Raw genomic sequence first — 57671 nt, forward strand, 5'->3', positions numbered from 1 at the left:
ATTCGAACCCTCGCGCCGCTCTCGCGACCTACACCCTTAGCAGGGGCGCCTCTTCAGCCAACTTGAGTACGTTTCCATGGCTCCACAGGTAGGACTCGAACCTACGACCGATCGGTTAACAGCCGATAGCTCTACCACTGAGCTACTGTGGATTAATGTATAGTATCTCCAATGAGCACAAATACTATTATAACAATAAACGTGATTTTTGCAATAGATATTCTTTAAAATTTATACGGAATATTTACACTAAATTAATATAAACATCCCGCATAATTTAAATTTAAACACACTGCTATTTATTATCTAATAGAGAATATTGGGAAAGTGCTTCGTAAATATTTAGTGAGGATTTTTCATAATCAATAGGCATATCGGGGTTATTTGAACGCATTTTAGATTGTTTATCTACCATGTAGTAATAAAAAATGGCATTTATATATTGATGCCACATACTATGAAATGACACATTTATGATAAGTGTTTCATGATTAGCAAAAATGACTTTACTTTTTCTGTGCTTTAAAGGCTTAATATCTACAATAAAATGCATATTAATCCATATGTTTTCTTCTTGTCTGTCAGAATGTGTTGGAAAAAAATAAGTTGGGAATAAGGGAGTGAGTAATATCGGAGGTTTGCTATTAATACGAGCGATTCTACTTGTTTCTGCTTTTTTGCTAAGATAATTATTTCCGTAAAACTTGCAAGATCTTTCTATAATTTTCTGCGTTTTAAATGGGCTTCTTTCTTTTGTGGTGTCAAATTTAATGATTTCTGTTCCTTGAGCATGTCCATAATCGTCGATAATGGGTCGTATGACCATATCTCCTTTACGTATAACATATATGGTTTTTTTGTCCATAGAGTAACCTTCCTTTCTTTCGATTAAAGTATTATATATTCTTTAAAACATATAACTGACTAATATTTTATATCATTTTTATTTAATGTCAAGTTATACCTTAAGAATATATTTACACCTTTTTCTCGAACAAATGTCAGAATATTCATTGATTTCGAAATTGAACAGATGTATACTAATTTTAAATAAATTAAATATGTAGAAAGGTCGTGTTTCTTATGCATTATAATACTAATGTGCAACACACAACTCTTGATCAATTTGTCACTACAGTTAACGACTTAGGCGTTGAACTTATTATTGATGAGGCGCTAAGAAAGGCTAGAAAGGATAAGTTAACCACCTTGATTGATAAGGCACTCATTGATAAAAACGAAACAGACTTTATGAATTACACAAACGAATACAAAAAATTGGAGGCGTTTCTAAATGACTAAATCCGGATCCTGGTATAAATCCTAAAAGGGCTATTCACTACTTAAACAAGTAAGCGAATAGCCCTTAATTAATGCTTAGGACATTAACTTAATTATTTCATCTTTATCAATATCTCCAAAATAATAATAAAAATCATAATCAGCTAAAGCCTCTTTGATGTGAGGATAATCATGTAAGCACCCAATTAATGCTTGTTCTAATTCTGTAATATTACCTTCTCCAAAGAAATCACCAAATATTTTAGCATGTTCGATTTTTCCTTTTTTAACATCTAGTTTTATTTGTATAAAACCACGCTCAAATTTATGTTCTCTTTCAAAATTATATTTAGGGTTTCTACCGTAATTCCATTCCCATGTTCTGTATTTTTCATTGCTTAATTGTTCTATTTTTTTCCAATCGTCATCAGTTAAATGATATTCTTCTACTTCATGTTCACCGAAAATCGTTTTTAAAATAATTTGTTTAAACTCTTCAATAGTAATTTTTTCTGTTAAAAACTCTTCAATATTGGCAACACGTTTACGTACGGATTTGATACCTTTAGATTTTATTTTTGCTGGGTTAACACGTAAAGCATTCTGCACTTCATCTAATTCACTATTCAACATTAATGTGCCATGACTAAACATTCGATCTTTGACTTTTACCATTGCATTCCCAGAAATTTTTGCGCTACCTACTTGAATGTCATTACGTCCTGTCATTTCAGCATTTACTCCTAATGACTGTAATGCTTGAACAATGGGCTCGGTAAATTTTTTGAAATTATGAAAGCTATTTCCATCATCATCAGTTATAAAACTAAAGTTTAGATTTCCTGTATCATGATAAACAGCACCACCACCTGAAATACGACGTACCACGTCAATATGATGTTCATCAATGTATTCCTTGTTTACTTCTTCAATCGTATTTTGGTTCTTCCCAACTATGATTGATGGTCGATTCACGTAAAATAAGAAATAGCTTTCCTCTGAGGGTAATTGTTTTAAAACATATTCCTCCATGGCAAGATTAAGTGTTGGATCAGTAATATTATTATTACTTATAAACTTCATTCTATCTCTCCTTAGTTCTCTTCTTTATGCCCTTATTTACTTTATGCCTTAATTCCAATAAAATTTCCAATCATTAACTCATTTATGACATTTTTTTCATATTTTAGCTTTAAATATGCATTTATAAGAGAAATTTGTTTATTTGTAGTGTAATTTTTAGTAAAATAAAATTTAGCTATGATTTGAGGGAGGACTCAGAATGACTGTTGCTGAAGTAGGTAATATTGTAGAATTTTATGACGGTTTAAGAGGCCGTGTTGAAAAAATAAATGATAACTCTGTTATTGTTGATTTGACTATCATGGAAAATTTCAATGACTTAGATTTACCTGAAAAAACTGTAATTAATCATAAACGGTATAAAATCGTTGAACAAGAAGGTTAATTTTCAATGAAGAAGATATCTAATGCTTTAAAATGGTTTATTGCAAGCTTTATCGTATTTCACCTTATTTTACTTGTGATGTGGGGCGAACACCAAGAATATTGGTACCTATATACTGGTATTATGCTAATTGCTGGAATAAGCTATGTATTTTATCAGCGAGACATTAAGTCAAAAAGATTATTGACTTCAATTGGTGTTGGATTAATTACAGCCCTTTTACTCATTATTATTCAGTTAATATTCTCGTTTATTTCAAATGATTTAAGTTACACTGAATTAATTAAAGAATTAACGAAAACAGGTGTTCATTATAAATGGCAAATGCTAATTACTTTATTATTTGTCATACCATGCCATGAATTATATATGCGAACTGTGCTGCAAAAGGAATTAAATGCATTTCATTTACCATATTGGTTACAAGTACTAATTACAGCATTATGTTCCAGTTCCTTGTTTATTTACTTAGATAATTGGTGGATTGTTGTTTTCATCTTTGTATGTCAACTTATTTTATCCCTCAGCTATCATTATACACGTCGCATTGCAACAACATCTGTTGCTCAGATTGTTGCAATTATTCTATTATTAATATTTCATGGTTAAAAAGCATTTCTTAGCCTATGCAGCTAAGAAATGCTTTTATTTTTTAGTTTAAAACAAGTAATTGAATGCTACACTACGTTTATAATTAATGAAGCATCATTGTTAGGAGTTTACAATAAAATTATTTTTAATTTGAGGGCGATAGTCATGGGTGTTTAATAGTTTTGTCATAATAAATGACATTGGATATTCAAAACTATCTCTGTTTACTATAACGTCACCAATGATAAACTGATAATTTCTAAAACAATAATCGGTCATAGTAACACGATAACTACCATTTAAATCAATTCCTTTAATAGTAACCCTTTGAAATGGCGGCTTTTTCATATTCACTTCATAATTAAATCCTTGCCATTGCGTGCATAATGTTTCATCTATCACAGTTTGTTTCAAATGGTCATCTTCAATTTCCAAATGTGCATAACTATATTCTAAGATATCTTTGATCTGTTGACCTAACAGCGTTATATCAATGGGTTTGTCTGGATGAGGATATGCTTCATAAATATCTTTATTTTGTATCTGCTGTTTTAACCCTTGCTCTCCATTTCTAGGCACATTAACACAGGTGATATTATTGTTAAATGCATACCGCAAACTGTCATGCAGCAGTTGTGTAAAGTGATGTGAACCCGCTACCATATCTTCTAAGCTATTTACTTGTAAGGAGCACGAGGTTTCAGAAATGATTTCATTAGACCAATGTGTAACTGCTTTTCTATCATAATATGTTAGCTTTAATAATGCTTCATCTTCATTATGTTGATTTAAATTTATAGCTTCGGCATTGACATGTTCTATTTCATAGCTATTCGTGCGTTTTTTAAACTGTATATTAATATGAACCAATTCTTCAGCGTTTTGTCCAGCTTGTACATACACCGTTTCATTGTCTTTACCTATTACCGTTTGATGTTGATGCGCCGTAATAATTAAATCTATCACACCCATCTCACGTATTAATTTCTCAGCTTCATTTGCATTTTCACTATGACGACTATTTGTAGTTTGGCTTATTTTATCTAAACCACCATGATAAATTACAATTAAAAAATCAATTTTCTCAGTTTCATGAATATAACGAATCCAGCGTTTAGCAGATAGTAAGGTTTTCTCGATTTTTACATCTGGTTCCATTTCAGCGTATTCATTTTTCATTAATCCATCTGCGGTTAATCCTATAATACCAATTCTCACATCTTGATATTGTTTGATTACATAAGGCGTTGAAAAGTATGGCTCACGTGTCATGTTATATTCTATATTTGCGGATAACCATGGAAACCTTGCAAGTGATACTGAGCGTGTTAAAAAGGACAGACCAAACTTAAATTCATCTGAACTAATACCACTTGCATCATATTGCATCGCATTCATTAGTTTTATCATAGGATGTCGCTTATATGGAGCAACTATGGCATAGTAATAAGCTGGTAACGAGCCGGCTAAACTTCCTCCACTATCAAGTAACAAGACATGTTTATTACGTTTTCTAATATCTTTTACGTATTGCCCTGCTCTATATATATTTGAGCCATAATTTCCATTTAAGAATTGACTATGCATATCCGTAGTAGTAATGACGTCAACACTAATTCTCTCATTTTTCTCCATATTGCCATCCTCCTGTCAACTTTAGTTTAACATCGATCATATTAAACAATCCATGTTAAACAAGTTTCTGTATGTTTTTAAATTCTTCATCAACAGCTAGACATATTAAGAAATATTAAAAAAGGCGCGAGACAGAATTCAATATGAATTCGTAGTCTCGCCCCGACAAGATTGTGTAATTAATTATTAAACTATCGTTTTGCTTCTATTCCAACGTACAAGTGATAATTAACCAATTTGAATACGCTCTTTTGGATAATGATATTTATCTGGTTCTCTTCGACCGGCAATCATTATAATAAATGAAATCAAACCTACACGTCCTATAAACATAAGAACCATTAATACTATTTTAGTCACATTGCTAATATCATCAGTTACCCCTAGTGTTAACCCGCAAGTACCAAACGCAGACATCACTTCAAAAAACACTTGTAAGAAAGTTAATTTACCATTCTCAGCTGTAGCAATAACAATCATACTTACAAAGGTTAAAATACTTGCCATTATAAATACAGCAAATGATCGTTGTATATCCATAATATGCAATTCTCTATTGAAAACTTTAATAGATGTTTTTTCTTCATTATTACTAAAATTAAGTGCAAATAATATTAAGATAGCAAATGTAGTTGTTCGAATTCCACCACCTACAGAACTAGGAGATGATCCAATAAACATGAGTAAACTCATAATAATATTTGTAGCATCACTGAAGTTAGTCACATCTATCGTTTGTAATCCTGCACTTCTTGTAGTTGCTGACTGAAAGAATGAATAAAATAATTCCTGATGCCAACTAAGTCCTTTAAATGCATGATTATGTTCTAGTGCTAAAATTGCTATAATCCCAAAAAAGAATAAGAAGAAATAAGTTGATGTCGTTATTTTTGTAAATAATGAAAATCTGAAGTTAGTTATTCTATTTTTTATATATGCTTTTGTCTCTAATAGTACTGGGAATCCAATGGAACCTAAAATAATTAATACCATCACGATAGTTTGGACAAAGTAATCATTTGCATAAGGAATAAGAGATTCCCCTGTTATATCTAAGCCCCCATTTGTAGTAGCTGATATTGACACAAATAAACCTTGCATTAAAGCGTTTTTTAAATCTGGATTATCTCTATAAAAATAAAATGCTAGTAATAATGCACCGACTAATTCAATAACAAATATGGTTTTTACAATATCAAGTATTAATTTAACTGTTCCACTCATCGTTTCCCTATTATTATCGAGCATAATGAGTTGACGTTCACGTATCCCAATACGTTTACCTAATACAACCCATAATAGGGTTCCAATAGCCATCACACCAATGCCACCAATATTTAGAATGATTAGAATGATGACTTGGCCAAATGTAGAATATGTGTCTACAATATTAACTGGCGATAATCCAGTCACACTAATACCAGATACAGCTACAAATAAAGTATCTATTGGATTGACATTGACATTAGGTTTATGGACAAATGGTAAATTTAATAATAAGAATGCAATGACGATGGCTACTAAATAATACAGTACAATCCCCTGTTGAGGAGTGGTTTTCTTTAGTAACTGATTGAAGATAGACATCTACTTCACCTCAACACTATTTCAATTTAATTTTTACTTCTTTCAGCTCACCATCACGATAAATTTTTGCTGTAATCGTTTTTAAATCTTCTCTATGACTAAATATAATCTGTCTATATCTCAAATTATCTTCAATTAGCTTACCATCTAATTCTACTATGACATCATCTGTTTTTAAACCCGATTTTTCACCTAAAGAATCTGTATCGATTTGTTTAATCACAACACCATTTTTTACTTTGTCCGGTAATTTTATTGCTTTTCTTTCAGTATCATTTAAGTCGCCGACATTTTGTAAATCAATGCCTGTATTAGGATAAACAACTTTCCCTTTATCTTCTAGTTGTTTTGCAATTTTTTGAGCATCATTAATTGGAATGGCAAATGCCATACCTTCTACGTTATCCATGTTGATTTTTAAAGAGGCAATACCTATTAAGTCACCATTTTCATCCACAACAGCACCACCAGAATTCCCTGGGTTAACTGGTGCATCAACTTGAAATGCTTTCGATAAAACATCATATTTACCATCTTTATCTAAATCAGCTGGTACAAAACGATTCATACCAGAAATAATTCCCTTAGAAACTGAGCCTTTAAAATCAACGCCTAATGGGTTACCGACCACTAAAATGGATTGTCCGAGTATTAAATTACTAGAATCGCCAATGTCAATTGGTGTTAATGCATCGTCTTTAGGTGCTTCAGCTTTGATAACAGCAATATCAGACCATTTATCTTTTCCTACAACTTTTCCTTGAATTGTTTGGTTATTGCCATATGTAAGTTTTTGTTTTTTTTCATTTCCTACTACATGTGCATTGGTCATAATATAAATGGCGCCGTCCACTTTTTTGTAGACGACACCTGAACCAATTTCACTTTCTGAGTCTTTAGTATCTTTGGGTAAGGTGCTGTTTTTAGGTGATTCACTTTCCACCGTAACTACTGATTTAACTGCGCTATTGGCACTTTTCATAGTAGCTGTATATTTCTTATCATGATTTCCAGAGTTGAGTAAACCACTTTGATTTGTTCCAGTGTTATTTACATTTCTAAATATTGCACTTAATAATAAAATTAATATAATTACTGCAACAACAATAACAACTTTAACCCAATGTTTTTTAAAGAATTTAGTGATGCTTTCTAAAATCTGTGCATTATTAATATTATCTTGTTTATTCTCTTTAGTTGCCTTATTGGGTTCTGTTGGTGTTTTTTTAGGCTTTTCTTGATGTGTTTGCTTATGGTTCTTTTTAGCGCTTATTATATTTGCTGCTTGTTGCTTTTGTTCATCCTTTGAATTTACTGTCTCTGTATCGTTTTTACGTTGTGTATTTTCTTTCTTTATTTGCTGGTGTGTGTATAAAGGTGGTTCTTCTTGATTGACTTTTTTTGTTGTTGACTGATTGAATTTACTATTATGTTTTTTATTCGTTTTCTTAGGTCTTGATTCCTGTTTCTCTAATGTATCTCGTTGCTGCTCTTTATTATCTTTACTATCATTTTGTAATTCTGTCTCTTTTGGTTTTTCTTTTGTTTCTGATGTTTTCTGTTGGATAGGTTCATCATTTTGATAATTATCTGCACGGTCAATCGCATTCTGTTGCTTTATTTTTTCGTCAGTTTTTTTAGCGTGATGTTCTACTGTATTTTTCTCATCATCAATACTATTTGTTTCTTTTCCAACTGGTTGTTTTATATGATTATTATCTTGAATACTAGTGTCTGGGGTATTTTCTTTTATATCTTGACTGTGTTGTTGATGGATTTCTTCTTGCGTTAATTTCTCAATACGTGCTTTTCTTAAATTATCTTTAACACGCTCTTCATTAACTTTAGATTGCTGCGCTTCTTTTTTTGCTTGTTTTAATTTTTCTTGTTGCTCTTGTTGAATTCGTGCTTCTCTTTCTTCATTATGGAAAAATTCGCGTCTTTTTCTTCGATACTGACTTCTAGGTATCACTTGTTTTTTACCCTTATCCAAAGATGACAACTCCTTACTTTTATTACTCTATTATTATGACACAATCAATATATAATTGCTTGATGATAACGAACATTTATAGCATTTTACTATATACTTCTATATTTTAAATCTTAATATGTCTAACTAAAATCTGCAATTTGTTATAGTTATAAAAAAACTCTGCCCATGAATGCTCCATGGACAAAGTTATCTATCTTTATTGTTGTTCACGTTTTTTATTATTGTGTACAGATGTTAACCAACCTACCAAAACTAAACCTATCATTACTACCCAGAATATAGTTTGCCATAAAGTTGAATGTGGAAAATCTTCTGGTAACACCGCAATGTCTTTATGTGCTAAAACAATCACAACTAACTTGATACCTACCCAACCTACAATAGCAAATGCTGCACCTTCTAAGCCAGGATATTTGTTAAGTAGCTCTACAAACCATGTTGCTGCAAAACGCATTAGAATAACACCAATCATGCCGCCAATAAACATCACCGAAAATTGACCTAAATCCATACCACCAAAATGAATTCCAACTTTTGGTAATGTTACAGCTATTGCCATTGCGGCTAACATAGAATCAATTGCAAATGCGATATCTGCAAACTCAACTTTTAATACAGTGCCCCAGAATTGTAATGGGCTTAATTTCTTTTCAACCCCGTGTTCATCATAATGATGATCATCACCTTCAGGTTGAGGTTCATCTTTACTATGGAAGAAATTCCATAAATTTTTAATAGACATAAAAATTAAGTAAACAGCCCCTGCTGCTTGTATAAACCAAAAGTTCGCAATAATACTAATTAAGAATAATGCAATAAATCTAAATATAAAAGCACCTAATAATCCATAAAACAAGGCTTTCTTTCTTTGTTCTGGTGGTAAATGTCTTACCATTACCGCCATTACGACTGCATTATCTGCGGCAAGTAAGCCTTCCAAAAATACAAGAACGAGTATAACCCATAAATAAGGCAAAATTAAGCTCGGATCCAAAGCGGACAACTCCTTTGTTCATGATATACAAATAAAGAGACCCATGCTAAATTATTAGCAAAGGTCTCACTAAGCGATGACGCTCACTTTACCGGAAGTCATCCTTCGTAGTGACGATAAAGTGTTAATGCAGACATTTTATTAATAAATGCAGCGAAGTGCCTGTCCACATCTCAAGTTACTCCCCTCTGACATCAGTCATAGGTATTCATTTGTTACCAATATTATACATATATTGATAACTTAGTACAATATATTGCCTACAAATTGTGTGGCTAATTTATAAGTAACTTGAAGATTCATATAATTACAACAAGCTATAAAGTTTTATTTCTGGGAATTTCTCCTCAAACCAACGTGTTGCAAACTCATTTTCAAAAAGGAATACAAGTTGGTCATATCTATCTTTAACTAGAATAGAACGTGATGTATTCATCTTATCTTTAATATCATCTTCGTTTTCAATCCATCTAGCAATTTTTCTACCTACAGGTTCCATGATAACATCGACGTTATATTCGTTCTTCATGCGGTGTTCAAATACTTCAAATTGCAACTGGCCTACTGCACCTAGAATAATTTGATTGGTGTGTAATGTTTTATAGTATTGAATTGCACCTTCTTGTACTAATTGTTCTATACCTTTATGAAAATGCTTTTGTTTCATAACGTTTTTGGCAGATACTTTCATAAATATTTCCGGGGTAAATTGGGGTAAATCTTGAAAACTATATTTTTGTTTACCGCCAACCAGTGTATCACCAATTTGATAGTTCCCCGTATCATATAAACCTATAATATCACCAGCAACTGCATGATTGACCGTCTCTTTATCGTCTGCCATAAATGAAGTAGAACGTGTGATTTTTTGCTTTTTAAGTGTACGCTGTAACGTTACATCCATACCTCGCTCAAATGCACCACTTACTACACGCATAAAGGCAATTCTATCTCTATGTTTTGGATCCATATTGGCTTGAATTTTAAATATAAATCCTGAAAAATCAGCATCAAATGGACTTACTTCTATATCTTCTTTTGTTTGTCTTGCATGAGGCATTGGCGCAAAATCAACATAAGCATTTAAGAAATTTTGCACTCCAAAATTTGCTAATGCTGACCCAAAGAATACAGGTGTTAAATCGCCACTTAATAAGGCCTCATCATCAAATTGCTCTCCAGCTTCATCAACGAGCATCATTTCTTCAATTGCTTGGCTAAATGCACTATCATTCTGGATTGCATGCGCTTCTTGCAGTTCAAAATCATCGTTTAGATGTAATATATTTTCTTCATCTCTAAATGGCTCAATTGTTTTTGTTTTGCGATCAATAATGCCAAAGAAGTTTTGTCCCATACCGATAGGCCAATTCATTGGATATGTATCAATATTCAATGTTTCTTCAATTTCATCTAATAATTCAAATGGTTCTTTACCAACTCTATCTAACTTATTGATAAATGTAAAAATCGGAATACCTCTCATTTTACAAACTTTAAATAACTTCAATGTCTGTGGTTCGATTCCTTTAGCACAGTCGATAACCATGACAGCACTATCAACAGCCATTAAAGTACGATACGTATCTTCTGAAAAGTCTTCATGCCCTGGTGTATCAAGAATATTGATTTTATAATTATCGTAATCAAATTGCATAACTGAACTTGTAACTGAAATACCACGTTCTTGCTCAACTTTCATCCAGTCACTTGTAGCAAATTTACCACTCTTTTTACCTTTAACAGTACCTGCTTCACGAATCGCACCGCTAAAGTATAATAGTTTTTCTGTTAACGTTGTTTTACCAGCATCTGGGTGAGAAATGATGGCAAACGTCTTTCTTGACTCTACTTCATCTTTTAAACTCATTTATAAATCTCCTTTTAAATTATCCGCAATCCAACCAGTTAATTTAGAAGCAATTGTACTTGCATCTTGTTCATTATTAAAAGTAAATAATTGCATCATTAATTCATCGTTAATTTTATTTATATGTGTAGCTAAAGATATTTCGAAAGACCAGAAAACATCTGGAATAGCTATCAACAAATGATTTGTTTCTTTATTCTTATATAGATAAACATTAACCGTTTCATGATGAATAATCAGTTGTTTAACGATCAACGGGGCCACCGCCAAATTTCTTATAGGCAGCTTCTAAGCCTATCAAATCATCCCTATGCGGAACTTTAACATGTCCTGGCATAATTTGATAAGGTTCTCTTCCTTTAGATGCTAATACAACTGTATCCCCCGGTTCGGCAACTTCAATTGCATGTCTAATGCCTTCTGCGCGATCTTCAAATTCAACATAGTTATCGTGCGTGGCCCCTTTAGCTAATTCTGAAGTTAGCATTTTAGGATCATCATTAGCTGGGTTATCTGGTGTAAAGATAACATAATCTGCTCGACAAGCTACTGTTCCCATTTCTGGCGTTTTAGTTAAATCACGTTCACCCGCCATACCTACTAAGAAAATCAGTTTTCGTTTTACGAATGGTTTAACAGCATCTATTAATTTGTTCATTCCATCTGCTGTATGTGCGTAATCAATAATCAAATCTATAGGTAAATTCGGATCAAGTACTTCAAGTCGTCCTTCGACCGGTTCAAGCGTTTTCACTGCTTCGACAATAGTTTCAAAAGGTATTCCTTTACTCCACACAGCAATCATTGCTGCCATTAAGTTTGAAATATTGAATTTACCAACATATGGTGATTGTACATTATAGTTACCAAATGGTGTGTCAAGTTCAAATGTTACTCCTTGTAATGATTCATTAATATGAATTGCTTTAAATTGCGCATCGTTATCAATACCGTATGTAAAAATTTCGTATGGGGTTACTGACGCTAAATATTCAGAAAAAGCATCATCGTTGTTTAAAACTACGTACTTTTCTTTAGATAAATCTTCTCCTAATTGACTAAAGAGTAATGATTTAGCATGTCCATATGCTTCCATAGTGCCATGAAAATCTAAGTGATCTTGTGTTAAATTTGAAAATATAGCAACATCAAATTCAACACCTCTAAGTCGACCTAAAGCTAAACCATGACTTGACACTTCCATTGTCATCGCTTCTGCACCAGCATCCACGGCTTCTTTAATCTTTTTAGTTAATGACACTGTCTCAGGCGTAGTATTCGCACCTTTTGTCTTTTGCTCATTAATTTGGAAACCATTTGTTCCTAAATAAGCACTATTTTTATGTAACTTACGATAAATCAAATGAATCATGGTAGCAATTGAAGTTTTACCATTTGTTCCAGTAACACCATACGTCGTTAATTGATGGCTCGGAAAATCAAATAAGGTATGCGCTAACAAACTTGCCACTCTGAGTGTCTCACTAACAATAATTTGAGTTACATCGCCTTCGACTTCTTGCTTACTTTTCACAACAATAATTTGACATCCTTGGTTAATGACATCTTGACAAAATTTGTGACTGTCTACCGTATAACCTTTTGATGCTACAAAAATACTTCCTGATTTAGCTGTACGTGAATCCGTTGTAATATCCGTTACGTGTCTATCTAAAGTTCCAATTACTTGTTTTACTCTAATTTTTTCAAATAATGTGCTCGCATTCAAAACGTATCGCTCCTTTTTTACAATACTTTTTTTACAATACTTTCATTATACACGTTTTAAAGATGATGATAAATTTATTCTTATCTTTTTCAATCAAAACATTTACATCCGATTTAATTAGTCAAAAAATTAATTAGGGCTTAACTTTATTAATTTAGGGTAAAAATTTTAAAAATTTACTATAAATTGTATTATGACAATACATTTCATTAAAATCGTGCTACCATGGTAATATACAAAGATATAGTCAATTAATATAGTAAGGACTTAATTATTTAACATTTTTATATTAATAAAGTACTATTAAGTGATTAGTAACATTAAGACAACGACGACTATCAAAGATGAATGAATGTGTTATAATGCTTAGATATAATTGAAACTGAAACTAACGGAGGGTGGCTATTTATGGTTACTCAAACTAAAAAGATATTGATTATTACTGGGTCCTTTGGTAACGGACACTTACAAGTAACAGAAAGTATCGTTAACCAATTCAATGAAATGAATTTGGATCATCTCAGTGTTATTGAACATGACTTATTTATGGAAGCTCATCCAATTTTGACTTCTATCTGTAAAAAGTGGTATATCAATAGCTTTAAATATTTTCGCAATATGTACAAAAACTTTTACTATAGTCGCCCTGAAGAGATAGATAAATGTTTTTACAAATATTATGGCTTAAATAAATTAATAAACTTGCTGTTGAAAGAAAAGCCTGACTTGATCCTCTTGACTTTTCCAACACCAGTCATGTCTGTTTTAACGGAACAATTTAATATGAACATACCTATCGCAACTGTAATGACAGATTATCGTATGCAAAAAAACTGGATCACACCGCATTCACAGCGTTATTATGTAGCTACTGAAGATACCAAAGCTGATTTTATGAGTGTAGGCATCCCAGCATCTCATATTAAGGTTACAGGCATTCCAATATCAGATAAATTCGAATCTCCGATTGATAAAGATGCTTGGTTAAGAAAGCATAAATTAGACCCAGAAAAACCAACGATTTTAATGTCTGCAGGGGCATTCGGAGTGTCTAAAGGTTTCGACCAATTAATTAAAGCTATATTAGATAAGAGTCCGCACGCACAAATTGTGATGATTTGCGGTAAAAACAAAGGTTTAAAACAATCATTAGCCTTTGAATTCAAAGAACAAGAAAATGTATTAATTCTAGGATTTACTAGACATATGAATGAATGGATGGCATCAAGTCAACTTATGATTACAAAACCAGGCGGCATCACAATATCCGAAGCGCTAACAAGAACGCTTCCTATGGTCTTTTTAAACCCTGCACCTGGACAAGAGTTAGAAAATGCGCGTTATTTTGAAAACAAAGGTTTTGGTAGAATTGCAGATACACCTGAAGATGCAATTAACTGTGTATCTGAATTAACGCATGATGTACAAGCTTTACAAGCAATGTCACAACGCATGAAAAAAACAAAAGTAGACTATTCTACATATAAATTATGTACTGATTTATTATCTTTAATCAATCACTCATCACAATATCAAGAAGTTTACGGAAGGGTTCCATTGTATGCAAGATTCTTTGTCAAATAGTCATACAAATAGTAAGAAAAGCTTTGTCATCATGCTAATTATTTTATTTTTAATGGAATTCGCACGTGGTATGTATACACTTAGTTATATAAACTATTTGCCAACTGTCACATCGATTTCCGTGGCTGTAACATCTGCAGCTTTATCCATACATTTTATTGCAGATGCATCTACCAATTTCGTTATAGGTTTTCTACTAAAAAAATGGGGAGCAAAGCTTGTGCTAACAGCAGGCTTTTTCCTCGCTTTTATTAGTTTATTTTTAGTGATTTGGGTTCCAGCAAACCCTATTATCATTATCTTATCAGCGATTATGCTCGGTATCGCTGTTAGCCCAATCTGGGTTATCATGTTATCAAGTGTAGAGGAAAATAAACGTGGCAAACAAATGGGTTATGTTTATTTTGCATGGCTCTCTGGGTTGCTCGTTGGTTGGGCGTTTATGAATGTGCTTGTTAAATTGCACCCTACTCGCTTTGCCTTTATGATGTCTTTAGTTGTCATTGTTGCTTGGGTTATGTATTACTTTGTTAATATTCAATTAACTAATTACAATACTAAGCCAGTTAAAGAACAAATCGGTCAAATTATAAACGTTATGAAACGACATCTTGTGTTGTTTCCTGGTATTTTACTCCAAGGTGCAGCAGTTTCAGCACTCGTTCCTATTTTACCGACGTATGCGACAAAAGTTGTCAAAGTAACAACCATAGAATATACCGTTGCTATTGTAATTGGTGGATTGGCCTGCGCCTTTTCTATGCTGTTCTTATCTAAAATGATTGACAATAATAGCCGTAACTTTATGTATAGCATTATCATTTTTGGCTTTGTACTATACACAGCATTTATTTTCTGGCTGTCATTAGTCACAAACATCATGATTGTGTGGTTAATTGCGTTATTTATTGGCCTTATGTATGGTTTATTACTCCCTGCTTGGAATACATTTATGGCAGGACAAATTAATCCCGAAGAGCAAGAAGAAACATGGGGCGTTTTTAATAGTGTGCAAGGTTTTGGTTCGATGATAGGTCCACTATTTGGCGGTCTTATCACTCAATTCACAAACAGTTTGAATAATGCATTTTACTTTTCAGCTATAGTATTCCTATTTCTAGCATTTTTCTATGGCACGTTTTTCGTTAAATCAAATAAACATACGCATTAAAAAAAGATACTGTATGATGACTAGACTGTGCATCATACAGTATCTTTTATTCATATTGTTTAAAATTGAAATGTATCAATAACATTCCACTTATCTTCTTGATTGTCATATTCTAAGAGTGATAATGCTTCAATAACTTCTTTATGGTCTACCCCTGCTAATTTAACTTGTCCATAAATATCTTCAAACTCTTGGCTTGATAAACCTTGAGCGATAGTAAAGTGTGGGACAAATGCATGTTCAGCTATACCATAAAAAGCATCTGTATTAAATTGTTTAAATAATTTTTCTAATTCATCTGTTTTCGCAACTTTAAAGTAGATAACATTATTAGTTGGCTTAAAACTTGATGCTTTTGTCACATGTACATCAATAGGTGCAATATCACTAATTCTAGCTTTAATATCTTGTTTAACTGAATCTAATTCCGTTTCATTAATATGAAATTGCGCCTTGATTGTGATATGAGGTTTAATTTGAGCGTAATGAGTATCATAACGTTTACGGTATGCGTTCACCTCATCTTGAAATGATTTTGATGGAATCAATGCTAATCCTAAAATCATTGTTACCCCTCCTTTGTTTTACATAGCTCTATTATATCAAAATCACATGAAAACCGTTACTTAAAAATAAATAATTAATTATTTTTGACTAATAATATTATTAAGTCTGGGACATAATTATATTTTGAGCTTTGATCTCTGTATTGGCAGTAGTTAACTGTATTAAAAATACGATTATATCAAGCTTTTTCACCTTAGTCACTCTTGCCGCTGAGCGAGACAGAATTCATAATGATTTCGTAGTCCCTCTACCACCTTTATAATTTCATTATACTTAAAGCTTGACTTAGAGTTACTCTAAGGGTTTATGGTTAAGATATGTTGGAAAGGAGATTCAATGAAGACAATCAAAGAAGTATCTAATGAGACTGGACTTTCACCACACACTATACGTTTTTACGAAAAAGAAGGTTTAATTAATATACCTAGAAATAAGCAAGGTATTCGTATTTTTAATGAAATAACTATGGATACGCTTATGGCGATTGCACATTATCGAAATGTTGGTATGTCATTACAAGATATCAAACAAATTATGAAAGAATTTCACAATCATCAATTATCAACTCAACTTTTGAATAACACTTTAACTAAATTGGATACACAAATTAATGAACTTATATCTACTCGTGAATATCTAGTCAAAAAGATACAAATCCATCAACATTTAGCAGAACTACAAAAAAATGGTTATACAGAAAAAGCACGCTATGAGGCTTATGTAGCCCTAAGGAAAGATGAAAAAGGAGACGATTAACATATGTCAAAAGTAATTGTAATCACAGGAGCAAGTAGTGGTATAGGAGAAGCAACTGCCAAAATGTTAGCTAAAGCTGGTAATATTTTAGTAATTGCTGCGCGACGTAAGGAACGTTTGGTTCAATTAGTTAATGATATTAGAAATGATGGTGGTCAAGCCATCTATGTTACTGCAGATGTATCAAAACTAGAAGAAAGTAAAAAAGTAGCTCAAGTGACATTAGAAAACTATAAAAAAATTGATGTATGGATTAATAATGCAGGACTAATGCCATTGTCTGAATTTTCAAAAGGTTTGGTTGAAGAATGGAATCAAATGATTGATGTTAACTTAAAAGGAACTTTATATGGTATAGATGCTGCCTTACCTACTATGCGTAAGCAACAATCAGGTCATATTATCAATATTGCTTCATTATCTGCACACCAATCTGGCGCAACAACAGGTGTATATTCAGCTACTAAGTTTGGTGTATGGGCAGCAAGTGAAGCATTACGACAAGAGGAAGCAAGCGTACAATCAAATATACGTGTAACTGTTATTTCACCTGGAGCTGTACAAACTGAATTACCACAACAGGGTAGTGATCAAGAAATTAAAGACAATCTTAAAGACTTCTACTCAAATCTAGCTATTCCACCTGAACAAGTTGCACGTACGATTCAATTTGCAATTGATACACCTGTGGAAACTTCAATTAATGAAATCATCATCCGTCCGACGGCACAAGCTTTATAAAACTTTAAAAATAAGCTTAAATGCACAATAAAAATTATTTCATTATATGAATTATTTTTATTGGCATGAATCTAGCTATTTAGAGCTTAAAACATAATTACGTTTTAAGCTCTAAACTATATATGAATAGACTGTATTAAAAATATGCTTATATCAAGCTTTTCCACCTTAGTCACTCTTGCCGCGGAGCGAGGCAGAATTCTAATAAATTCGTAGTCCCGCTACCTTTCTTGTAACAAACTGCTTTTTGATCAACAATCGTGTTGCCTGTGATACGCCCCATTGGTAATCTATGCATATTATAAATCTTCTTATTCTTCGACCTTTAAGAAATATTTCAAAATATCCTCTAACATTGGTTTCCAGGATTTCCAATTATGTCCGCCATCAAATTCCACATATTCGTGTGACATACCATAACGCTTTATTAGTGCCGACAATTCTCGATTTGGTGTTAGAAAATTGGCTGGCGCTCCTGTCGTTGGTAACTTGAAATCTTCCTCTTCCAATCCAATTGCTTGCCATAACGTCAACTGATCACGTTGTTGACATGCTTCAAAGCGTGCTCTAATTGAGTCATCATACATCGGACTTAACATGGCAACTTGACTAAATATTGTCGGATAAGTAAGCCCAATCATTAATGCAATACTTCCGGCTAAGCTATCTCCTATTAATAATCGCGCGTTACCCACTTTATATGTTGGGAATGTTTGATCTATAAACGGTAACAACTCTTTACCTACAGCTTGAATCGTCTGTGAACTGCGTTGACCTTGTGGATGAAACTCAGCACGTCGCTTATCTACATCTTCATAGTTAAAGCCTACGATTATGGCTGGATGGATTTGTTCATTTTGTCTTAAGCGTTCATAGTCTCTTTGAATACGACCAAATCTAAGAAAATCGAGCCCATCAAAGCAAATGATTACTTGGTATTTTGATAAATTAGTATATGTTTCGGGTAAATATATAGATAACGTAATATCTCTTTGTAATATAACACTATGTAAAATATGTTTATTAATTTTACCTGGCTTAAAATCTAACATTTGGACTGGCCCCCTAGTTATCGTATTCATATTGTAACAAGAGATTTTCACTTTTAAAATAAGATTTGAAAAATACAGTAATGATAAGTTCATTTAAAAAATATCTTGGCTTCAACTTGAATTGTTTATTTGTGTTTATATTTAAAATAACTTTTGTCGTTACAAGTTTTGATATATACTTAAATATATTGAATGATGAAATTTAGGAGGACTTAAGCATATGCTTAATAAAGTGTGGTTTAGAACGGGTGTTGCATTATTAATTCTGTTCTTACTGATAAAATTAATTATGGAGGTACATAGCGTATTCACACCAATTGCTACCATCATTGGTTCAGTGTTTCTTCCATTTATACTAAGTGGTTTTCTATTTTATATTTGTTTACCATTTCAAACATTATTGGAAAAATTTGGCTTCCCTAGATGGGCAAGTATTACAACAATTTTTATTGCTTTGATTGCAATTGTTGCAGTTGTTGTTGCATTTATCGCACCTATCATCATTTCAAATGTTAATAGCTTAATTCATGCTATTCCAACTATTCAAAATGACGTTGAAAGAATTATTAATTTCTCACTAAAACAAATGGATAAATTACCTAGTGATGTGACTACTCGTATTAATAATACTGTGAAGTCTTTAGGAGATGGCGTATCTGATGTATTAGCCAACTCTTTAAGTTATATTACTTCATTTATTTCTACTATCTTCTTGTTGGTTATGGTACCGTTCTTCTTAATTTATATGTTAAAAGATCATGAAAAGTTTATTCCAGCTGTGGCTAAATTTTTCAAAGGAGAGCGTAAAGTTTTTGCTGTAGGTTTATTACAGGATTTAAACTTTACATTAAAATCATACATCCAAGGACAGGTTACCGTTAGTGTTATCCTAGGAATCATCTTATATATCGGTTATACAATTATCGGATTACCATACACACCTTTACTCGTATTATTTGCTGGTGTTGCTAACTTAATTCCTTTCTTAGGCCCATGGTTGTCATTCGCACCAGCTGGCATTTTAGGAATTATCGATAGCCCTACAACATTTATCTGGGTTTGTATAGTCACATTAATTGCACAACAACTTGAAGGTAATGTCATTACACCAAATGTAATGGGTAAATCGTTAAGCATTCACCCATTAACAATTATCGTCGTTATTTTAGCAGCTGGCGATTTAGGTGGATTTACACTCATACTTATCGCAGTTCCATTATACGCAGTGTTGAAAACAGTCGCGAGCAACATCTTTAAGTACCGCACTCGTATTATGGATAAAGCCAATAGTGACGTTAAAGATTAATAAGAGCAGTGTAATGTTTTCAAACTAAAGAAGAAACTGGACAATCATTCCTAGAAAAATAGCCAGTAAATGGGTTGTATTTAAACTCATTTACTGGCTTATTTAAAACATTTTATATTGTTGGTTTGCTTTCTTAAGAAACAGCTTTCTTTTGCTACCCCAACTCGCTTTGTTTGTTGGCTTTCATTTCAAACATCTCTTTGTTGAGGCCCACCCCAACTTCCTGAGCTTGTGGAATTTCTTATCGAAATTCTTTTTGTTGGGGCCCCGTGTCTTACCATATATTTATGGTATGCAAACGGTGTTCAATAAAATATCATTATTTAATCGCGTGGAATCCACTATCTACATGAATATTTTCACCTGTCACACCACTAGATAAGTCACTAAGTAAATATGCTGCTGTCTTACCGACTTCTTCTTGATCTACATTACGACGTAAAGGTGCGCGTTCCTCAATCTCTTTCAAAATTGTATTGAAACCACCTACGCCTTTAGCACTAAGTGTGCGAATTGGGCCAGCAGAAATCGCATTTACACGGATGTTATCTTGCCCAAGGTCTAGCGCTAAATACTTAACATTCGCTTCTAAACTTGCTTTAGCTACACCCATCACATTATAATTTTGAACGGCAAATTCGCCACCAAGATATGTTGTTGCCACAATACTACCGCCATGAGGCATAATTTTTTTAGCTTCATGCGCTACAAGTGTTAATGAATATGAACTGATATCTTGAGCTAATAAGAAACCTTCACGTGATGTTTCAGAGAAGCGACCACGTAAATCTTCGATATTTGCAAAGGCAATTGAATGATAAACGCCATCAATATTGCCTACTTCTTCACCAATTTTAGCAAAACCTTTAATAACATCTTCGTCTTTTTGCACATCAATTTGATACAATTTTGGATCATTTTGATTTAATTGTTCCAATAATTTTTCTAATTCTTTACGGCTGCGTTCTTTACGGTATGTAAATACCAACTTTGCGCCTAACTTATCTAATACTTTAGCTACGCCAAACCCAATACTGCGTTTATTTGCAATACCCATAATGACAAACGTTTTATTTTCAAGATTTAACATTTAAACTATCTCCTTGTTTCGTTTTTTATATACATAACTCTCTCTTCTATGCATCATACAACATTTTAACACTATTTCTAGTGTCTAATAAAGTGTTTTAATGCCCTCGATACTTGTGGTGTAACATGTATGTTCCTGAGCCTGAGACATCATTATGTTTTAAGCTAAAACTAAATATTGGCAGTAGTTGACTGGATTGAAAATACATTGATACCACGTTTTTTCAATCCTAGTCAACCTTGCCGGGCCGGGACTACAAATTCACATTGAGTAACATTTTCACTCCCTTAATAATAAAATTCTAACTCGCCTTTAAGTTCATCTACATATTCCTTAGACCCTGTTACAATTAAACGATCTTTATAACGCAACTGTGTATCACCATGTGGCACGATAGACTCATTATTTCTAATTATGCGTACAAAGATAACATCGCCACCAAATGGGAAATTACGCAATTCTAGATTTTCATATTTATGATTTAACATCTCAATTTCATATAAAGATGTTTCCACATTGCTTAGTAAATTAAGCATATTGGGTGTTTCAATAAGTCCTTTAAGAAAAATTTTATTGCTTAAAAAGTTGCTGAATATTTCTATGCCAGAATTTTTCATTCCCACGTCATCAGTCATTGTCTCTAAACGACAAATCACTCGATTAACACCGTGTTCTTCTGCCATCATCGCAACACGACGATTGATCTCATCATCATTGGTTGCACATACGACAATATCATTATCAAATAAACCTAATCGAGTTAATATCGCCTCGTCATAATCATTGATTTCTAGTACAGTAATACTATCAGCCAAATGACGATGATCACTTAAATCTTTTCTAAAATATAAAGACACATTGTAAAGCTGTGATGTTAGATTTTGTGCAATTGGTATGGTTAGTTGATTTTTCCCAATGAGCGCCACTTCAATACGTCGATTAACTTCATCTGGAATTGGGAATAATTTTTTAAAAACAACAGGTACAAAGACACAAGTAATCACGGCACTGAGGATTAAAATACCAGATGTCTCTGACGATATCGTTTTTAGCTGTTCTGCTATCTTCGCCGCCGCAATAACTAATGACAATGTTGAAGTGAGTAAAAATGCTGACGCAATGGTTGTTTTCGTATCAAACCATCGTCGAATAAATAATACTGGTAAGAGTTTTGATATTAAAAATGCACCTATCAATACCGGTATAATAATCAATAAAGCGGGTTCCTTAATAAGTGATGGTATGTCTAAATCTACACCAACCATAATAAAAAATATCGGTATAAAAAAGCCATAACCAAATGAATCTAATTTTTGCACAAGCTCCTCATCGGGTTTAAGTAATGAAACTACGACACCAGCTAAAAACGCACCTAAAATGTATTCAGCACCCACGCCTTCAGCCAATGCTACTAATAAAATAATTAATGCAAAAATCGCACGGATTCCAATTTGTGTTGTACCTGACATTAATTTTTGTAAAAAGGACATATGTTTGAACAGAATACCAATAATATAAAAAATAGCGGTAAAAACAACTAAAATCGCTGATAACCATATCGAACCGCCACCTTGACCATTTAATGCACCGTATACTGTCAATAACACCATAGTAAACAAGTCTGCTAATACTGCTACTAATAAAATAAACTGTCCAATCGTCGTGCGCATAATATTCATTTCCTTTAGCGTTGGCACGACAACACCTAAAGAAATTGTCGAAATAATAATAATCATCAATAGCACATCATCAACTAAACCTAGCCATTTAAAAGCATAAGCTAAAACAATAGAAATAATCATAATAAAGATAAAAACAGTTAACGCCATATTTAAATGGCTAGGCACATTTTTATCCTCTTGACTTTGCCCCTGACGATTGCGTGTGTCTTTTTTAAAGGCTGAAAAATCAATCTCAAGACCACTTAAAAACATTAAAAAGATAAAGCCAAGCGTTGATAAAATATTGAGCATGCTATCCTTTTCAACTAAATTTAGAAAAGAATTCCCAATAATCACTCCCATTAAAATTTCTGCTACAACAACAGGTAAAAAACTAATATTTAAACGATTTACTAATATCGGCGTAAAAAATGCCGCTACGACAACAATTACAAGTGAGAAAAACTCCATATGCGCCCCCCTAAGTTAAATATGACATAAATGATGTTGCTAATCCGAAATAAATTAACATACTAACAATGTCATTAATTGTAGTAATAAACGGACCGCTTGCTACTGCAGGATCGATGTTTATTTTAATCATTAATAATGGAATCATGGAACCTACTAAAGTACCAACCGTCATAGCTATAGTTAAACTTGCTGCAACAATTAAAGCTAAAAACGGCTGTTTGAAAACAACAACGATAATTAGAAATAAGATGATAGCGCAAACCGAACCAGATAACATGCCACTCCCCGCTTCACGTAATGCAACTCTAAACTTACTTTGTTCATCAATCTCTCCTGTCGAAATATTCCGAACTGAAACGGCTAGTGATTGAGTGCCTGAATTTCCTGACATCCCGCTGATAATTGGAATAAATGCTGCTAATAAAGCAACTTTAGATAAAGTATCTTCAAAATTGCCTAAAATGGTAGCTGTTATCATACCTAAAAATGTTAAAATAATGAGCCAAGGTAAACGTTTTGCTGCTGTTTTTACAATTGAATCATTCGTTGAATCAATGTCAGAAACACCGGCCAAACGAGAATAGTCTTCACTAGCTTCTTCATCCATAACATCTAAAATATCGTCAATAGTTATGATCCCAAGCAGATGGTCCTGATAATCAACAACTGGTAACGCAATAAAATCATAGTCTCTCATTTTTTGTGCAACATGCTCTTGGTCGTCTGCAACGTTCACACTAATTACACGCTCACTCATAATGTCCTCTATATAAGCATCATTTTCAGAAACAATTAAGTCACGTAATGATAGAACACCAACCAATTGTCCTTCTACATTCGTTGCGAAAATAACATAGATGGTCTCTGCATCAGGAGCTTGTGATTTGACAAGCATCAATGCTTCTTTAACTGGTGTTTCAGCCTCTAATGATATATATTCCGTCGTCATAATCCCGCCGGCTGTATCTTCTTCATAATGCAGTAATGCCTTAATCTCATTGGCATCGTCTTTATTCATCAATGTCAGCAAACTTGCTACTTTGGGTTTTGATAACTCATTTAATATATCTACCGCGTTATCGTAGGACATTTCTTCTAAAACTTTACTTGCATATTGTGCATTCATTGTGTCGAATAATTGCTCATAATCCTCATCATCTATTTCTAATTGATCGAAAAATCCAGCAACTTCTTGAGGTGATAACAATTGAAATATTTTATGTCTAATAACATTATCGCTATCCTCAAAATACTCGCTTTGCTCATATGAATGCATTGCGAGAAATTCTTTTCTAAAATCATCAATATCATTGTTATTTAATAATTCATCTAGTAGTGATTGGTTATATACCGCATGTTGATTATTGTCCGCTTTCTCTATCTCCAAAGACAATTGGAACACCTCCATTACTGGTTTATTATAGCATGTTATACAGGCATATTAGTTGTTTATAATCAATAGTTATTGATATCGTTTTATGCAAAATAGGATGCTTAAATTGTAATGCCGTACATTGCAAACAATGGTTGTGAATCATATCATGATTTCCACCATATAACGCATCTCCTATCAAAGGATGTCCAATGTATTGAAAATGTACACGGATTTGATGTGTGCGTCCTGTATGTAATGTAACTTCACATAAACTAACGTTTTGTTTGCTATTAAGCGTTCGATAAGTTGATTTAGCATACTTACCAGTGGATGAAACTTGCCGCGTAATAATACTATCATTTGCACGGGCTATAGGCGCTTCTATAATTCCTTCTGGCTGAGTTGCGCCATGACACAGTGCTATATAACGCTTGTTTATTTTGATATGTGACAAGAGATGATGAATGTGACCATGTTTAGCTAATAACACTAAACCTGTGGTATTACGATCCAGTCTTGTCACAATATGTGGTGTAAAATCATTATCATTCTCGTGACAATAAGCTATCACTTGTTCAATTAAACTTTCATGTGGATGCTCCCTCGATGGTGCACAATTTTGTAAACTCGGTTTACATACGATTAATAGATAATCATCTTCGTAAACAATATCAAGTGGATGGTGAAAGGCTTGTAAATTAGCACTTGGAATTTCAGTAGGCAAAATAATCGTGAGCTTATCTCCCGGTTGCAATTGATAACGCACTGTGACCGGCTCATGATTAACAAGTAAAGCGCCATTTTGTTTAATGGCGCTTGTCGTTTTCTTGGAAAAACCTTGTTGTTGTAAAAATGACTTTAGTACATCAGGTGATTTGATTGCATAAGTGAATCTCATCGTTCGTCATCACTTTCAATAAAGGAATCATGGACACGTTTCCAAAATGGGAAAGGTCTAAAACGAGCAAACCTTACTTTTTCATTGGCAACTCTATATTGAATACCGCTGACATTTTTATGTTTAATGCTGACATGATCAATGGTTGTACGAATTGTATCATGGTTTACAGGTGTGATATAACATGTATGGTGCTTAGGCAAGACAAGTGGTGAACCGACCGTACGGAATACTCTATTATTGATTGAGGCAATTTCAGCAATTTGAATTGCTTCAAGGGAAGGATGAATTAATGCCCCTCCCAACGCCTTATTATAAGCAGTAGACCCAGATGGTGTAGAGATACACAAACCATCTCCTCTAAAGCGTTCAAAATGTTTACCACGAATATTAACATCAACAACCAGTGTAGAGCCATTATCCGTTTTCATCGTTGCTTCATTCAATGCCAAGTAACGCGTCTCATAACCATTATCATTATAGCGTACAATCATTTCTAATAATGGGTATTCAATGACTTGAAACTCAGAATTATTAATTTCTATAATTAATTTTTCCACTTCATGAGGTAACCAATCAGCATAAAATCCTAAGTGACCAGTGTGCACCCCTACAAAAGCGACTTGGGAAAGCATATGACTGTATTGATGAAATGCTTGAAGTAAAGTACCATCTCCACCAACAGATATAACTATTTCTGGATTCTCATCATTCTGTGTCATGTGAAAGTCCTTCATATGACTAATCATTTTATGCTTTAATGCATTCGACTTCGAGTCACCTTTGGATAGAATCGTATAACGCATTACTTTACACCTCATTAATTATTATCATGTTTTTTAGCTCGTTTTTGTGAATAATATTTTTGTGCTTCTTGTATTTCTTCTTTAATTTCAGACATTTCTTCATCAAGTAAATAAGCCGCTTCAGCAGCACGTTCTAATCGGTGCTGTATCTCATCTGGATAATCGCCATCATATTTATAACGTAATGTGTGTTCGATCGTAGCCCAGAAATTCATCGCTAAAGTACGAATTTGAATTTCAGCTAAAATCTTTTTCTGACCATCTAATGTCTCAATTGGATATTCGATAATTACATGATACGAACGATAGCCACTTTGTTTTGTATTATTAATATAGTCACGCTCTTCAATCACTCTAAAATCCTGTCTTTGTCGTAACATCTTAACAACAACATCAATATCATCTACAAATTGACACATCATTCTTAATCCAGCGATATCATACATTTCCTGTTGCAAGCGATCAAAGGGTATACCTCTCTTATTCGCTTTATCGATTATACTAGTAATTGGCTTAACACGGCCGGTGACAAATTCAATGGGCGATGCATGTTCTCCAACTTCATATTGCTTACGTAATCCTTTAAGTTTTACTTTTAATTCATCTACAGCTTGCTTATAAGGTGTTAAAAATTGATCCCATTGATTCATATTACTTCACTCCGCTTCACTCTAGTTCAAAAGTTTTTTCTACTGCTGCTACAAACTCCTTACCATAATTATTATTGCCAACGATATTATCTAGTATAAAATCGAATTCTTCCTGAAAATGTTCTAATTTCAAATCATCATTTACAATAATGGTTTTATCTCTATTTTCATGCAACATTGACCATGTTTCTTCTACAAAAATGAGGTATGAATAGGACTGTCCATCATCTAATATGTAAGCAAATCCATAATTATCACTATCTACAAGCATTTGTCCTACTTCTTCCAAACCATCTGTTGGGTCATCTGAGTAGCAATAAATGCCATCATCTTTAACTTTAATTTCATTTACATAAATACGCATGCCTGTTCCTCCTTATTTTCGTTACTATTTTAACATAAATCTCATACATAACACATGTTTCAAACTAGTACTTGCAAAAGAAACCACAGTGGTTTAATAATATCCCAGCGCACACGTTTACTTTAACTTTTTGATGAATTACTGCATAATATTAATGTTATTATCACAGCATGTGTTAAAGGAGTGTCAATCCATGTCAACAAATCACGAAATTGAATTTAAACAGTTATTAACTGCTTCACAATATGATGATATCCGTCAAAAGTATTTTCAAAATGTTATGCCTTTTTCACAAACAAATTTTTATATAGATACTAGCGATTTTAAACTGAAAGCTAACCATAGTGCTTTGCGCATCCGTGTCAAAGATGACAGCTATGAACTTACTTTAAAAGTACCTGCAACTGTTGGATTAACAGAATATAATCATTCCACCAATCTTATACCTGAAATTGGTAAAACTTTGACATTACAACAATTTCCTGAAGATATTCAACATCAATTGATGCAATTCGATATAACTGATGATGAATTAAACATTTTAGGTTCCCTAACAACACATCGCATGGAAGTATACTTTAAACATCAACTTCTTGTTCTTGACCATAGTGAATACTTGGGAACTGAAGACTATGAACTTGAATTTGAGGTTAATGATTACGAACAAGGCAAGCAAATCTTTCTAAATTTTCTTCAAGAATGTGGAATTGACTATGTTAAACCTAAGAACAAAGTACAGCGATTCTTCGATTACAAAGCACAATGATTATATAAATATTAAAGCGTTGTACTGGAAGGCGAAATACTTTTAAATGTAAAAATTCATGTTATATTAGATATATAATTACAAGAAATAGGTGATTACATGACATCAACACCTTACGACATTATAGGTCAAGAAGCGCTATACAAGATGATAGATCATTTTTATACTCTCGTAGAACAAGACGACAGAATTAATCACTTATTTCCTGGAGATTTTCAAGAAACAAGTCGAAAGCAAAAGCAATTCTTAACGCAATTTCTGGGTGGTCCTAATTTATACACAGCTGAACATGGACATCCAATGCTTAAGAAGCGACACTTAAGATTTAAAATTACAACATATGAACGTGACGCATGGTTGGAAAATATGTATATAGCAATCCAAGCCGCACAATTTCCAGCCGGTGTTGGTGAATACTTATATGAGCGACTTCGCTTAACTGCGAACCATATGGTAAATGCTTAACTAGACATTGAAGGTGAAAAACATGGCTGAAGAATTAAAATTAATGCACAATGAGAGTCGTGAAGATGCAAATCTGTCACCTGTAAGCAAAATTGAAATCTATTCATTTTTTGACCCATTTGACTCAGATTGCTTTAAATTATCTGCATTGATTTCTAAACTTCGAATTGAATATAATCAATACATTAGAATAAGACATATACTAAATCCTTCATTACGCGTCTTGACCAAATGCCAAGCTCAAAGTACATCAGAGTTTGATAATATTGCTTTAGCTTATAAAGCTGCAGAATTACAAGGTCGGCTCAGAGCTGAACGCTTTATACATTTAATGCAAAATGAGATTGTCCCTAAATGCGATATTATTACAGAAGATATGATTTGTAATTGTATTAAAAATGCTGGGCTTGATTATGAAGTGTTCAAAGAGGATTTACAAACTAGTAAATTAACTGAAAGTCTGAAAGTAGATCTTCATATTGCTAGAGAAATGGAAATTGAACAATCTCCTTCACTTGTATTCTTCAATGAGAACATTCATGAAGAAGGTCTGAAAGTTGAAGGATTATATCCATACCATATATATACGTATATTATTAACGAATTAATGGGCACTCCGATTGAAAAGCAACTTCCACCTAAATTGGAAATATATATCCAGAAAAAACAACTTGTCACGATGGAAGAATTATTAACCATTTATGAATGGCCAGAAAAATTGCTTAATAAAGAATTGAAAAAACTCGTTTTACAACAAAAAATCGAAAAATTATATTATCCTGAAGGACATTTTTGGAAATCTAAAATGCCAAAATTGTAGGAGATTTTATACTTTATCTACACATATATAAAACCACGCATCTAATACTAGTTGATGTGTGGTTTTTGTATTTACTGATAATAATGTTCGGCTTTTTGCCAACAAAGAAATCAATTAACGCCCTGCTACTTTGATAACTCCCATTTCTATACATAAAAATATAATTGTTTTTTAAATACCTTACTGGGGCACGTTTTTGTTGAAATACTTGGGCATTTCTCTTTGTTGGGGCCCTGTTTCCCCAGCTTGCACATTTCTGTTGAATTTCTTACGGAAATTCTTTGTGCTGGGGCCCCGTTCCCCAGCTTGCACATTTCTGTTAAATTTCTTACGGAATTTCTTTGTGCTGGGGCCCTGTTCGTTTTTTGTTTGTGTTTTTGGTTGCTTTGTTTGATTTTTTGTGTCTCGTTTGAATGTTTTGTTTTTGGGTATAAAAAAAACGCCGTGTCTGATTACACGACGCTAAACAAAGGGGATGGGAGAAATTTTTCACTTCAAACAAAGGGGTATGTTTGTTATGTGATTAATTTCATGTTCATAATATAACACGCACAACAAGGTGTTTCAATAAGAAATTCTTGTTTCATTCAATTTGTCACAAACTTGACAAATTGTAAGCGTGACCAATACGAACATTCACCACAGCCTATGCTTTTATTAATTTTTCAAATGCATCTAATTTTTGTTCAAATACTTCACATGCTTGTTCGATTGGTTTTGGTGAAGTCATGTCAACACCGGCATTTTTCAATATTTCAATTGGATAATTTGAACTACCTTTTTTCAAGAATTCATTGATATAGCGTTCTACGGCCGGTTTACCTTCTGTCAATATTTGATGACTTAAACTTTGAGCGGCACTATAACCTGTTGCATATTGATAAACATAATAATTCATATAGAAATGTGGAATTCTAGACCATTCTTTACTGATATCTTCATCTGTTTCCACAGTTTCTCCAAAATATTGTTTATTTAAAGCTGCATATTCTTCGTTCATGCGAGTAGGTGTCAATGGTTCTCCCGCTTCTTCAATTTGATGAATCTTGTGTTCAAATTCTGCAAACATCGTTTGACGGAATAATGTTGCTCTAAAACGTTCTAACTCTTGGTTTAATAATAGTAAACGACGTTCGTCATCAAGATGCTTATCCATATAATCACTTAAAAGCGCTTCATTACATGTAGAAGCAACTTCTGCCACAAATATTGAGTAATCACTCGCATTTGAAGGTTGATTTTGTCGACTAAAATAACTATGAGCTGAATGTCCAAATTCATGAATTAATGTATACAAATCCGATATAGTATCAGACCAGTTTAATAAAATAAACGGATTCGTCAAATGCGCACCTGAAGAGTAGCCACCTGAACGTTTACCTTTATTTTCATATACGTCTACCCAACGATTTTCTAAGCCTTCTTTGACGACATTTAAATATTCTTCGCCCATAGGTTCTAGTGCTTTAAGCATCCATGATTTCGCTTCTTCATAAGGCATTTCAAATTTAATATCTTTTACTAATGGTGTATATAAGTCGTACATTTTCAAGTCATCTAAACCTAGTAATTCTTGACGTAATTTAGTGTATCTGTGTAATAACGGTAAATATTTGTGAACTGTATCCACTAAATTGTCATAGACTTCTTCTGGAATATGATTGTTACTTAATGCACGTTGACGTGCAGATTTATAATGATGCGTTCTTGCATTAAATACATTCTTTTTCACTTCACCAGCTAATGTTGCGCCTAACATATTATTATGAGAACCATATGCTTTATAGACATTTTTATATGCTGATTCACGCAACTTCCGGTCATCTGACTCTAGATATTTAATAAATGTACCTTGTGTTAATGGGTGTGTATTACCATCTTTATCAATTGCATCTTCAAATTCCAAATCTGCATTTGAAAACATACCATAGACATTTGACGGTGTTGATAATGCATCTTGAGCTTCAGTTAATAATTTTTCCGTATCTGCATCTAAAATATGTTCACGCTTTTCATTGATTAATTTTAAATCAAACGCGTATCGCTTTAAATTATCATTTTCATCGATGAACGTTTGAAGTTTAACTTCATCAATTTGTAAAATTTCAGGAATTAAAAAGCTCCAAGCTGAGCTAAACTTAATAATTAATTGATGCGCACGTGACTCGAAACCAGTATATTTATCATTGGCAGTATCTTGGTCCTGTTTTAAATGGGCATAAACATATACTTTTTCAAGTTGACTTCCTAGTTCATCTTCAAAGGCCAAAGCCTCATATAATGTTTGTGCATTATCACCAAGATGTCCTTGATATCGTTGCTCTTCTCCAATTTTATTTTCAACTGATTTAAACGCTTGTTCGAACGCTTCATCACTTTCAAAAATAGTAGTTAAATCCCAAGTATATTGAGGATATTGTTGTTCTTGTTCTTCGCGAGTTAGTTGTTGACTCATTATATATACCTCCTTGTGAATGTGATATTTCTAATTTTCTCACGTTCTAGCTTATTTTGCACGTTTAAACATCGAATCAAATGTTTGTTTATATTGTGTAATTAACATGTTTAAAATATCTTCCTCTGTTGCATTCGAAAAAAGTAAATTCCTAAATTTAACGCTTGATTTAAAGGAATTAAAGTTAATTTTATGTGCTAAATACAACAATAACTGTGCTTGCCATGCGATTGGATGAGAATTGATATAAATTTGATTGGGAAAAATATAACCTAAAAATTGAGTAGCTTGATCATCTGATAGTCGTAATTGATATATTGCACTTAAAGTTGGTTCTAAAACTGAATTTTGTCTTCGACATTGTTGAATATAATATTTTATATGATGATTAGCTAATTTAAAGGAAACTGACGGGCATGGTGATTGTAACTTTAATATATTAAGTGGAGAAGTCTGTGTTTTCCTTGCACTAAAGCGCTTGCCTCCAAGATGTTGAATGTGATGATAACAATAAAATGACTTTTCTCTATCATCCCATTCATAAAGTGTGCGCTGTTCTGGATGGATAAAACTACTTTGAAACTGTGTTAGAGTCAATTGATTTCGGCTAAATTGTAGACCTTGAAGCAACCAAATTACATGCTTTCCTACAGACATTAATCCTTTTGTACGCTGCTTTATGATATTAAATGGAATTGTAGAAAGTTGTAATTCAATAACAAATTTGTCATTTATTAAAAGATCAGGGTATTGCTGAATATCAGTTAAAAAAGGTTCTATTTCTACCTTCTGTCCATGCAAAAGATATGATTGAGCAATGTGATATTTCATTTGATAATGTAATTGTGATTCTCCTTTAGCATGTATACATAAACTGTGGGAACGATGGGCAAAATGTGCCTTGACTTTATAACCTCTCTTTAAAATCACTAACTCCCTACAGCTGGGACAGTAATAATGCTCGGAATTCATTGCGTCTACTGCCTTTATCAGTTGTCTTTTGTTATTAAATGCACTTAACAAATGTCAACACCTCATAAATATTAAACGTACATTATCTTCAAATTACTTCAACAAAAAAACCAAGACACGCTAACGTATCTTGGTAACTTATAACAACTCATTATTCAGCTGTATCTGGAAAATAACGACGTACTTGAGCAGTTACATTGTAACTCATAATAATTTTTCCATAATCATCTAAATATACTTCAGTCTTATCAGTAGGATAAGCATATTCTAATAATTGACTATAAAAATCATTGATGTCTTCTTGTTCAACCTTCTCATCGAAGTGAACTGCATAATAGTAATTAGAATCAAGCATATAAAGCAAGTCTTCATATGAGTCAGTCGCTTGATTATGATGATAAGCATAATCAATCACATGTTCCAAATCATCAAATTTAACAATAATTGTTCTCATATTGGCACGTTGACTTTGGACCGTATCTGATTTATTAGTAGATTTATTATTGGCACGTTGTTCAAACATATCGTCTGCTTTTTGGTCTTTATCTAACGCACTAGCTGCAAGTAATTCATTTAACTGCTGGTCAAATTGATCATTTGCATCATCGTCAGACATGTTCATAGCTTTATCCATGGCTTCATCATTTTTAGATTTTGAAATAAGTACTTCTACACCTTTTTCAAATGCATGCACTTGAATCCACAATGGACCTTCGACCACAAATTCTTCTTCTTGATTAATTTCATCCATCATTGACCAAAAGAATTCTTCTCCGCGTTTACGGTTTGTCCATAAATCTTCACGACTAAAACCTCTAGCCTCAATATCACTATAAGTTATAAACAATTTAACAGTTGTTTCATCTACGCGTTCTATTCTCATATCATCTCACTCCTTACAGTCGATGAATCGTAATCATATTGTATTAAAACGTCTGTAAAAATACAATTGATTTGTTCTGAATGATCAAAGCCTCACTATCGATTCCCTATAATAACACATTCCCTAATTTAAGTACAAAAAACAGCACTACGTCACGCAGCGCTGTTGTACATTTAAAATATCATAATTAACACTTTGATAAGTTAAGACCGTTTAAATATTAATCTACTAAACGTTGAGCTTCTTTCAATTGGAAAGTACGAACTTTTCTTGGTAAGAAACGTCTAATTTCATCTTCGTTATAACCCACTTGTAATCGTTTGTCATCTAAAATAATTGGGCGACGTAACAATCCAGGATTATCTTGAATAATAGAATATAAATCTTGTAATGGTAAAGAATCGATATCTACATTCAATTTTTGGTATGTTTTTGAACGAGTAGAAATAATTTCGTCTGTTCCATCTTCAGTCATTTTTAAAATTTGTTTAATTTCATCAATTGTTAAATGTTCAGAAAAAATATTACGCTCCGTATATGGAATGTCATGTTCTTGTAACCATGCTTTCGCTTTACGGCAAGATGTGCAACTTGGTGAAGTAAATAATGTTACCATACATCTCACTCTCCTATAGAATGAATATTATTCATTGATTTTATAATTTAATGATTAAGATATTGCACTTTTTTATCTCTCTTAATCTTACAATACTTATTATAGACATCTAACATTAAAATTAAATGAGAAAATCCTCATTTTTCTGAGAAATCTTTAAATTCTTTCAATATGCCGAAACGTCTTATAAATCAGGTACGTACATAGTTTAACATAACTTTCATTTTAAAGAAATACTGTTATAATAGTTAAAAACGAAATTATTATTTTAGAAAGTAGGCATACATATGGAAACTTTATTTTCTGGAATCCAACCAAGTGGTATACCAACATTAGGTAACTACATTGGAGCCTTAAAGCAATTTGTAGAAGTTCAAGATGACTATGACTGTTTTTTTTGTATCGTTGATCAACATGCAATAACAGTCCCTCAGGATCGTTTAAAGTTACGTAAACAAATTAAACAATTAGCTGCGATTTACTTAGCTTCAGGTATTGACCCAGACAAATCAACGCTATTCATTCAATCTGAAGTACCTGCACACGTCCAAGCAGGTTGGATGCTAACTACAATTGCATCTGTAGGTGAATTAGAGCGAATGACTCAATACAAAGATAAAGCGCAAAAGCGCACAGATGGTATACCAGCCGGCTTACTAACTTATCCTCCATTGATGGCAGCAGACATTGTTTTATATAATACAAACATTGTTCCTGTTGGTGAAGATCAAAAACAACATATGGAATTAACGCGTAATTTAGTTGAACGATTTAACAGTCGCTATAATGATGTGTTAACTAAACCTGAAATTCGCATGCCTAAAATAGGTGGACGAGTAATGAGTCTTCAAGAACCAACTAAAAAGATGAGCAAAAGTGATGATAATCAAAAAAACTTTATTTCATTATTAGATGAACCTCATATTGCTGCTAAAAAAATCAAAAGTGCAGTTACCGACTCTGATGGAATTATCAAATTTGATCGTGATAATAAACCTGGTATTTCTAATCTTTTATCTATATATTCCAGTCTTACAGATGAATCTATTCAAGATATTGAACAGAAATATGAAGGTGAAGGTTATGGCAAATTAAAATCTGACTTAGCGGAAATTGTCAAAGATTTCCTTACTACTTTCCAAGAAAAATATAATGCATTTTATCAATCTGAAGAACTAGATATTATTTTAGATAAAGGTCGCGATAAAGCACATAAAGCGTCAATGAAAACATTGAAAAAGATGGAAAAAGCTATGGGATTGGGACGTAAACGTTAATAACTAAATATAACGTACCCGCTTCAAAGTATTTGAAAACAATCTTGCCGGAGAGAGACTACGAATTCATAATGAATTCGTAGTCCCTCTCCCTTTTATTTTTCATTAAATAGCCATAACCTTTATCAAATTAACGTGATAAAATTTGATTAATAGTAATTATCATTAAGGAGCTGGCTATACATCATGTCAAAAGAACCTGGACACACTTTTTTAGCAAAATTAGGTAAAACACGCTTACGCCCCGGAGGTAAAAAAGCAACAGACTGGTTAATTACTCAAGGACAATTTAGTTATAAAAAACAAGTGTTAGAAGTAGCTTGTAATATGTGTACGACCTCCATTTATTTAGCCAAAACATATCAATGCCACATTACAGCCGTAGATTTAAATAAAAAAGCACTTGATAAAGGTCGTTTAAATGTTAAAAAAGCTCATTTAGAACATCTCATACAGCTACAGCAAGCAAATGCTATCCGCCTTCCTTTCGAAGATAATCAATTCGATATTGTTTTAAATGAAGCGATGCTTACCATGTTACCAATGAAAGCAAAACAACAAGCAGTAGCAGAATACTTTCGAGTGCTAAAACCAGGAGGTATATTACTCACTCAAGATGTTGCTGTTATGAATGATGATAAGGAAAAAGAAGTAATTCAACACCTATCGTCTGCAATCAATGTCAATGTAACACCGCTTACACCAGAGCATTGGACACAACTTTACAAAGAAGCTGGATTTAGTAGCGTACATAATCACTATGGACCTATGACATTAATGACACCAAAAGGTATGATTTATGACGAAGGTATATTTGGTGCAATTAAAATAATTAAAAATGCACTAAAAAAAGACAATCGCTCTATGTTTAAACGCATGTTTATCACATTTAAAAATCATAAATCAGATTTAAATTACATCGTAAATGCAGCCACCAAATAAGTTATTTGTTGAATTAGCAAGTGAAATTTATAACAAAGAACAAATAAGATATAATAGCCTTTTAAAACCTGGCATTACAGCTAATAATGTAATTAATATGAAAAAGGCGATAATTTAGTCATTAGGACTATTCTCGCCTTTATCATATTAATTTCACAACTTTTCCTAGTAGAACTTCAATTTATAGGTAATGATAGGTAACTATTATTTATTTCTTCTTACCTGTTTCTCTATCAATCGATTTATCAATATATACTTGTTTTAATGAATAGTTTGGGCCAACTTTGTGGAAGTAAAAGTTTTTCACTTGAGGATTCATCAAGTGTGCTTCTCCTTTTTGATATATTGGTGCTACTGGCGCATCATCTAACAATAATTCTTCTGCTTGCTTCATTGCTTGATATCTTTCATTTGTTTTCTGCAATAAATCACCTTTAGCCGATTTTATCAAACTATCATATTTTTTATTACCCCAGTCTGTATTGTTTTGTGCGTTTCCTGTCGTCATAATTTCTAAATATGCGGTTGGATCGGGATAATCTGCAGACCAACCACCTAATGATGCTTGGAAATTCTCAGTTAATTCTAAATTTACTCTTTGCTTAAATGGCAATTGTTTTATTTTTAGTGTTACACCTGGCAAGTTTTTTTCAACTTGTGATTTTATATATTCAGCTGCTATTTTAGCATCTGGTGTATTCTCTGTGTTCATTGAAAAAGCAATTTGATTTTTTCCTAATTCATTTTTAGCTTTATCCCAATGTGACTTAGCAGATTTTGGATTATATTTTAATTCTGAATCTATAGTACTTGCAAAATCTTTATTGTTTGGGGATTTTGCAACGCCTTTAGCAGTAAAAGTATTAGCAGGTGTAGAACCGTTGTTTTTAACTGAATCTACAAAGCCTTGTTTATTAATAGATTGTGCGATAGCCAACCTTAAATTTTTATTTTTAAAAGCTGGAAATTCTTTTTCATTCATTTTAATAAAAAAGGTGCCTGAAGTTAAACGATATTTTAAACCACTTGATTTTTTATATTTATTAACTTGATCAGCAGTAATCGTTGTATCATCTATTGAACCCGTATCGTATAAGGAAGCACCAGCCTGTTGATCCTTAAGTACTTTATAATTTACTTTATCTAGTTTAACCTTATCTCTATCCCAATATTTATCATTTTTTGACAACATTATTTTATCTTCTGGTTTCCATTGATCAACTTTAAAAGGTCCGTTATAAACTGCTTTGTTAGCTTTTGTTCCATAACTTTCACCATATTTTTTGGCAATTTTTTCATTTTGTGGATCGAATGTGTTTAAAGCTAATAATTGGTTAATATATGGAATTGGTTTTTCTAAATCTATCTTTAAAGTATGACTATCTAAAGCTTTAATCCCTAAGTCTTTAACTGGCTTTTTTCCTGTATTAATCTGTGATGCATTTTTGATATCATTCATAATATACGCAAATTCTGACCCTGTTTTAAGATTAACTACCTTTCTCCAAGCATAAACAAAATCTTGCGCCGTGACAGGATCTCCATTTGACCATTTCGCATCTTTTTTCAACTTAACTGTCAATGTTTTTCCGCCGTTTGATTTTTTAGGAAAATCTTGGGCTACCCCTAATTCTGCTTTGTCTCCACGTCCAAGTACATATAATCCTTCAAAGGCTTGCGCTGTAACTTCAAATGATATTTCTTCTGTAATTAATCCTGTATCTAGTGAAGACATATCTTGAGTTAAAACTTTTCTAAACACATTTCCTTTGTCGGAATATAAACTTTCTTTATTGCCACACCCAGTAAGTGCAGTACTTGTAACTAATAAAAATGCAAGTATCGACATCAACTTTTTCATGTTCTTATTCCCCCTTCCCCTAAATTTAAGTATGACTAACCATTGACTGTGTCTTGAGCTGTTCTGCTTCTTCATTTGTCACAAAGACATAATGTTCTGGCCGTATTTCCATTAATGTTCTATCGTTATCAAGGTTATCATCAGCGATATAAGCAACACGTTCTCTTGTTCTTTCACTTTCCGGATCAGGTTGAGGAACAGCTGAAAGTAAAGATTTTGTGTAATCGTGTAGTGGATGATGATATATCTCTTCAGAAGGTCCTAATTCAACTATTTTCCCAAAATACATGACAGCAATACGATCTGAAATATATTTAACCATCGATAAATCATGTGCAATAAATAAGAATGTAATACCTCGTTCTTGTTGTAACTTCAGCATTAAATTTACGACTTGTGCTTGAATAGATACGTCCAGTGCTGATATTGGTTCATCGGCAATAATAAATTCTGGTTCTACTGCTAATGCACGAGCAATGCCGATACGTTGGCGTTGACCACCAGAGAATTCATGTGGATATCTGTTCGCATGTTCTTTACTTAACCCTACCGTTTCAAGCAAATCATAGACACGTTTCTTGCGATCACGTTTATTTACTGCCATTTTATGAATATCTATGCCTTCTGCTACGATATCCATAACTTTTAAACGTGGGTTTAATGATGCATATGGATCTTGAAAAATCATTTGAATTTTCTTATTGAATCGTAGTGAGTCTTTTCTATTTTTTATTTTTTGAATATCTACGCCATCATACATAATTTCACCACTGGTAATTTCATTTAATTTAATAATTGCTTTTCCAGTCGTTGATTTACCACAACCTGATTCTCCAACAAGCCCTAATGTCTCACCCTTATAAATATTAAATGAAATATCTTCTATGGCTCTTACTTCATTTCGTTTACCCTCATTGAAATATTGTTTAAGGTGTTTAACTTCTAGTAAAATATCTTTATTTTTCATTAAACGACACCCTTTCTACTTTTAGTGGCTTGTCGTAATTATTAGGCATGTTATGAGCCCTTTTCTGAACCATTTCTGGTGGTTCAACTTTAGGCGCGCGCTCATCTAACAACCACGATTTCACAAAATGCGTAGGAGAAATTTTAAACCATGGTGGTTCGGCTTTGAAATCAACATCTAATGCATATTGACTACGACGCGCAAACGCATCGCCTTGTGGTGGATTTAATAAGTCGGGTGGAGTTCCTGGAATTGCAACCAATGGTGTATCATTTTTAGTATCTAAATCTGGCATTGATGACAACAACCCCCATGTATAAGGATGTTTAGGATCATAAAATATTTCATCCACATCCCCAGTTTCAATCATTTGACCACCATACATCACGGCAACTCTATCAGCAATATTCGCTACAACACCTAAATCATGAGTAATAAATATAATTGACGTATTAATTTTCTGTTGTAACTTTTTCATTAAATCTAAAATTTGAGCCTGCATTGTTACGTCTAAAGCCGTTGTTGGTTCGTCGGCAATTAATACTTTAGGCTCACATGCTAAAGCGGTAGCTATAACAATTCTTTGTCGTTGTCCACCTGAAAATTGATGAGGATATGCTTTAAATCTTTTTTCTGCATTTGGTAATCCAACTAAATTGAGTATTTCTAGCGCGCGTTTCTTTGCCTGCGATTTACTAAAATGCTTATGCTTAATTAGTGGTTCCATGACTTGTTTGCCTATTTGCATTGTAGGGTTCAGTGATGTCATTGGATCTTGAAAAATCATCGAAATATCTTTGCCTCGTAATTTTATCAACTCATTTTCTGACTTTTGTGCTAAATCTTCCCCTAAGAAAATAATTTCGCCCTGTTTAATTCTTCCGGCATCCCCTTGGAACAATTTCGTAATTGCTTTTGTAGTCACAGATTTTCCAGAACCTGATTCACCTACGATGGCTAAAGTTTCGCCCTTATTCAAATAGAAATCTACACCTCTAACGGCTTGCACTTCCCCAGCGTTAATATCAAAGGAAACATGCAAATCATTCACTTCTAGTACTCTTTCTGACATCTCATATGCCTCCTTTATTTACGCATTTTAGGATCAAATGCATCACGTAATCCATCGCTGAATAAATAGAAGAATAAAATCAATAAACTCAGTACTGTGGCTGGTATGAATAATTCATGTGGATGTATGAGCAACATCGCACGACCATCATTGACTAGTGAACCTAATGACGTTTGTGGGGCAGGCACTCCAATTCCTATAAAGCTTAAAAATGCTTCAAAGAAAATAGCACTAGGAACTGTAAACATTGATGTAACAACAATAGCTCCTAATGTATTAGGCAAAATATGTTTGAATATTAAGTTGAATTTTGAAGCACCAAGTGTTCTTGAAGCCATCACAAATTCTAGATTTTTTAATTTTAAAAATTCTCCTCGCACAACCCTACTCATGCCTAGCCATCCTGTAATCGACATTGCTAAAATAATCGTCCAAATAGAAGGCTCAAAAATCAATACAAACAAAATAACTACGATTAAATTAGGAATAGAAGCAACAATTTCAAGAATACGTTGCATAACATTATCTACTCTACCGCCAAAAAATCCCGAAATGGCACCATATACAACGCCTATGAAAATATCTAAAATAGCAGCGACAATCCCAATAAACAAGGAAATTTGGGCACCCTTCCATGTGCGGGTCCATAAATCACGACCGAGTTGGTCTGTACCAAACCAAAAGTTTTCGTTCACTTTTGCCTTACCATATGCATTTGACCCGTCAGAACCTGTGCCATCAAATGGTAAAAAAGATACTTTATCTAACACTGGAATTTTAGCTGGTAGATTACGGCGATTAACATCTTGTTCCGCATAATCATGATGACTTAACATCGGTCCAATAAACGCAAGTATAACAATGAGAATCAGCCCAATCATTCCTACAATCGCAAGTTTATTACGCTTAAGCTGTGCCCATGCATCTTGCCAAAAATTCTTACTCTCGCGTTGCATTTCTGGTTCTTTGTTCAAGTCGATGTCACGCATAACAAAATCAGTGGCCATAATACCTTCTGACGTATGCGTCATAGCAGCATTAGATTGATCATCAAGTGACTTGTCTATATTTTGTGTCATTGTTTTTTACCCCCTTGAACACGAATTCGTGGGTCTATCATTCCATATAAAATATCCACAATAAATATTGATACTATAAATAGTGTACTAAATAGAATAGTAGTGGCCATAATAACTGAGAAATCATTTGTAGTTATAGACCTAACAAATTGATCCCCTAATCCAGGTACCCCAAAAATATTTTCTATTGTAAGTGTGCCAGTTAAAATCCCAGCTAACATTGGCACAATAATCGTGATAATCGGTATTAAAGCATTGCGTAATGCATGTCCGAAAAGCACACGCATAGATGAATTACCTTTTGCTCGCGCTAACAATATGTAATCTGAGCTTAATACTTCAATCATTTCTGCTCTAATATAGCGCGCTACTGTTGCCATCACACTCGCAGATAATGCAAGAGACGGTAATACCGCTGTTGAAAATCCTTCCCAGCCTGCAACTGGAAACCACCGCAATCTAACTGCAAAAACGTATTGAAGTAATACAGCCAGCACAAAAGAAGGAACTGATACTGCAATAACAGAAATAACTGTTGTTGTGTAATCAACCCATGTATTTTGCTTTGTTGCTGCGGCTACACCTAAAATAAGACCTAACAGTACACCAATAATCATAGCTGTTATCCCCATTTCCATGGATGGAATTAATCGTGGCCCTATTAAATCCCATACAGGCTGATTATGATATTGAAATGAATAGCCAAAATCGCCAGTAACAACATTTTTTAAATAATGTAAATATTGCACCGCTACTGGATCATTCAAACCATATTTTTCATTTAAAATCGCCTTCTGTTCAGCATTTAATTTAGCATCATTAAATGGTGAACCCGGCATTAATTTCATTAAGAAAAAGGTAATCGTGATAATAATAAAGAGCGAAATAAACATATACATTAATCGTTTTAATACATACTTTGACATCTAATCCCCCCTAATTAATTGTCGAAATTAACATTCCCTTCAAAATATTCAGAAATATTTAATAACATTATATATACTTTTTTCATATAATTGCAATATAGTTTCACAATTTATTAAGAAAATCTTTTAACTGGTAACTTTAAATAACGTTAGCTTTTCTAAATATGGATTATGTATTTATCTTTGTGAATAAGTGCGGTAAACTGATATAACATACGAAAGCGGAGTGAAAAGATGAAACAAAAATACACTTTTGGAATGGGACTATTACTTATTCCTTTAATTTCATTCATTGTCTGGTTATGTCGTCAGCACACACTAATCAATTATTTAAATAATTTATTCATCATTGCTACCATATGTTTTATCACGCTATTTCTTCTCTTAATCATTCAAGAAGGCATTTTTGATGCAACAAGTTTTGGATTTAGAAGACTAAAATACCAATTATCTTCGAAGAAAAAGCGTACAATGATTGAAGATGATGAATTTTTCAATCCACAGCACGTAAAAAAAGAAGACTACCCAATATTTGATTGGCTCGTCCCTCTGTTAATCATTTCCCTTATTTATATTATTATTTCAATCATTATATCGTTATTACTATAAAAAGCTTTCTTGATATTATCTCATAACAAGAAAGCTTTTTATTTTAATTTTTATGCTTCGAATTTTTTAAATACAAGTACAGCATTATGGCCACCAAATCCAAGGCTATTACTCATAGCATGCGTAATTTCTAAATCTTGTGCTTCATTTGGTACAAAATCTAAATCACATTCAGGGTCAGGTGTCATTGCATGAATTGTTGGTGCAACTTTAGAGTCTCTAATAGACAACGCTGAGAATATTGCCTCAATGCCACCCGTAGCACCTAATAAGTGTCCAGTCATTGACTTAGTTGAACTTACTTTCAAGTTGTTCACAGCGTTACCAAAGGTATTTTTAATTGCCTGAACTTCAAACAAATCACCTACTGGCGTACTTGTACCATGTGCATTTAAATATTGAACATCTTTTGCTTCAATACCTGCATCATCTAATGCAGCTTGCATTGCTCTTGATCCACCTTCACCTTGAGGTGCTGGCGCAGTAATATGGTAAGCATCGCCAGTTGTTCCGTAACCTACAATTTCTGCATAAATATTTGCACCACGCGCTTGTGCAGATTCTAATGATTCAATAAACAGAATGCCTGCACCTTCACCCATGACAAAACCATCGCGCCCTTCTTGGAAAGGTCGGCAAGCAGTCTCTCTATCATTATTTGTTGATAATGCACGGCTAGCGCTAAATCCTGCAATTGCCATGTCAGTTATTGGCGCTTCTGTACCACCAGTAATCATTGCATCTGCATCACCACGTTGGATAATTTTGAATGCTTCACCAATTGAGTTTGTACCTGTAGCACATGCGGTCACTGTTGAACCGTTAGGGCCTTTTGCACCAGTATCAATCGAAACTTGTCCAGTAGCCATATCCGGAATTAGCATCGGTACAAAAAATGGGCTTACACGTCTAGGCCCTTTTTCTAATAATTGATTATGCGCATATTCAAACGTTTCCATACCACCGATACCAGAACCAATCCATACGCCAATACGCGCCGCATTATCATCGTTAATTTCATATTGTGCATCTTCCAATGCTTGACGTGCTGCTACAACTGCATATTGGGTGAAGCGATCCATTCGACGCGCTTCTTTGCGATCTAAGTAGTCTTCTATATTAAAATCTTTTAATTCTCCAGCCAATTTCACGTTATACGGGTCGGTATTAATTCGAGTAATTTCATCGATACCGTTTACCCCTTTAAGTGCATTATTCCAAGAAGTATGTGCATCATTACCAATTGGAGATAGTGCACCTATACCAGTGATGACCACTCTATTTTTCTCACTCATACATTTTTTCCTCCTATTTTCCCCATTTGATAACCATAGCGCCCCAAGTTAGACCGCCACCGAAACCAACTAATACTAATGTATCATCGTCTTTAATTCTGCCATTTTCTAATTCTTGATTAATACTAAGAGGTATGGAAGCTGCGGAAGTATTACCAAATCGATTAACAGATACACTCATTTTGTCTTTATCGAGACCTAGACGTTCTCGTGCTGATTCCATAATTCTAATATTTGCTTGGTGTGGCACAAACATGTCAATATCTTCAGATTTTAATCCTGCTTTTTCAACCACACGTTTTGACGCTTCACCCATAATTCTAACCGCAAACTTAAATACTTCACGACCATTCATTACTAATTTACCATTTTCTTGGTTTAGGTATAAGTATTTTCCACCGCTACCATCTGAACCCATTTCATAACTGATAATGCCTCTACCTTCAGAAACTTCACCAATAACGGCAGCACCGGCACCATCTCCAAATAATACAGCTGTTGAACGATCTGTTAAGTCAGTAATTTTTGATAGCTTATCAGCACCTACAACTAAGATATTATGATAATCTCCTGATTGTATATATTGTTTTGCGGTAATCATTGAATACATAAAACCAGAACAAGCAGCTAATTGATCCATAGTTGGTATTTTACCTGTTTCTAGTTTGTCTTGCAGTATATTTGCTACAGATGGAAAAGGCATATCCCCCGTAGCTGTAGCTACGATAATCATATCTATATCTGACGGTTCTAAACCTGCGTCTGCAATAGCTTTTTTACTTGCTTCATATGCTAGATCAGATGTGTCTTGATCTTCTCTAGCCCAACGTCTTTCTTTAATACCTGTCATTTTAGAAATCCATTCATCTGATGTTTCTAAGAATTGCTCAAAATAGGCATTGTCGATTACTTTTTCAGGATAGTATGTCCCAAAACCTTTGATACCCACGTTCATGGATGACACCCTCTTACTTCATTTTTTAATACCAGGTATTAATTTAACATTTGTGTCTATTAAACTCAAGCAGATACCTTTTAAATCATATTAAAATCATTCAAAATGCGATTATTGCTATCACGTTATATCGAAAATTACATCATTTTATTCAAAAAATGCAACAGTATCATATGATTGTCACTATACAAATAATCAATGATAGACTACAATAGTATTATATATTAAGAGTGGAGGTAGAAACATTCATGAGACACCTCGTAACATTGATTTGGTCTTTAATTTTATTACAAATGGTTAATTTTGTATTGAATAGTTTAAATGGTGGTGGTACGCTAAATTTCATTACACCAGTAATTATTGCAGTTATTTTCACTTTATTTGTAATTCTTATTAGCTCTATGAATGAAGCACCACGTGAAGTAGAACATTCAAAAAAATAATACCGTTATATCTCAATTGTCGACAAGGTTCTGGACTTTGTCGTTTTTTTATACATTATTATTTAAAACTAGCAAATCATCTAACTAAATCTATAATAAAAAAGTCGAGGAAGTGACTTAATTTTCACTTTCTCGGCTTTAATATTTAACTCTTTATTTATCTGTTGGTCGTTGAACATCGAATGTTAATTCTTGTTGGTCATTGATATCAACGTACACGTTTGTACCTTCCGGCATGTGTTCTTTAATCATCATACGTGCTAAAGGTGTTTCAATTTGCCGTTGGACAAATCGTTTTAATGGTCTAGCACCAAACTGTGGCTCGTATGCTTCTTCTCCTAACCATTGTTTAGCCGCATCTGATACTTCGATTGAAATGCGTTGATCCATTAAGCGAATGTTTAATTGCGTCAAGATTTTATCAACAATCATACTCATATCACTAACTGATAATGGTTTAAATAATACAATATCATCCATTCTGTTTAAAATCTCTGGTTTAAAGAAAGCATGCAAGCTATCCATAACCGCTTTTTCAGTTTCTTCAGTAATGCTACCTGTGTCTTTTACATTTTCAAGAAGAATTTGGGAACCAATATTACTAGTCATGATAATAATTGTATTTTTAAAATCTACGCTACGTCCTTTAGAATCAGTTAACCGACCTTCATCTAAGATTTGTAATAACACATTAAAGACGTCACTATGTGCTTTTTCAACTTCATCTAATAAAATAACTGAATAAGGATTACGTCTAACCGCTTCTGTTAATTGTCCACCTTCATCATGTCCTACATAGCCTGGAGGGGCACCAATCAATCTAGATACAGCATGTTTCTCCATATACTCACTCATATCAATACGAATCATATGTTTTTCTGAGTCGAATAATGATGCTGCTAGTGATTTAGCTAATTCTGTTTTACCAACACCAGTAGGTCCTAAGAAAAGGAAACTACCAATTGGTCTATTAGGATCTTTAATACCTGCACGTGCTCTTACAACAGCATCTGATACCAAATCAACAGCTTTATCTTGACCTACAACACGTTCATGCAAGATATCACTTAAACTTAATAATTTTTCTCTTTCTGTTTCTACTAATTTAGATACCGGTATACCTGTCCATTGACTTACTATATCGCCAATTTCTTCATCAGACACAACCTCGCGAATCATGCGCTCGCTATCGCCTTGTTCGTCTTGGAAAGCATCTTCAAATTCTTGTAATTCTTTTTCTAGTTGTGGTATTTTACCGTATTGTAATTCGGCAGCTTTTTCAAGATTACCTTCAGTTTGTGCATCTTCTAAAGCTTGACGACTACGATCTAATTCGGCACGTTTTTCTTGCACTTTGGCAATTTTTTCTTTTTCTTGTTCAACACGTGATTGTAATGACGCTTGTTTTTCTTTTTCATTTGATAATTCTTCTTGTAATTCTTCCAATCGCTGTTTACTTGCGTTATCAGATTCGTTTTTTAAGGCACTTTCTTCAATTTCTAACTGCATAACGCGGCGATTCACTTGATCTAATTCAGTCGGATTTGATCCCATCTCTGTGCGAATTGTTGCACATGCTTGGTCGACTAAATCTATAGCTTTATCTGGTAAGAAACGATCTGTAATATAACGGTCAGACAATTCCGCTGCAGCTACAAGTGCACGGTCTTGGATTCTAACACCATGATAAACTTCATAACGTTCTTTCAAACCACGTAAAATAGAAATTGTGTCCTCTACGTCTGGTTCGCTCACGCCTACTTTTTGGAAACGACGTTCTAATGCTGAGTCTTTCTCAATATATTCTCTATATTCATTTAAGGTTGTAGCACCAATACAGTGTAATTCGCCTCGAGCTAGCATTGGTTTCAACATGTTACCAGCATCCATGGCGCCATCTGTTTTTCCAGCTCCAACAAGCATATGAATCTCATCAATAAATAATATGATACGTCCATCTGAATCTTTTACTTCTTTTAATACAGCTTTAAGACGTTCTTCAAATTCACCACGATATTTTGCCCCTGCAACTAATGCGCTTAAGTCTAACTCAAAAATCGTTTTATCTAACAAAGATTCAGGTACATCCTTTTTGACTATTCGTTGGGCAAGACCTTCTACAATAGCAGTTTTACCTACCCCTGGTTCACCAATTAATACCGGATTGTTTTTAGTTTTACGACTTAAAATTCGAATTGTATTACGAATTTCTTCATCTCTACCAATAACAGGATCCATTTTACCTTGACGAACTTCTTCTACAAGGTCACGACCATATTTTTCTAATGCTTCATAATTTACTTCAGGATTTTGAGAAGTCACGTGATTTCCCCCTCTAATTTTTTTTATTATTTCTTTAATGACATCTTGTTTATTCTCTATTGTTTGTTGCATGATTGTATCTATATCCATAGCGGCTCTGAGTAGATGTTCCATAGAGATATAGTCATCTTCGTATGCTTTCATATAATGTTCAGATTTAGTCATTAATTCATTGGCTTTTGCACTAATATATTGACCATATTGTATATTGTCACCTTGTACACTTGGATAGCTTTGTAACTTTTCAGCATAATCTGCTTCAAGCTTATCAACATCGATATTTGCACGTTCTAAGATGCTTTTGATTAAACTGTCCGGTTGTTCTAATGCGCCTTTTAAAATGGCTTCTATTTCAATATTTTGTAATTCATGTGTTTTACTTAATTCAACAGCACGTTGTAACGCACCTTGAATTGCGTGTGTCATTTGGTTAATGTCCAATTATTTCACCCCTACATTATCAGAGTTGGCCAAATTTTGACTTTGACTTTCTTTGACCTTAACTATATTATAGTCGCTCTTTTGCCTTTACGCAACTATTACACTCAACTTTTTGGTTTTAATTTTTGCTTGTAGCGTTTGATATCAGTTTTACTAGTATTTAAAGAAAAAGAACACTAACTTCATAACATCAAGAAATTAGTGTTCTTTATTTAATTTATATCTCAATTAACCCACACCAAGGGCAATCTTGGCATAGCGAGACATCATGTCTTTATTCCATGGTGGATTCCATACAATATTAACTTCAGTATCTTGGATTTCTGGAATTTCTGCTAACACGGTTTTAATTTGATCAATAATCTGTGGCCCTAAAGGACACCCCATCGATGTTAAAGTCATTTCAACTGTACATAATCCTTCTTCATCTACATCTACTTTATATACTAAACCTAAATTCACGATATCAATACCTAATTCAGGGTCGATTACCATTTCAAGAGCACCTAGGATACTATCTTTTAAAGCTTCTTCCACGAGTATCACCTCTCAATATTTGTCTGTATACTAATATATCAAATATCCGACAAAACGCCAATAAAATGCTATGATACTAATAAAATGAAAAATGTTTGAGGAGAACTATATGCAACCTTATTTAATATGCCTCGATTTGGACGGCACATTACTAACAGATGATAAAGAAATCAGCCCTTATACAAAGGAAATTTTAACGGAATTGCAAAAGGCTGGACACCATATCATGATCGCGACAGGTCGTCCCTATCGCGCAAGTCAAATTTATTATCATGAACTTAATTTAGAAACACCTATTGTTAATTTCAATGGTGCTTTCGTACATCATCCAAAAGATGCTCAATTTGACACAATTCATGAAGTTTTAGATTTAGACATCGCTAAAAGTGTCATCGAGATACTACAACAAGCAAACGTAACAAATATTATTGCCGAAGTACAAGATCATGTTTTTATCAATAATGAAGATCCTCGATTATTCGAAGGTTTTTCTATGGGTAATCCTAAAATAAAAACGGGTAATCTATTAAATTCTCTTGACACACCGCCAACATCTCTACTTGTGGAAGCTGAGGAAATTCATATTAATCGCATTAAGCAAATGTTAACACGGTTTTATGCTGAAAATATTGAACATCGTCGTTGGGGTGCACCATTCCCTGTCATTGAAATAGTAAAACGGGGTATAAGTAAAGCACGTGGCATTGATGTTGTTAAAGACTATTTGAATGTGCCAACATCTCGAATTATCGCTTTTGGTGATGAAGATAATGATTTAGAAATGATTAAATATGCGAAATTTGGTGTTGCCATGGATAATGGACTAGATGAATTAAAACATGTTGCAAACCACGTTACTCATGACAACAATAGCGATGGCATTGGTCGTTATTTAAATGAATTTTTTGATTTAGGATATAACTATTAAGGATAATGCATTCAGTACATTATATTTAAGGAGAATGAAGACATGCAAAAAATGATTGTAGTAGGTGCTGTAGCTGGTGGCGCTACCTGTGCAAGTCAAATTAGAAGATTAGATAATGACTGTAAGATTACAATATTTGAGCGAGATCGTGATATGAGCTTAGCTAATTGTGGCTTACCCTATTATCTAGGTCAAATCGTTTCATCTCGAGATCAATTATTACCTATTACCCCAAGCTCATTTAAAGAAGATAAAAACATTGATGTTAAAACATACCATGAAGTTGTCGCCGTCGATACGCAACGCAATATTGTAACTGTCCGAGATCGACAGAAAAATCAAACCTTTGAAGCAGCGTATGATAAATTGATTCTCAGCCCAGGTGCAAATGCTAACAAACTCAACAGCGATAGTCCTATGGTTTTTACACTTCGCAATATGGAAGATACTGACCAAATAGACAAATATATTAAAAACCATCACGCACAACGTGCACTTATAGTTGGTGCGGGTTATATTGCTTTAGAAATTCTTGAAAATTTATATCATCGTGGTTTAGATGTCACATTAATCCATCGCTCTGAACATATTAATAAACTGATGGATAGCGACATGAATCAGCCAATTTTGGAAATGCTGAACCAATATAAAATACCATATCGATTTAATGAAGAAATCGATGATATTGACGGCTCAATCGTTCACTTTAAATCAGGTCACTCTGAACAATATGATATTGTTATAGAAGGCGTAGGAACACATCCAAATTCTAAATTCCTTGAGTCTTCAAATATCCAACTAGATACACAAGGTTTTATTCCAGTAAATGATAAATTTGAGACAAATATTAGCAATGTTTATGCGCTTGGAGATGTGATAAAATCACATTATCGCCATGTAAATCTCCCTGCACAAGTCCCATTGGCTTGGGGAGCCCATCGTGCGGCTAGTATTATTGCTGAACAAATTGCTGGGAATTCAAATATTACTTTTAAGGGCTATTTAGGCTCAAATATTGTTAAATTTTTTGATTATTCATTCGCCAGTGTAGGTATAAAGCCTAATGAATTGAAGCATTTTGACTATAAAATGGTTGAAATTACTGGTGGAACACATGCTGGCTATTACCCAGGAAATGATAAATTGCATCTACGTGCCTATTTTGATACAAATAATCGTAAAATCATTCGTGCTGCTGCAGTAGGAAAACAGGGTGTGGATAAACGCATCGACGTACTGTCAATGGCCATGATGAATGACTTAACAATTGATGCACTTACCGAATTTGAAGTCGCCTATGCGCCACCATATAGTCATCCCAAAGATTTAATAAATATGTTGGGCTACAAAGCACGTAATCTTTAAAAATTTTAGGCAACGGTTAATTAAATCTAGCATATAAAGCGAGCCATTATTACGAAGTATTGAAGCTAAAAATAAGCACAAAGATGATGTTGAATTTCAAACCATCTTTGTGCTTATTATCTTGAGATTTATATCCCATCCTGTTTTCTAGGGATAATGTACTAGTCTCTTCTATCAAATGATTATTTAACTTAATCCAAACATTTTAGTTAATGGACCAAGTGGTAAAATAATTCCTAAAATGATTGTAATCACAATTAATGCAATTGTCGTCCAAAATAATCCTTGTGTTGATTCATGCTTTTTACGTTTTATGATCGTTACTTCCATTAAAGCAACTACTGCTATGCCACATACCATTTTGAGTGTCAATAACATGTGGTTGCCTCCACCACTTGCAAATTCTTTAATAATTATCCAAAATCCAGAGATTAACGTTAGCAAAATAACAACCCTCAACACCATATGTAATGGTTTAGCTGTAGGCGTCCCACCTTGTGTTTTTGAATAATTAAGATATGTCACTATAAACATTATAATCGCAAGCACCCAGCTTAAAATATGTACATGTAACAAAACTTTATCCCCCCACTAAAAAATATCAATAATTACTTAAATAAATATAACATATTTATCACTCTACTGTATTCATCATCATTTACATTTATAACAATACATGTGCATCAAATCATAATTAAAAAAGCCTTGCACCTGCACAACAGCGGAAACAAGCCTTTGAAATCGTAGACTAAAGTACAATATTCATGGAACCATTCATTCTACAATTCATCACTAAATACAGAATATGAATTTTTCACGTTAAAACGATAATTTCAATAACAAAAATGTGAGCGGGACAGAATTCATAATGAATTCGTAGTCCCGCCCCAGCAAGTTGACTAGGATTGAAAAAAGCTTAGTATAAGCGTATTTTTAATCCAGTCAACGACTGCTAATATATATTTCATAGCCTAAAACATAATGATGTCCCAGACTGATTTGTTATTAAGTAAGAGACGATTTATATCTTAACCTCTATAACTATATGTTTACACACTAACTTATTCTGCAATATATGTTGTTAACGTACCAATATTGTCAATTGTTACTTTTACTTCATCGCCAGGTTGTAAATATTGTGGTGGCTCCATTCCAGCTCCAACCCCAGCCGGTGTACCAGTTGCAATAATGTCACCTGGATGTAATGCGACATATTTTGAAATTTCTTCAATTAATTCATCAATTTTTAAAATCATTTCTCCTGTATTACCATCTTGACGGATATCATTATTTACTTTAGTCACTATATTTACATTTTCCGGTGTTGGTAATTCATCTTTAGTCACAATAAATGGTCCCATAGGGCAACCACCCGTTAAGCTTTTAGATAAAAATGCTTGGTCTTGAGCATCCTGCGCTTTACGATCTGTAATGTCATTGATAATAGTATACCCATAGACATAATCTAGCGCTAAAGCTTTAGGAATTTTCTCACCTGATTTACCAATAACAATACCAAGTTCACCTTCATAATCCAATTGATCTGTAATATCTTTATGATTCGGAATTGTAGCATTATCGCCGATTAACGATGAAGCTGCTTTTGTAAATACATAGAGGCGTTGGACTTCATGATTAAGTTCGCTCGCATGATCTTGATAGTTTCTCCCAAAAGCAATAACATTATTTGGCGGTGTCACTGGTGGTAAAAATGTAATATCTTTGAATGCTATTTTATAATCCTCTGCTCTGCCACTATCTTCTGCAGCAACAACAGCTTTTCGTACTTGTTCTTGAAAATCTAACGTTTGGTTTTGTTGTAAGCCCGCTAATAATGATTTAGGATGAAAATCCCCTTCTGCAAAATCAGCAAATACTTTTGTTAAATCCCAAACCGCATCTTCACGTTTTACTTTCACGCCGTAAGATGTGACGTCTTCATGTTTGAATGACAAGAATTTCATTCATTATCAACTCCTCATCTATATCTTAACTCATATTATAACTATAATTTTCTTAAAATCACAAATATATATGTCCGAAAATTTCAAAAGTTAGCTCATACATTATGACAAACCTTGTTCAAATAATTTCGCTTTAAAAATCTTGATTGGACTGAACTATATGGATAATCTACCAAACTGGAAGAAATATAAAGAACCTTTTACTTCAGTATGGAGCATGGTTTCTAAAGCATTTTTATAATATTGCATTTGAATGCGATATTTTTCCTTAAGTTGTTCTCCTATTTCTTCATCTGTCATACCTTTTCGTCTATTAAAAGCATCTGTCTTATAATCAACAAAGTAATATTGATTATCTTTCTTATAAATTAGATCAATCATACCCTGAATAATCGCTACGTCTTCATGGTTATCTGATATATTATCAACTTTTGCTTGATTTACAACAAAAGGTAATTCACGATAAATTTGTTCAGCTTCTGCGATTTCAAGATATAAATCACTTTGAATAAACGTCATTATTTCTGGAAATTTAATATCTTTCTTAGCATCATGTTCAATAATTTGTTGTGTGATTAAATGATCAATATATTGCTCCAATGCTTCCTCTGTCATACGCTCAGGTTTGAAAGGCAAATGTTGCATGACGGTGTGCATTAATGTTCCTACTTCGTTGGCTTTACGCTTCGTAACATGACGCATAAATCTTGGCCGTTCATATGTCGCAACACCAATGCGATATTGTCGAACGCGATCGTAGTTCGTATCGCTTTCTTCAGTTTCCAGTTGTCGTTTTAATTCAGATACGGATTGCTTAGAAGGCTTAGTGGTATTAATCACGTTTGGATATTTAAACTTAAGCTGTTGCGTAATTTTCGCCTTAATATCATCGTTGCCTGTATCCAACGTATTAAGATCCGAAATAGAACGCTGCTCATTCATATCTTGATGATTAGCTTCAATAATATCTTCAAAATAATCAATAATGATATTTACGTTTGGTCTTATGCTTTCTGCTAAATTTGCAATATCATTTTCGAACATTAAATCCGGTGTCAGTTCATAGGACTTATGCTTCGACAAAATACCATAAATAAGTTCAAAAGGATGTTCTGCCGTCAAACGCTCATTAACAGCTATATGTGAACCTGAAATAGCTAATTTTTCGTACTCTTCAAGTTTTTTTGTAGATTTAAGTCTGCCAATTAAAATAAGTTGTTCCTTTGCACGTGTCAATGCCACATAAATTAAACGCATTTCTTCTGATATCATTTCTTTTTCTGTTATTGCTTTATAAGCAACAGATGACAGTGAAGGATATGCCATATTTTTATCAATATCATAATAATCGATACCTAAACCATATTTTTGATTTAAGATAACTTGTTCCCGTAAATTTTTCTTATTAAATTCCCTTGTTAATCCTGAATAAATAACAAATGGAAATTCTAATCCCTTACTGCTATGAATAGTCATCATTTTAACGACATTATCATTAGGACCTACGATATTTTCTTCGCCAAAATCTTGGCCGCGGTCAATCAGTTCATCTATAAAACGAATAAATTGATAAAGTCCTCTAAAACTAGAATTTTCAAATTCGATAGCCTTATTAAATAATCCATAAAGATTGGCCCGTCGTCCTTTACCACCAATCAAACCACTGAAATATTGGATAACATAATGGTCATGGTAAAACTTATCTATGAGTTGGTAAACTGGATTACTTTGACTATAAATCTGATACATTTTAATATCAGCTATGAAATTTTGTAGTTTCTTTACTAATTTTTTATTAGCCAAATCATGGTTAATATAGTTCACAACAGATTGATAGAAATAGTCATCATTAGGACTGAAGACACGTATATTAGCTAATTCATCTTCGGTAAATTGATAGATGACCGAACGCATCAATCCTACTAAATAAATATCTTGTAAAGGATTATCTATTGTTCTTAAAAATGATAAAACTAATCGCACTTCCGTTTGTTCGAAATAGCCTTGTCTACTGTTCACGTGAAAGGGTATGTCATGATCTTTAAACGCTTGTTGCAAGTCTCTAGCTTGCGAAAAACTACGTTCTAAAATAACAATATCTTTATATGTTGGTTGACGATAGTGACCCGTTTTCATATCAAATATACGCTTATTTTCTAAAATATCTTTCACCTGTTTAACAATATATTCAGCTTCTTGTTCTGAGCCATTTAGTTCACTATGTTCTTTATCTGCTTCAATCAATGTACGCAGCTCTACTGGATGATCCACCTCATCAAATGGCGCACCATAGTACAATTGTGCAGCATCATCGTAACTAATTTCACCAACTTCTTCGTCCATCATGTGCTTAAATAAATAGTTAGTGGTACTTAACACTTCTTTTCTAGATCGGAAGTTTTGCGACAAATCAATGCGTATACCTGTGCCGTTACCCTCTGCATTAAAACGTTGATATTTCTCAATAAATAGACTTGGGTCTGCTTGTCTAAATTTGTAAATAGATTGCTTGACATCCCCTACCATAAATAAATTACCGTCTGCTTCTGAACCAGTCTTAATGCAGGATAATATTTGTTCTTGTACGCGATTGGTATCTTGGTATTCATCTACTAATATTTCAGCAAACTGTTCGCGATACATCTCCGCGATATGAGAAGGTGAGCCATCATCATTTGTTAATATTTGTAACGCAAAATGCTCATAGTCAGCAAAGTCTAGGATATTACGACTTCGTTTTTTTTGACCAAATGCAGTTATAACGTCTTTAACAATGTCTGCTAATATATTTACTCGTGGTGCCAACCTTTGCATATCTCGCTTTAAATCTTGCGCACTGCGTGAGAAATAGTCTGCTTGGACTTTGGATACAAGCGATTTATATTTATCGTAATATGCTTTAGCTTCAACAAGTGCATCACCCATAGTTTCATTTACTTCTTTTATCTTTTTAGTCAATGCAGGAAATCTACTGACAAATTCATGATTTGCAATTACATCACTTTGTATCATATCTCCATCAAAGGCTTTAGTCATAAAAGCCATTTCATCTTCAATGACAGCTATTTGCTTGTCCGTATCTTCAGCTAAAGTAAATATTTCATAGCTTTTACTTAAAGCCTCTTGTGCAGCACGTAAAAAAATACGCGACAAATCTGTCAACAATTGTAACAAGTTGTCTTGTTGTGCTTCATTTTGGTATGGTTTCACTAATTGGGTTAACCATTCAAAAGGATTGGGGTTCGCAATACTAAAGTAATAAAGAGATTTAATGATTGTTCTAAAGTCATCGTCATTTCTATCCTTAGACAATTGCTCTGCTAGTTCAATGAAATCGCTGTTTAACACATCATAGTAGTGTTCTAAAGTTTCATCTATGGTCTGTTCTAACAGTAAGATGTTTTCTGCTTCACTACTCGTTCTAAAATTAGGATCAACATCTAACACATCGTAATGCTGTTGTATTAGCTTTAAACAAAAACTATGCAATGTAGAAATTTGAGCTTGGTGTATCTTTATGCGTTGATTCTTTAAATGCGTATTATTAGGATCTTCAAGTGCTGCTTCTTGAATGCGTTGTTCTACCCTATGTTTCATTTCACGTGCACTTAAATTAGTAAAAGTAACCACCAATAATCGATCAACATCAACATTGTCTCTGATGATACGTTGAATAATTCTTTCTACTAAAACTGCCGTTTTCCCTGAGCCGGCAGCGGCCGCAACTAACACATCTTGACCTTTAGCATATATACTTTGCCACTGCGCATCTGTCCAAATTACCCCTTCGGGCTTGACTGGTATCATGCATCGTCACCTCCATCTTTAACCGCCTCTTGGATTTCTTCAATAGGATTAATTGTTTCATCAACTGTACGATATCGTTTACTATCAATCATGCCATCAACATGACAAACAGACTGATAGCTACAATATTGACAAGGTAAAGTTTGTTTATATTTTAATGGCGCCACTTCTGTATGTCCTGCCATAATATTAGATGCGGTTTCAATAAAGTTACGCTTATTATGCTCAATAAACTTCATGATTGTCGCTTCATCAGCG

Annotated in this window: 52 protein-coding genes and 1 tRNA gene (1 of these 53 running past the window's edge); 17 read left to right on the forward strand and 36 right to left on the reverse strand. The window is 33.4% G+C overall.

Annotated elements, in window-relative coordinates; translation table 11 throughout:
- Positions 1–77: 77 nt before the first annotated feature.
- Together CD041_RS04570 and CD041_RS04575 are read right to left on the reverse strand one after the other, a co-directional pair.
- Positions 78–152, reverse strand: a tRNA-Asn gene (locus tag CD041_RS04570).
- Positions 153–295: 143 nt separating this feature from the next.
- Positions 296–865, reverse strand: coding sequence for a competence protein ComK (locus CD041_RS04575; RefSeq protein ID WP_002459481.1), 570 nt, complete (start codon positions 863–865; stop codon positions 296–298).
- A gap of 218 nt (positions 866–1083) precedes the next feature.
- On the opposite strand from CD041_RS04575, the gene CD041_RS04580 reads away from it, so the two are divergent.
- Positions 1084–1302, forward strand: a complete 219-nt coding sequence (locus CD041_RS04580; protein WP_002478404.1) for an IDEAL domain-containing protein — start codon at positions 1084–1086, stop codon at positions 1300–1302.
- Positions 1303–1377: 75 nt separating this feature from the next.
- On the opposite strand, the gene lplA is transcribed toward CD041_RS04580, so the two are convergent.
- Positions 1378–2364, reverse strand: a complete 987-nt coding sequence (gene lplA, locus CD041_RS04585; protein ID WP_002459483.1) for a lipoate--protein ligase — start codon at positions 2362–2364, stop codon at positions 1378–1380.
- A 199-nt stretch (positions 2365–2563) separates the two neighbouring features.
- Here lplA and CD041_RS04590 point away from each other — a divergent pair, with 199 nt between their 5' ends.
- Positions 2564–2749, forward strand: coding sequence for a YkvS family protein (locus CD041_RS04590; protein ID WP_002459484.1), 186 nt, complete (start codon positions 2564–2566; stop codon positions 2747–2749).
- A 6-nt stretch (positions 2750–2755) separates the two neighbouring features.
- Positions 2756–3358, forward strand: a complete 603-nt coding sequence (locus CD041_RS04595; RefSeq protein WP_002459485.1) for a CPBP family glutamic-type intramembrane protease — start codon at positions 2756–2758, stop codon at positions 3356–3358.
- 102 nt (positions 3359–3460) lie between these two features.
- On the opposite strand, the gene CD041_RS04600 is transcribed toward CD041_RS04595, so the two are convergent.
- From CD041_RS04600 to CD041_RS04630, 7 genes are all read right to left on the reverse strand, one after another.
- Positions 3461–4975, reverse strand: a complete 1515-nt coding sequence (locus CD041_RS04600) for a bifunctional metallophosphatase/5'-nucleotidase (RefSeq protein WP_062077450.1) — start codon at positions 4973–4975, stop codon at positions 3461–3463.
- A gap of 228 nt (positions 4976–5203) precedes the next feature.
- Positions 5204–6562 (reverse strand): TrkH family potassium uptake protein, encoded by a 1359-nt coding sequence (locus CD041_RS04605; RefSeq protein WP_002459487.1) that lies wholly within the window; start codon positions 6560–6562, stop codon positions 5204–5206.
- A gap of 16 nt (positions 6563–6578) precedes the next feature.
- Complete coding sequence (locus CD041_RS04610) at positions 6579–8555, reverse strand: S1C family serine protease (RefSeq protein ID WP_070647943.1); 1977 nt, start codon at positions 8553–8555, stop codon at positions 6579–6581.
- A 199-nt stretch (positions 8556–8754) separates the two neighbouring features.
- Entirely contained in the window at positions 8755–9552 is a 798-nt protein-coding gene (locus CD041_RS04615) for a TerC family protein (RefSeq protein WP_002459489.1), read from the reverse strand.
- A gap of 307 nt (positions 9553–9859) precedes the next feature.
- Entirely contained in the window at positions 9860–11422 is a 1563-nt protein-coding gene (locus CD041_RS04620; protein WP_002459490.1) for a peptide chain release factor 3, read from the reverse strand.
- Positions 11423–11677, reverse strand: a complete 255-nt coding sequence (locus CD041_RS04625; RefSeq protein ID WP_002459491.1) for a YueH family protein — start codon at positions 11675–11677, stop codon at positions 11423–11425.
- Positions 11667–13151, reverse strand: coding sequence for a UDP-N-acetylmuramoyl-L-alanyl-D-glutamate--L-lysine ligase (locus CD041_RS04630; RefSeq protein WP_002478408.1), 1485 nt, complete (start codon positions 13149–13151; stop codon positions 11667–11669). The genes CD041_RS04625 and CD041_RS04630 overlap by 11 nt, the downstream gene beginning before the upstream one ends.
- A gap of 408 nt (positions 13152–13559) precedes the next feature.
- Here CD041_RS04630 and CD041_RS04635 point away from each other — a divergent pair, with 408 nt between their 5' ends.
- Complete coding sequence (locus tag CD041_RS04635) at positions 13560–14735, forward strand: diglucosyl diacylglycerol synthase (RefSeq protein WP_070647941.1); 1176 nt, start codon at positions 13560–13562, stop codon at positions 14733–14735.
- Positions 14713–15906, forward strand: coding sequence for a lipoteichoic acid biosynthesis MFS flippase LtaA (gene ltaA, locus CD041_RS04640; RefSeq protein ID WP_002459494.1), 1194 nt, complete (start codon positions 14713–14715; stop codon positions 15904–15906). Before CD041_RS04635 ends, ltaA begins: the two co-directional genes overlap by 23 nt.
- 59 nt (positions 15907–15965) lie before the next feature.
- Here ltaA and CD041_RS04645 read toward each other — a convergent pair whose 3' ends face one another.
- The gene (locus CD041_RS04645) at positions 15966–16472 is read right to left on the reverse strand and encodes a YjcG family protein (protein ID WP_002478410.1); all 507 of its coding nucleotides are present in this window, start codon (positions 16470–16472) and stop codon (positions 15966–15968) included.
- A 337-nt stretch (positions 16473–16809) separates the two neighbouring features.
- On the opposite strand from CD041_RS04645, the gene CD041_RS04650 reads away from it, so the two are divergent.
- Positions 16810–17229 carry a MerR family transcriptional regulator gene (locus CD041_RS04650; RefSeq protein WP_002478411.1) on the forward strand — a complete coding sequence of 140 codons (420 nt, stop codon included), beginning with the start codon at positions 16810–16812 and terminating at the stop codon, positions 17227–17229.
- A 3-nt stretch (positions 17230–17232) separates the two neighbouring features.
- On the forward strand, positions 17233–17970 hold the full coding sequence (locus CD041_RS04655; RefSeq protein WP_080606605.1) for an SDR family oxidoreductase: 738 nt from the start codon (positions 17233–17235) through the stop codon (positions 17968–17970).
- Positions 17971–18281: 311 nt separating this feature from the next.
- On the opposite strand, the gene CD041_RS04660 is transcribed toward CD041_RS04655, so the two are convergent.
- Entirely contained in the window at positions 18282–19022 is a 741-nt protein-coding gene (locus CD041_RS04660; protein ID WP_070647940.1) for an esterase family protein, read from the reverse strand.
- A gap of 220 nt (positions 19023–19242) precedes the next feature.
- Between CD041_RS04660 and cozEa the strand changes: the two genes are divergently transcribed.
- Positions 19243–20328 (forward strand): lipoteichoic acid biosynthesis protein CozEa, encoded by a 1086-nt coding sequence (gene cozEa / locus CD041_RS04665; protein WP_002459499.1) that lies wholly within the window; start codon positions 19243–19245, stop codon positions 20326–20328.
- A gap of 319 nt (positions 20329–20647) precedes the next feature.
- On the opposite strand, the gene fabI is transcribed toward cozEa, so the two are convergent.
- From fabI to CD041_RS04700, 7 genes are all read right to left on the reverse strand, one after another.
- Entirely contained in the window at positions 20648–21418 is a 771-nt protein-coding gene (gene fabI, locus CD041_RS04670) for an enoyl-ACP reductase FabI (RefSeq protein ID WP_070647939.1), read from the reverse strand.
- A gap of 287 nt (positions 21419–21705) precedes the next feature.
- Positions 21706–23550 (reverse strand): monovalent cation:proton antiporter family protein, encoded by a 1845-nt coding sequence (locus CD041_RS04675; RefSeq protein WP_070647938.1) that lies wholly within the window; start codon positions 23548–23550, stop codon positions 21706–21708.
- Between the two features lie 10 nt (positions 23551–23560).
- Entirely contained in the window at positions 23561–24946 is a 1386-nt protein-coding gene (gene mgtE, locus CD041_RS04680; RefSeq protein ID WP_070647937.1) for a magnesium transporter, read from the reverse strand.
- 25 nt (positions 24947–24971) lie between these two features.
- The gene (locus CD041_RS04685; RefSeq protein ID WP_070647936.1) at positions 24972–25826 is read right to left on the reverse strand and encodes an RluA family pseudouridine synthase; all 855 of its coding nucleotides are present in this window, start codon (positions 25824–25826) and stop codon (positions 24972–24974) included.
- Complete coding sequence (locus CD041_RS04690) at positions 25823–26632, reverse strand: NAD kinase (protein ID WP_002478415.1); 810 nt, start codon at positions 26630–26632, stop codon at positions 25823–25825. The genes CD041_RS04685 and CD041_RS04690 overlap by 4 nt, the downstream gene beginning before the upstream one ends.
- A gap of 14 nt (positions 26633–26646) precedes the next feature.
- Positions 26647–27282: a GTP diphosphokinase gene (yjbM, locus tag CD041_RS04695; RefSeq protein WP_002478416.1), complete on the reverse strand. Its 636-nt coding sequence runs from the start codon at positions 27280–27282 to the stop codon at positions 26647–26649.
- Positions 27283–27298: 16 nt separating this feature from the next.
- Positions 27299–27646, reverse strand: coding sequence for a UPF0738 family protein (locus CD041_RS04700; protein ID WP_002459506.1), 348 nt, complete (start codon positions 27644–27646; stop codon positions 27299–27301).
- A gap of 193 nt (positions 27647–27839) precedes the next feature.
- Here CD041_RS04700 and CD041_RS04705 point away from each other — a divergent pair, with 193 nt between their 5' ends.
- The 3 genes from CD041_RS04705 to yjbH all read left to right on the forward strand — a co-directional run bounded on the left by CD041_RS04705 (position 27840) and on the right by yjbH (position 29697).
- Positions 27840–28412: a CYTH domain-containing protein gene (locus CD041_RS04705; RefSeq protein WP_002478417.1), complete on the forward strand. Its 573-nt coding sequence runs from the start codon at positions 27840–27842 to the stop codon at positions 28410–28412.
- Positions 28413–28511: 99 nt separating this feature from the next.
- On the forward strand, positions 28512–28877 hold the full coding sequence (locus tag CD041_RS04710; RefSeq protein WP_002459508.1) for a truncated hemoglobin YjbI: 366 nt from the start codon (positions 28512–28514) through the stop codon (positions 28875–28877).
- A 22-nt stretch (positions 28878–28899) separates the two neighbouring features.
- Positions 28900–29697 (forward strand): protease adaptor protein YjbH, encoded by a 798-nt coding sequence (gene yjbH / locus CD041_RS04715; protein WP_002459509.1) that lies wholly within the window; start codon positions 28900–28902, stop codon positions 29695–29697.
- Between the two features lie 646 nt (positions 29698–30343).
- On the opposite strand, the gene pepF is transcribed toward yjbH, so the two are convergent.
- From pepF to spxA, 4 genes are all read right to left on the reverse strand, one after another.
- On the reverse strand, positions 30344–32152 hold the full coding sequence (pepF, locus tag CD041_RS04720; protein WP_002478419.1) for an oligoendopeptidase F: 1809 nt from the start codon (positions 32150–32152) through the stop codon (positions 30344–30346).
- Positions 32153–32203: 51 nt separating this feature from the next.
- On the reverse strand, positions 32204–33124 hold the full coding sequence (locus CD041_RS04725) for a competence protein CoiA (RefSeq protein ID WP_225306495.1): 921 nt from the start codon (positions 33122–33124) through the stop codon (positions 32204–32206).
- Between the two features lie 151 nt (positions 33125–33275).
- Positions 33276–34007, reverse strand: a complete 732-nt coding sequence (gene mecA / locus CD041_RS04730) for an adaptor protein MecA (RefSeq protein WP_070647935.1) — start codon at positions 34005–34007, stop codon at positions 33276–33278.
- Positions 34008–34227: 220 nt separating this feature from the next.
- A complete protein-coding gene (gene spxA / locus CD041_RS04735) occupies positions 34228–34623 on the reverse strand; it encodes a transcriptional regulator SpxA (RefSeq protein WP_002459514.1) in 396 nt (131 codons plus the stop codon).
- 287 nt (positions 34624–34910) lie between these two features.
- Between spxA and trpS the strand changes: the two genes are divergently transcribed.
- A complete protein-coding gene (gene trpS / locus CD041_RS04740) occupies positions 34911–35900 on the forward strand; it encodes a tryptophan--tRNA ligase (protein WP_002459515.1) in 990 nt (329 codons plus the stop codon).
- A gap of 186 nt (positions 35901–36086) precedes the next feature.
- On the forward strand, positions 36087–36842 hold the full coding sequence (locus tag CD041_RS04745; RefSeq protein ID WP_070647934.1) for a class I SAM-dependent methyltransferase: 756 nt from the start codon (positions 36087–36089) through the stop codon (positions 36840–36842).
- A 208-nt stretch (positions 36843–37050) separates the two neighbouring features.
- On the opposite strand, the gene CD041_RS04750 is transcribed toward CD041_RS04745, so the two are convergent.
- From CD041_RS04750 to opp3b, 5 genes are read right to left on the reverse strand one after another with little or no spacing between them, the layout of a single operon-like run.
- Positions 37051–38703 carry a peptide ABC transporter substrate-binding protein gene (locus CD041_RS04750; RefSeq protein WP_080606606.1) on the reverse strand — a complete coding sequence of 551 codons (1653 nt, stop codon included), beginning with the start codon at positions 38701–38703 and terminating at the stop codon, positions 37051–37053.
- A gap of 25 nt (positions 38704–38728) precedes the next feature.
- A complete protein-coding gene (locus tag CD041_RS04755) occupies positions 38729–39670 on the reverse strand; it encodes an ABC transporter ATP-binding protein (protein WP_002459519.1) in 942 nt (313 codons plus the stop codon).
- Complete coding sequence (locus CD041_RS04760) at positions 39660–40742, reverse strand: ABC transporter ATP-binding protein (RefSeq protein ID WP_002478424.1); 1083 nt, start codon at positions 40740–40742, stop codon at positions 39660–39662. Before CD041_RS04760 ends, CD041_RS04755 begins: the two co-directional genes overlap by 11 nt.
- A 14-nt stretch (positions 40743–40756) precedes the next feature.
- The gene (opp3C, locus tag CD041_RS04765) at positions 40757–41821 is read right to left on the reverse strand and encodes an oligopeptide ABC transporter permease (RefSeq protein ID WP_070815425.1); all 1065 of its coding nucleotides are present in this window, start codon (positions 41819–41821) and stop codon (positions 40757–40759) included.
- Positions 41818–42747 (reverse strand): oligopeptide ABC transporter permease, encoded by a 930-nt coding sequence (opp3b, locus tag CD041_RS04770; RefSeq protein ID WP_002459522.1) that lies wholly within the window; start codon positions 42745–42747, stop codon positions 41818–41820. Before opp3b ends, opp3C begins: the two co-directional genes overlap by 4 nt.
- 234 nt (positions 42748–42981) lie before the next feature.
- Between opp3b and CD041_RS04775 the strand changes: the two genes are divergently transcribed.
- On the forward strand, positions 42982–43356 hold the full coding sequence (locus CD041_RS04775; RefSeq protein WP_002459523.1) for a DUF3899 domain-containing protein: 375 nt from the start codon (positions 42982–42984) through the stop codon (positions 43354–43356).
- A 50-nt stretch (positions 43357–43406) separates the two neighbouring features.
- On the opposite strand, the gene fabF is transcribed toward CD041_RS04775, so the two are convergent.
- Positions 43407–44651 (reverse strand): beta-ketoacyl-ACP synthase II, encoded by a 1245-nt coding sequence (gene fabF / locus CD041_RS04780; RefSeq protein WP_002459524.1) that lies wholly within the window; start codon positions 44649–44651, stop codon positions 43407–43409.
- 13 nt (positions 44652–44664) lie between these two features.
- Positions 44665–45606 (reverse strand): beta-ketoacyl-ACP synthase III, encoded by a 942-nt coding sequence (locus CD041_RS04785; RefSeq protein ID WP_002459525.1) that lies wholly within the window; start codon positions 45604–45606, stop codon positions 44665–44667.
- Positions 45607–45854: 248 nt separating this feature from the next.
- On the opposite strand from CD041_RS04785, the gene CD041_RS04790 reads away from it, so the two are divergent.
- Positions 45855–46049: a YjzD family protein gene (locus tag CD041_RS04790; RefSeq protein WP_002478428.1), complete on the forward strand. Its 195-nt coding sequence runs from the start codon at positions 45855–45857 to the stop codon at positions 46047–46049.
- Positions 46050–46202: 153 nt separating this feature from the next.
- Here CD041_RS04790 and clpB read toward each other — a convergent pair whose 3' ends face one another.
- Together clpB and CD041_RS04800 are read right to left on the reverse strand one after the other, a co-directional pair.
- Positions 46203–48812 carry an ATP-dependent chaperone ClpB gene (gene clpB / locus CD041_RS04795; RefSeq protein WP_012990895.1) on the reverse strand — a complete coding sequence of 870 codons (2610 nt, stop codon included), beginning with the start codon at positions 48810–48812 and terminating at the stop codon, positions 46203–46205.
- 228 nt (positions 48813–49040) lie between these two features.
- Positions 49041–49349: a metal-sulfur cluster assembly factor gene (locus tag CD041_RS04800; protein WP_002459529.1), complete on the reverse strand. Its 309-nt coding sequence runs from the start codon at positions 49347–49349 to the stop codon at positions 49041–49043.
- 109 nt (positions 49350–49458) lie between these two features.
- On the opposite strand from CD041_RS04800, the gene CD041_RS04805 reads away from it, so the two are divergent.
- The gene (locus CD041_RS04805; protein WP_080606607.1) at positions 49459–50277 is read left to right on the forward strand and encodes a Cof-type HAD-IIB family hydrolase; all 819 of its coding nucleotides are present in this window, start codon (positions 49459–49461) and stop codon (positions 50275–50277) included.
- A 42-nt stretch (positions 50278–50319) separates the two neighbouring features.
- A complete protein-coding gene (locus CD041_RS04810; protein WP_080606608.1) occupies positions 50320–51642 on the forward strand; it encodes a CoA-disulfide reductase in 1323 nt (440 codons plus the stop codon).
- Positions 51643–51828: 186 nt separating this feature from the next.
- Here CD041_RS04810 and CD041_RS04815 read toward each other — a convergent pair whose 3' ends face one another.
- From CD041_RS04815 to addB, 4 genes are all read right to left on the reverse strand, one after another.
- Positions 51829–52218 (reverse strand): YisL family protein, encoded by a 390-nt coding sequence (locus tag CD041_RS04815; RefSeq protein WP_002478432.1) that lies wholly within the window; start codon positions 52216–52218, stop codon positions 51829–51831.
- 485 nt (positions 52219–52703) lie between these two features.
- The gene (locus CD041_RS04820) at positions 52704–53606 is read right to left on the reverse strand and encodes a fumarylacetoacetate hydrolase family protein (RefSeq protein WP_002459533.1); all 903 of its coding nucleotides are present in this window, start codon (positions 53604–53606) and stop codon (positions 52704–52706) included.
- Positions 53607–53762: 156 nt separating this feature from the next.
- Complete coding sequence (gene addA, locus CD041_RS04825) at positions 53763–57413, reverse strand: helicase-exonuclease AddAB subunit AddA (RefSeq protein WP_070647928.1); 3651 nt, start codon at positions 57411–57413, stop codon at positions 53763–53765.
- Positions 57410–57671: the end of a helicase-exonuclease AddAB subunit AddB gene (addB, locus tag CD041_RS04830; RefSeq protein ID WP_080606609.1), read on the reverse strand. The gene runs 3206 nt beyond the window's last position; the window shows 262 of its 3468 coding nt (coding positions 3207–3468); the start codon falls outside the window, past its right edge; its stop codon occupies positions 57410–57412. The genes addA and addB overlap by 4 nt, the downstream gene beginning before the upstream one ends.

The organism is Staphylococcus lugdunensis (assembly GCF_002901705.1).
GTDB lineage: Bacteria > Bacillota > Bacilli > Staphylococcales > Staphylococcaceae > Staphylococcus > Staphylococcus lugdunensis.

Coding starts and splice junctions, on each gene's coding strand:
- spxA (WP_002459514.1), bottom strand. CDS start 34,623: ATGGTAACATTATTTACTTCACCAAGTTGCACATCTTGCCGTAAAGCG.
- trpS (WP_002459515.1), top strand. CDS start 34,911: ATGGAAACTTTATTTTCTGGAATCCAACCAAGTGGTATACCAACATTA.
- CD041_RS04805 (WP_080606607.1), top strand. CDS start 49,459: ATGCAACCTTATTTAATATGCCTCGATTTGGACGGCACATTACTAACA.
- CD041_RS04700 (WP_002459506.1), bottom strand. CDS start 27,646: ATGCGTATTTATGTAAATGAAATTAAAGTTAAAGATGATGGCATTTAT.
- CD041_RS04750 (WP_080606606.1), bottom strand. CDS start 38,703: ATGAAAAAGTTGATGTCGATACTTGCATTTTTATTAGTTACAAGTACT.
- cozEa (WP_002459499.1), top strand. CDS start 19,243: ATGCTTAATAAAGTGTGGTTTAGAACGGGTGTTGCATTATTAATTCTG.
- CD041_RS04675 (WP_070647938.1), bottom strand. CDS start 23,550: ATGGAGTTTTTCTCACTTGTAATTGTTGTCGTAGCGGCATTTTTTACG.
- CD041_RS04620 (WP_002459490.1), bottom strand. CDS start 11,422: ATGAGTTTAAAAGATGAAGTAGAGTCAAGAAAGACGTTTGCCATCATT.
- CD041_RS04755 (WP_002459519.1), bottom strand. CDS start 39,670: ATGAAAAATAAAGATATTTTACTAGAAGTTAAACACCTTAAACAATAT.
- CD041_RS04645 (WP_002478410.1), bottom strand. CDS start 16,472: ATGATTTTAGGATTAGCATTGATTCCATCAAAATCATTTCAAGATGAG.
- mecA (WP_070647935.1), bottom strand. CDS start 34,007: ATGAGAATAGAACGCGTAGATGAAACAACTGTTAAATTGTTTATAACT.
- fabI (WP_070647939.1), bottom strand. CDS start 21,418: ATGTTAAATCTTGAAAATAAAACGTTTGTCATTATGGGTATTGCAAAT.
- CD041_RS04810 (WP_080606608.1), top strand. CDS start 50,320: ATGCAAAAAATGATTGTAGTAGGTGCTGTAGCTGGTGGCGCTACCTGT.
- CD041_RS04705 (WP_002478417.1), top strand. CDS start 27,840: ATGTCAACAAATCACGAAATTGAATTTAAACAGTTATTAACTGCTTCA.
- CD041_RS04580 (WP_002478404.1), top strand. CDS start 1,084: ATGCATTATAATACTAATGTGCAACACACAACTCTTGATCAATTTGTC.
- lplA (WP_002459483.1), bottom strand. CDS start 2,364: ATGAAGTTTATAAGTAATAATAATATTACTGATCCAACACTTAATCTT.
- CD041_RS04590 (WP_002459484.1), top strand. CDS start 2,564: ATGACTGTTGCTGAAGTAGGTAATATTGTAGAATTTTATGACGGTTTA.
- opp3C (WP_070815425.1), bottom strand. CDS start 41,821: ATGACACAAAATATAGACAAGTCACTTGATGATCAATCTAATGCTGCT.
- CD041_RS04745 (WP_070647934.1), top strand. CDS start 36,087: ATGTCAAAAGAACCTGGACACACTTTTTTAGCAAAATTAGGTAAAACA.
- CD041_RS04820 (WP_002459533.1), bottom strand. CDS start 53,606: ATGAAATTCTTGTCATTCAAACATGAAGACGTCACATCTTACGGCGTG.
- CD041_RS04595 (WP_002459485.1), top strand. CDS start 2,756: ATGAAGAAGATATCTAATGCTTTAAAATGGTTTATTGCAAGCTTTATC.
- CD041_RS04655 (WP_080606605.1), top strand. CDS start 17,233: ATGTCAAAAGTAATTGTAATCACAGGAGCAAGTAGTGGTATAGGAGAA.
- ltaA (WP_002459494.1), top strand. CDS start 14,713: ATGCAAGATTCTTTGTCAAATAGTCATACAAATAGTAAGAAAAGCTTT.
- yjbM (WP_002478416.1), bottom strand. CDS start 27,282: ATGAATCAATGGGATCAATTTTTAACACCTTATAAGCAAGCTGTAGAT.
- CD041_RS04690 (WP_002478415.1), bottom strand. CDS start 26,632: ATGCGTTATACGATTCTATCCAAAGGTGACTCGAAGTCGAATGCATTA.
- CD041_RS04600 (WP_062077450.1), bottom strand. CDS start 4,975: ATGGAGAAAAATGAGAGAATTAGTGTTGACGTCATTACTACTACGGAT.
- CD041_RS04710 (WP_002459508.1), top strand. CDS start 28,512: ATGACATCAACACCTTACGACATTATAGGTCAAGAAGCGCTATACAAG.
- CD041_RS04785 (WP_002459525.1), bottom strand. CDS start 45,606: ATGAACGTGGGTATCAAAGGTTTTGGGACATACTATCCTGAAAAAGTA.
- CD041_RS04575 (WP_002459481.1), bottom strand. CDS start 865: ATGGACAAAAAAACCATATATGTTATACGTAAAGGAGATATGGTCATA.
- CD041_RS04605 (WP_002459487.1), bottom strand. CDS start 6,562: ATGTCTATCTTCAATCAGTTACTAAAGAAAACCACTCCTCAACAGGGG.
- CD041_RS04650 (WP_002478411.1), top strand. CDS start 16,810: ATGAAGACAATCAAAGAAGTATCTAATGAGACTGGACTTTCACCACAC.
- pepF (WP_002478419.1), bottom strand. CDS start 32,152: ATGAGTCAACAACTAACTCGCGAAGAACAAGAACAACAATATCCTCAA.
- yjbH (WP_002459509.1), top strand. CDS start 28,900: ATGGCTGAAGAATTAAAATTAATGCACAATGAGAGTCGTGAAGATGCA.
- CD041_RS04660 (WP_070647940.1), bottom strand. CDS start 19,022: ATGTTAGATTTTAAGCCAGGTAAAATTAATAAACATATTTTACATAGT.
- CD041_RS04775 (WP_002459523.1), top strand. CDS start 42,982: ATGAAACAAAAATACACTTTTGGAATGGGACTATTACTTATTCCTTTA.
- opp3b (WP_002459522.1), bottom strand. CDS start 42,747: ATGTCAAAGTATGTATTAAAACGATTAATGTATATGTTTATTTCGCTC.
- CD041_RS04790 (WP_002478428.1), top strand. CDS start 45,855: ATGAGACACCTCGTAACATTGATTTGGTCTTTAATTTTATTACAAATG.
- CD041_RS04685 (WP_070647936.1), bottom strand. CDS start 25,826: ATGAGATTCACTTATGCAATCAAATCACCTGATGTACTAAAGTCATTT.
- addA (WP_070647928.1), bottom strand. CDS start 57,413: ATGATACCAGTCAAGCCCGAAGGGGTAATTTGGACAGATGCGCAGTGG.
- CD041_RS04760 (WP_002478424.1), bottom strand. CDS start 40,742: ATGTCAGAAAGAGTACTAGAAGTGAATGATTTGCATGTTTCCTTTGAT.
- fabF (WP_002459524.1), bottom strand. CDS start 44,651: ATGAGTGAGAAAAATAGAGTGGTCATCACTGGTATAGGTGCACTATCT.
- CD041_RS04635 (WP_070647941.1), top strand. CDS start 13,560: ATGGTTACTCAAACTAAAAAGATATTGATTATTACTGGGTCCTTTGGT.
- CD041_RS04725 (WP_225306495.1), bottom strand. CDS start 33,124: ATGAATTCCGAGCATTATTACTGTCCCAGCTGTAGGGAGTTAGTGATT.